General features: G+C 65.0%; 59 protein-coding genes (1 of these 59 only partly in view). 19 read left to right on the top strand and 40 right to left on the bottom strand.

The genetic code is table 11. The annotated features are described in order from the left end of the window. The first annotated feature begins 184 nt into the window (after positions 1-184). Complete coding sequence (locus K9B33_RS11125) at positions 185-547, top strand: hypothetical protein (RefSeq protein ID WP_224548768.1); 363 nt, start codon at positions 185-187, stop codon at positions 545-547. A 73-nt stretch (positions 548-620) separates the two neighbouring features. Here K9B33_RS11125 and K9B33_RS11120 read toward each other — a convergent pair whose 3' ends face one another. From K9B33_RS11120 to K9B33_RS11080, 9 genes are all read right to left on the bottom strand, one after another. Beyond that, complete coding sequence (locus K9B33_RS11120; RefSeq protein WP_224548766.1) at positions 621-1,532, bottom strand: HEPN domain-containing protein; 912 nt, start codon at positions 1,530-1,532, stop codon at positions 621-623. A gap of 49 nt (positions 1,533-1,581) precedes the next feature. Further along, positions 1,582-1,827: a sigma factor-like helix-turn-helix DNA-binding protein gene (locus K9B33_RS11115; RefSeq protein WP_224548764.1), complete on the bottom strand. Its 246-nt coding sequence runs from the start codon at positions 1,825-1,827 to the stop codon at positions 1,582-1,584. A 59-nt stretch (positions 1,828-1,886) separates the two neighbouring features. Beyond that, the gene (locus K9B33_RS11110) at positions 1,887-3,647 is read right to left on the bottom strand and encodes a ParB/RepB/Spo0J family partition protein (protein WP_224548763.1); all 1,761 of its coding nucleotides are present in this window, start codon (positions 3,645-3,647) and stop codon (positions 1,887-1,889) included. 817 nt (positions 3,648-4,464) lie between these two features. Beyond that, positions 4,465-5,739 (bottom strand): tyrosine-type recombinase/integrase, encoded by a 1,275-nt coding sequence (locus K9B33_RS11105; protein WP_224548761.1) that lies wholly within the window; start codon positions 5,737-5,739, stop codon positions 4,465-4,467. A gap of 230 nt (positions 5,740-5,969) precedes the next feature. Next, positions 5,970-6,242, bottom strand: a complete 273-nt coding sequence (locus K9B33_RS11100; RefSeq protein WP_224548760.1) for a hypothetical protein — start codon at positions 6,240-6,242, stop codon at positions 5,970-5,972. 58 nt (positions 6,243-6,300) lie between these two features. Further along, a complete protein-coding gene (locus K9B33_RS11095) occupies positions 6,301-7,917 on the bottom strand; it encodes an NAD(P)/FAD-dependent oxidoreductase (protein WP_224548759.1) in 1,617 nt (538 codons plus the stop codon). A gap of 42 nt (positions 7,918-7,959) precedes the next feature. Further along, positions 7,960-9,231, bottom strand: coding sequence for a PepSY-associated TM helix domain-containing protein (locus tag K9B33_RS11090; protein WP_224548758.1), 1,272 nt, complete (start codon positions 9,229-9,231; stop codon positions 7,960-7,962). A 14-nt stretch (positions 9,232-9,245) separates the two neighbouring features. Continuing rightward, positions 9,246-11,282, bottom strand: coding sequence for a TonB-dependent receptor family protein (locus K9B33_RS11085; RefSeq protein WP_224548757.1), 2,037 nt, complete (start codon positions 11,280-11,282; stop codon positions 9,246-9,248). 144 nt (positions 11,283-11,426) lie between these two features. Further along, entirely contained in the window at positions 11,427-11,834 is a 408-nt protein-coding gene (locus tag K9B33_RS11080) for a DUF2946 family protein (RefSeq protein WP_224548756.1), read from the bottom strand. 107 nt (positions 11,835-11,941) lie between these two features. Here K9B33_RS11080 and K9B33_RS11075 point away from each other — a divergent pair, with 107 nt between their 5' ends. After that, positions 11,942-12,352, top strand: coding sequence for a MerR family transcriptional regulator (locus K9B33_RS11075; RefSeq protein ID WP_224548755.1), 411 nt, complete (start codon positions 11,942-11,944; stop codon positions 12,350-12,352). Between the two features lie 43 nt (positions 12,353-12,395). Then, positions 12,396-14,198 (top strand): acyl-CoA dehydrogenase C-terminal domain-containing protein, encoded by a 1,803-nt coding sequence (locus K9B33_RS11070; RefSeq protein WP_224548754.1) that lies wholly within the window; start codon positions 12,396-12,398, stop codon positions 14,196-14,198. A gap of 59 nt (positions 14,199-14,257) precedes the next feature. Here K9B33_RS11070 and K9B33_RS11065 read toward each other — a convergent pair whose 3' ends face one another. After that, positions 14,258-14,407: a hypothetical protein gene (locus K9B33_RS11065; RefSeq protein ID WP_224548753.1), complete on the bottom strand. Its 150-nt coding sequence runs from the start codon at positions 14,405-14,407 to the stop codon at positions 14,258-14,260. Between the two features lie 197 nt (positions 14,408-14,604). Between K9B33_RS11065 and K9B33_RS11060 the strand changes: the two genes are divergently transcribed. After that, entirely contained in the window at positions 14,605-15,900 is a 1,296-nt protein-coding gene (locus tag K9B33_RS11060; protein WP_224548752.1) for an amino acid permease, read from the top strand. 112 nt (positions 15,901-16,012) lie between these two features. On the opposite strand, the gene dnaJ is transcribed toward K9B33_RS11060, so the two are convergent. Both dnaJ and dnaK read right to left on the bottom strand, forming a co-directional pair. Beyond that, positions 16,013-17,155 (bottom strand): molecular chaperone DnaJ, encoded by a 1,143-nt coding sequence (dnaJ, locus tag K9B33_RS11055; RefSeq protein WP_224548750.1) that lies wholly within the window; start codon positions 17,153-17,155, stop codon positions 16,013-16,015. 66 nt (positions 17,156-17,221) lie between these two features. Next, positions 17,222-19,123, bottom strand: coding sequence for a molecular chaperone DnaK (gene dnaK, locus K9B33_RS11050; RefSeq protein ID WP_224548748.1), 1,902 nt, complete (start codon positions 19,121-19,123; stop codon positions 17,222-17,224). Between the two features lie 174 nt (positions 19,124-19,297). Between dnaK and K9B33_RS11045 the strand changes: the two genes are divergently transcribed. Genes K9B33_RS11045 through K9B33_RS11035 form a run of 3 tightly spaced genes read left to right on the top strand, consistent with a single transcriptional unit; the run spans position 19,298 to position 20,387 of the window. After that, positions 19,298-19,771 (top strand): copper chaperone PCu(A)C, encoded by a 474-nt coding sequence (locus K9B33_RS11045; protein ID WP_224548747.1) that lies wholly within the window; start codon positions 19,298-19,300, stop codon positions 19,769-19,771. Continuing rightward, positions 19,768-20,229, top strand: a complete 462-nt coding sequence (locus tag K9B33_RS11040; protein ID WP_224548745.1) for a vgr related protein — start codon at positions 19,768-19,770, stop codon at positions 20,227-20,229. The genes K9B33_RS11045 and K9B33_RS11040 overlap by 4 nt, the downstream gene beginning before the upstream one ends. Then, complete coding sequence (locus K9B33_RS11035; protein WP_224548743.1) at positions 20,226-20,387, top strand: hypothetical protein; 162 nt, start codon at positions 20,226-20,228, stop codon at positions 20,385-20,387. Before K9B33_RS11040 ends, K9B33_RS11035 begins: the two co-directional genes overlap by 4 nt. Positions 20,388-20,405: 18 nt before the next feature. Here K9B33_RS11035 and K9B33_RS11030 read toward each other — a convergent pair whose 3' ends face one another. The 5 genes from K9B33_RS11030 to sdhC form a co-directional block, all read right to left on the bottom strand. After that, on the bottom strand, positions 20,406-21,152 hold the full coding sequence (locus K9B33_RS11030) for an ATP-grasp domain-containing protein (RefSeq protein WP_224548741.1): 747 nt from the start codon (positions 21,150-21,152) through the stop codon (positions 20,406-20,408). Positions 21,153-21,238: 86 nt separating this feature from the next. Further along, positions 21,239-21,454, bottom strand: coding sequence for a hypothetical protein (locus K9B33_RS11025; protein WP_224548739.1), 216 nt, complete (start codon positions 21,452-21,454; stop codon positions 21,239-21,241). A gap of 84 nt (positions 21,455-21,538) precedes the next feature. Next, positions 21,539-23,353, bottom strand: a complete 1,815-nt coding sequence (sdhA, locus tag K9B33_RS11020; RefSeq protein WP_224548737.1) for a succinate dehydrogenase flavoprotein subunit — start codon at positions 23,351-23,353, stop codon at positions 21,539-21,541. Then, complete coding sequence (gene sdhD / locus K9B33_RS11015) at positions 23,350-23,742, bottom strand: succinate dehydrogenase, hydrophobic membrane anchor protein (protein ID WP_224548735.1); 393 nt, start codon at positions 23,740-23,742, stop codon at positions 23,350-23,352. Before sdhD ends, sdhA begins: the two co-directional genes overlap by 4 nt. Beyond that, the gene (sdhC, locus tag K9B33_RS11010) at positions 23,742-24,137 is read right to left on the bottom strand and encodes a succinate dehydrogenase, cytochrome b556 subunit (RefSeq protein WP_224548734.1); all 396 of its coding nucleotides are present in this window, start codon (positions 24,135-24,137) and stop codon (positions 23,742-23,744) included. Before sdhC ends, sdhD begins: the two co-directional genes overlap by 1 nt. Before the next feature lie 199 nt (positions 24,138-24,336). On the opposite strand from sdhC, the gene K9B33_RS11005 reads away from it, so the two are divergent. From K9B33_RS11005 to K9B33_RS10995, 3 genes are read left to right on the top strand one after another with little or no spacing between them, the layout of a single operon-like run. Continuing rightward, complete coding sequence (locus tag K9B33_RS11005) at positions 24,337-25,671, top strand: methyl-accepting chemotaxis protein (protein WP_224548732.1); 1,335 nt, start codon at positions 24,337-24,339, stop codon at positions 25,669-25,671. A gap of 57 nt (positions 25,672-25,728) precedes the next feature. Next, positions 25,729-26,736 (top strand): 50S ribosomal protein L11 methyltransferase, encoded by a 1,008-nt coding sequence (locus K9B33_RS11000; RefSeq protein ID WP_224548730.1) that lies wholly within the window; start codon positions 25,729-25,731, stop codon positions 26,734-26,736. A 20-nt stretch (positions 26,737-26,756) separates the two neighbouring features. Next, positions 26,757-27,473, top strand: a complete 717-nt coding sequence (locus K9B33_RS10995; RefSeq protein ID WP_224548728.1) for a dienelactone hydrolase family protein — start codon at positions 26,757-26,759, stop codon at positions 27,471-27,473. A gap of 20 nt (positions 27,474-27,493) precedes the next feature. Here K9B33_RS10995 and ruvC read toward each other — a convergent pair whose 3' ends face one another. The 5 genes from ruvC to K9B33_RS10970 all read right to left on the bottom strand — a co-directional run bounded on the left by ruvC (position 27,494) and on the right by K9B33_RS10970 (position 29,818). Further along, positions 27,494-27,985, bottom strand: a complete 492-nt coding sequence (gene ruvC / locus K9B33_RS10990; protein WP_066604456.1) for a crossover junction endodeoxyribonuclease RuvC — start codon at positions 27,983-27,985, stop codon at positions 27,494-27,496. A 37-nt stretch (positions 27,986-28,022) separates the two neighbouring features. Beyond that, the gene (locus K9B33_RS10985) at positions 28,023-28,766 is read right to left on the bottom strand and encodes a YebC/PmpR family DNA-binding transcriptional regulator (protein ID WP_224548726.1); all 744 of its coding nucleotides are present in this window, start codon (positions 28,764-28,766) and stop codon (positions 28,023-28,025) included. A 108-nt stretch (positions 28,767-28,874) separates the two neighbouring features. After that, positions 28,875-29,201 (bottom strand): heavy metal-binding domain-containing protein, encoded by a 327-nt coding sequence (locus K9B33_RS10980; RefSeq protein ID WP_224548725.1) that lies wholly within the window; start codon positions 29,199-29,201, stop codon positions 28,875-28,877. A 26-nt stretch (positions 29,202-29,227) separates the two neighbouring features. Next, positions 29,228-29,470, bottom strand: a complete 243-nt coding sequence (locus K9B33_RS10975; RefSeq protein ID WP_066860048.1) for a DUF2312 domain-containing protein — start codon at positions 29,468-29,470, stop codon at positions 29,228-29,230. Positions 29,471-29,518: 48 nt separating this feature from the next. Next, the gene (locus tag K9B33_RS10970; protein WP_224548724.1) at positions 29,519-29,818 is read right to left on the bottom strand and encodes a DUF1244 domain-containing protein; all 300 of its coding nucleotides are present in this window, start codon (positions 29,816-29,818) and stop codon (positions 29,519-29,521) included. A gap of 122 nt (positions 29,819-29,940) precedes the next feature. On the opposite strand from K9B33_RS10970, the gene pyk reads away from it, so the two are divergent. Continuing rightward, on the top strand, positions 29,941-31,398 hold the full coding sequence (gene pyk, locus K9B33_RS10965; protein WP_224548723.1) for a pyruvate kinase: 1,458 nt from the start codon (positions 29,941-29,943) through the stop codon (positions 31,396-31,398). Between the two features lie 245 nt (positions 31,399-31,643). Here pyk and ykgO read toward each other — a convergent pair whose 3' ends face one another. Continuing rightward, positions 31,644-31,769 carry a type B 50S ribosomal protein L36 gene (gene ykgO, locus K9B33_RS10960; RefSeq protein ID WP_004210176.1) on the bottom strand — a complete coding sequence of 42 codons (126 nt, stop codon included), beginning with the start codon at positions 31,767-31,769 and terminating at the stop codon, positions 31,644-31,646. A gap of 212 nt (positions 31,770-31,981) precedes the next feature. On the opposite strand from ykgO, the gene K9B33_RS10955 reads away from it, so the two are divergent. Next, positions 31,982-32,626 carry a hypothetical protein gene (locus K9B33_RS10955; RefSeq protein WP_224548722.1) on the top strand — a complete coding sequence of 215 codons (645 nt, stop codon included), beginning with the start codon at positions 31,982-31,984 and terminating at the stop codon, positions 32,624-32,626. Continuing rightward, positions 32,623-33,753 carry a M14-type cytosolic carboxypeptidase gene (locus K9B33_RS10950; protein ID WP_224548714.1) on the top strand — a complete coding sequence of 377 codons (1,131 nt, stop codon included), beginning with the start codon at positions 32,623-32,625 and terminating at the stop codon, positions 33,751-33,753. Before K9B33_RS10955 ends, K9B33_RS10950 begins: the two co-directional genes overlap by 4 nt. A gap of 38 nt (positions 33,754-33,791) precedes the next feature. Here the strand turns inward: K9B33_RS10950 and K9B33_RS10945 are convergent, their stop codons facing one another. The 6 genes from K9B33_RS10945 to K9B33_RS10920 all read right to left on the bottom strand — a co-directional run bounded on the left by K9B33_RS10945 (position 33,792) and on the right by K9B33_RS10920 (position 38,418). Beyond that, positions 33,792-34,070 (bottom strand): DUF2218 domain-containing protein, encoded by a 279-nt coding sequence (locus K9B33_RS10945; protein ID WP_066604472.1) that lies wholly within the window; start codon positions 34,068-34,070, stop codon positions 33,792-33,794. A gap of 1 nt (position 34,071) precedes the next feature. Continuing rightward, on the bottom strand, positions 34,072-34,734 hold the full coding sequence (locus K9B33_RS10940) for a PadR family transcriptional regulator (protein WP_224548713.1): 663 nt from the start codon (positions 34,732-34,734) through the stop codon (positions 34,072-34,074). A gap of 214 nt (positions 34,735-34,948) precedes the next feature. Beyond that, complete coding sequence (locus K9B33_RS10935; protein WP_224548712.1) at positions 34,949-36,190, bottom strand: threonine synthase; 1,242 nt, start codon at positions 36,188-36,190, stop codon at positions 34,949-34,951. Between the two features lie 95 nt (positions 36,191-36,285). After that, positions 36,286-36,840 carry a nucleotide exchange factor GrpE gene (grpE, locus tag K9B33_RS10930; protein ID WP_224548711.1) on the bottom strand — a complete coding sequence of 185 codons (555 nt, stop codon included), beginning with the start codon at positions 36,838-36,840 and terminating at the stop codon, positions 36,286-36,288. Further along, entirely contained in the window at positions 36,837-37,880 is a 1,044-nt protein-coding gene (gene hrcA, locus K9B33_RS10925; RefSeq protein WP_224548710.1) for a heat-inducible transcriptional repressor HrcA, read from the bottom strand. Before hrcA ends, grpE begins: the two co-directional genes overlap by 4 nt. A 31-nt stretch (positions 37,881-37,911) precedes the next feature. Then, positions 37,912-38,418, bottom strand: coding sequence for a DUF6438 domain-containing protein (locus K9B33_RS10920; protein ID WP_224548709.1), 507 nt, complete (start codon positions 38,416-38,418; stop codon positions 37,912-37,914). A 143-nt stretch (positions 38,419-38,561) separates the two neighbouring features. Here K9B33_RS10920 and rph point away from each other — a divergent pair, with 143 nt between their 5' ends. Both rph and rdgB read left to right on the top strand, forming a co-directional pair. Continuing rightward, positions 38,562-39,278: a ribonuclease PH gene (gene rph / locus K9B33_RS10915; protein ID WP_224548707.1), complete on the top strand. Its 717-nt coding sequence runs from the start codon at positions 38,562-38,564 to the stop codon at positions 39,276-39,278. Between the two features lie 87 nt (positions 39,279-39,365). Next, positions 39,366-39,995, top strand: a complete 630-nt coding sequence (gene rdgB, locus K9B33_RS10910) for an RdgB/HAM1 family non-canonical purine NTP pyrophosphatase (protein WP_224548705.1) — start codon at positions 39,366-39,368, stop codon at positions 39,993-39,995. A 23-nt stretch (positions 39,996-40,018) separates the two neighbouring features. Here rdgB and K9B33_RS10905 read toward each other — a convergent pair whose 3' ends face one another. Further along, positions 40,019-40,798 (bottom strand): hypothetical protein, encoded by a 780-nt coding sequence (locus tag K9B33_RS10905; RefSeq protein WP_224548704.1) that lies wholly within the window; start codon positions 40,796-40,798, stop codon positions 40,019-40,021. 64 nt (positions 40,799-40,862) lie between these two features. Further along, on the bottom strand, positions 40,863-41,549 hold the full coding sequence (locus K9B33_RS10900; RefSeq protein WP_318011110.1) for a CAP domain-containing protein: 687 nt from the start codon (positions 41,547-41,549) through the stop codon (positions 40,863-40,865). A 67-nt stretch (positions 41,550-41,616) separates the two neighbouring features. Here K9B33_RS10900 and hemW point away from each other — a divergent pair, with 67 nt between their 5' ends. Then, a complete protein-coding gene (gene hemW, locus K9B33_RS10895) occupies positions 41,617-42,735 on the top strand; it encodes a radical SAM family heme chaperone HemW (RefSeq protein WP_224548702.1) in 1,119 nt (372 codons plus the stop codon). Between the two features lie 15 nt (positions 42,736-42,750). Here the strand turns inward: hemW and K9B33_RS10890 are convergent, their stop codons facing one another. From K9B33_RS10890 to K9B33_RS10855, 8 genes are all read right to left on the bottom strand, one after another. Further along, entirely contained in the window at positions 42,751-44,460 is a 1,710-nt protein-coding gene (locus K9B33_RS10890; protein ID WP_224548701.1) for a M56 family metallopeptidase, read from the bottom strand. Next, positions 44,457-44,825: a BlaI/MecI/CopY family transcriptional regulator gene (locus K9B33_RS10885; RefSeq protein WP_224548700.1), complete on the bottom strand. Its 369-nt coding sequence runs from the start codon at positions 44,823-44,825 to the stop codon at positions 44,457-44,459. Before K9B33_RS10885 ends, K9B33_RS10890 begins: the two co-directional genes overlap by 4 nt. Positions 44,826-45,288: 463 nt before the next feature. Then, positions 45,289-45,618, bottom strand: coding sequence for a Grx4 family monothiol glutaredoxin (gene grxD, locus K9B33_RS10880; protein WP_066604514.1), 330 nt, complete (start codon positions 45,616-45,618; stop codon positions 45,289-45,291). 57 nt (positions 45,619-45,675) lie between these two features. After that, on the bottom strand, positions 45,676-45,909 hold the full coding sequence (locus K9B33_RS10875; protein ID WP_066604516.1) for a BolA/IbaG family iron-sulfur metabolism protein: 234 nt from the start codon (positions 45,907-45,909) through the stop codon (positions 45,676-45,678). 11 nt (positions 45,910-45,920) lie between these two features. Beyond that, a complete protein-coding gene (locus K9B33_RS10870; protein ID WP_224548699.1) occupies positions 45,921-46,244 on the bottom strand; it encodes a DUF1476 domain-containing protein in 324 nt (107 codons plus the stop codon). Between the two features lie 57 nt (positions 46,245-46,301). After that, positions 46,302-46,913: a 3-isopropylmalate dehydratase small subunit gene (gene leuD / locus K9B33_RS10865; RefSeq protein ID WP_224548698.1), complete on the bottom strand. Its 612-nt coding sequence runs from the start codon at positions 46,911-46,913 to the stop codon at positions 46,302-46,304. A 109-nt stretch (positions 46,914-47,022) separates the two neighbouring features. Next, positions 47,023-48,474, bottom strand: a complete 1,452-nt coding sequence (leuC, locus tag K9B33_RS10860; RefSeq protein ID WP_224548697.1) for a 3-isopropylmalate dehydratase large subunit — start codon at positions 48,472-48,474, stop codon at positions 47,023-47,025. An 89-nt stretch (positions 48,475-48,563) separates the two neighbouring features. Beyond that, on the bottom strand, positions 48,564-49,262 hold the full coding sequence (locus K9B33_RS10855; RefSeq protein ID WP_224548696.1) for a glutathione S-transferase family protein: 699 nt from the start codon (positions 49,260-49,262) through the stop codon (positions 48,564-48,566). A 292-nt stretch (positions 49,263-49,554) separates the two neighbouring features. On the opposite strand from K9B33_RS10855, the gene K9B33_RS10850 reads away from it, so the two are divergent. After that, positions 49,555-51,363, top strand: a complete 1,809-nt coding sequence (locus K9B33_RS10850) for a DUF885 domain-containing protein (protein WP_224548695.1) — start codon at positions 49,555-49,557, stop codon at positions 51,361-51,363. A gap of 301 nt (positions 51,364-51,664) precedes the next feature. Here K9B33_RS10850 and K9B33_RS10845 read toward each other — a convergent pair whose 3' ends face one another. Beyond that, positions 51,665-53,260, bottom strand: coding sequence for an isocitrate lyase (locus tag K9B33_RS10845; RefSeq protein ID WP_224548694.1), 1,596 nt, complete (start codon positions 53,258-53,260; stop codon positions 51,665-51,667). A gap of 142 nt (positions 53,261-53,402) precedes the next feature. Here K9B33_RS10845 and K9B33_RS10840 point away from each other — a divergent pair, with 142 nt between their 5' ends. Beyond that, positions 53,403-54,806: a short-chain fatty acyl-CoA regulator family protein gene (locus K9B33_RS10840; protein ID WP_224548693.1), complete on the top strand. Its 1,404-nt coding sequence runs from the start codon at positions 53,403-53,405 to the stop codon at positions 54,804-54,806. A 33-nt stretch (positions 54,807-54,839) separates the two neighbouring features. Further along, positions 54,840-55,221: the 5' portion of a glycosyltransferase gene (locus K9B33_RS10835; RefSeq protein WP_224548691.1), read on the top strand. 647 nt of this gene lie beyond the right edge of the window; 382 of the gene's 1,029 nt are visible here — the first part of the coding sequence; it begins with the start codon at positions 54,840-54,842; its stop codon lies off the right edge, out of view.

The following is a 55,221-nucleotide window of genomic DNA, read 5'->3' as shown; positions in this document are numbered from 1 at the left end:
GTCTCGCCAGCGAGACAGGTCGTCTCCATAAAAAACGATGTGCAGACAGGGGCTTGGCCGGGCAGATGCGACGAAGCGTGTCGGCCTTTATCTTGCTATACACGCCTTACCCGGCACCCCTTCCTTATGTTCACTCTATGTTCTATTCTCAAACCCGTTCCGATTCTCAGGGGAAGGGCCAGGCGTGAGCGTGCAGATCGAGGCAATGGATGGCGGCAGGCTGAGGCTGACCGGCGATGTCGAAGCCGTGCTGGCCCTTCCCGCCAGCGCGGTAACGGATGGCTTTTCCTTTGCCTTTTCTGATGGGACGTTGCTGCGCGGCCATCATGATATTGGCAGCGGACGCTGCCATTTTGCGCTTGCCGTAGAAGGCGCGGCCATCGTCAGTATCACGCGCGAGGGACGCCATGATCATGCACGGATCGACTGGAAAATCGAGTGGATGACGCTTGCCTGCGGCAGCAAAACGCTGTGCCCGATCCATGCGGAAGCGAGTGATGACGGGCGAAAGTTGGTGCTGGATATCGACATCAGGCAGGCTGCCTGAGGCGCTGACAGATGGATGTTATCGACGCGGAATCGATGACAAACAGGCCGTCATATATCAGCCTGAATGCAGCTTAGGCTGCCTTGGCAAGCGTCTCGATACGGGCTTCGCACGCCTCGCGAACGAGGCTCTGCAGCAACGTCACACGCTGCGCGATCCAGTCCAGTTCCTCGGCTGTGATGCGATAGGCACGTGAGTAGCGGGCCTTGATATAGGCATCGCGCAGGAGGGAATAGCAGCGCTTTTCGAAGCGGCTATCACGCGGCCAGACGGCTTTGAGCGACGGCTCCAGTTCCTCAGCAAGATCGCGAAGCCGGTTCAGATTATGGGTCTTGGGCGAATACAAAGTGCGGACGAGAAAGAGGCAGTGATAAAGCCTCTCAACGGACTGATGGTAGTTGAACGCCGCGAGGTTCAGATGCTCTTTCCCTAAATGGAATCCAGCTCCCTCGACGAACTCCTGCGCTGTGCCGAACCAATCCTCAAAATAGTCCTGCGTCTCCTTGAGCGCCTGTTCCGACGACAGCGGCTGCGGCTCGACAAAGGGGTGACCCGGCTCCTCGAACAGGCTGATCCCGTCCCGCAATATGTCCATGAAGAAGTAGCGGCCAAGCCGCAGCTTCTCATTCACATCGTCAAGGCTGTGATAGATGAGGCTAACCGGGGTGCGCAGGGCCGTGCCCGCCGACAGGTCCGCGAGGAACTGCGCCTCGGCCTTCTCCCAAAACTCGGCAATGTCGGTCAGATCGTCATGGTTGACGACGATGAGCAGGTCGTAATCGGAAAAATAGCGGCCCACCGGGTCTTCGACCCAGTCACCGCGCGCATAGCTGCCGAACAGGATGATTTTGAGCAGCTTGCCGTTGCGATAGCGCGGTTGGGTGCGCTGGGCCGTGGCGTTGGCGAAGCCCGCGCGCACCGTCTCGACCACATGCGTCAGTTCGCGCTGCTTGGCTTGCGGCAGATGATCGAGACTGGTCTTCATGGTCCTGATCCTAGCCTGCTATCGCAATGCCGCCAACCTCGCCGCGCAACTATGTGGGCGACGAGCGATGCGACGACGGCGCATCGGTATCGCGCAGATGATGGCCGATATGCACGATCGCGCGGGCCATCTGGCGTTCGACTGTCCTGACAGACAGCCCCGTCATATCGGCGATGTCGGCATAGCTCATCGCGTCCAAGCGGACAGCGAGGAATATCTCACGGCGGAGGCGCGGCATCGACAGCAGGGCCGCTTCCAGACGTTCGAGCCGTTCGGTATCGGCAATGTCGGTCATGACATATCTCCCGTTCCAAGAGAGGACCGGCGGCGTGGAGGCCGCCGGTCAGGGACAGGTCATGCGGCCTGTGACAGGGGCGCGGGATCGGCGTCGATCTGGGCGTCGGCGGCATCGGGCAAGGCCATGGCCCGCGCGGCGCTGGCGGTCCGGCTGACGCTGGCGACGCCGCAGCGTTCGGTATAGCTGCTGGCGGGAAACCGCAGCCAGCGCGGCACCCAGCCCTCGACCTTGGCGCGTCCGTTGCTGCCGCTGAGACAATCGCGGATGATCTGCCGCTTGGTCTTGCCGGTTTCCTTGACATTGGCCTCGGCAATATCCGGTCCCGCTACCTCGTTGAGCACCGCATCGATGACGGCGCGGTCGCGCAGGGTGTCCAGCAGCGCGTCGTCCGCCTGCCAGACCTGCGCCATGCCGATGCCAAGCTGCACGCCCAGTGCATCAACAATGTCGCTGCGGGCGTCCAGCGTTTCGCCCATCACCATGGACAAGACGGCCATGACGCTGGCATCGTCCAAGGCGCAGAGTTTGGCATAAAGGCTGGTCAGTCCATCGCTGCCGCCGGTAATGGTGGGCGTATCGGGATCGAAGGCCAGCAGCGCCAGCAGCCTGCGCCGCTCGCCATCGAATTGCGCTTCGGACATGCTGTTCTCGCCGCTTTCGGCAATAGCATCGGCGGCGCGCTGCGGTTCTGTCCGCACCGTCCAGAGCGGCGATCCCGCGATCATGTGCGCGACCGCCACCCGCAGGCACAGGCCGGGTGTATCAATCATTCGCGCGCGGACGGCGGCATGGCGGTGGAGATCGATATAATCCTGCTGGCTGCTGGTCAGTTCGGGACGCGATGGCTTGTCGCTGGCATCGCCACCCTCTTCACCTTTGGCAAGCCTGCGGGCCTCCTTCATGGTCAGATAGCCCTCATGGAAGACGACATCGCCGCGCGGACTGGTGACGACATAGATTTTGCCGCCTTTGCGCTTGGGGCAGCGTTCATAGTCCCAACCATGGAAGGGTTCGCCTTGCGGCAGCAGGACGACATCGCGCCATCCGGCATCGCGATATTGTTCGACCCGCGCCTCGATCGCTGCGGTCTGCGCGGTCCAGAAGGCGGCAACATCCGCGAAATAGCGATCTTCGCTAAACAGGTCGGCGACGATGGCACCTTCATAGCCGTATACATCGAACAGCGCCGCGCTGACCGGGATCGACGCTCCGCCCAACACCCATGATTTGAGCGCATGACCGGTGGGGCAATAGCTGTCGGGATCGTCGAGCAGCGCCAGCCATTGCTGCTGCTGGCTCTTGGTGGCCAAGGTCAGATGTCGCACGGACGCCGCTTCGATGTCACCGCGCCCATAGAGAGTACGAATACGCGGCAACAGATTGCCCAGCGCAAGGGTTCGCTTCACCTGCAACTCGGTGAGGCCGAAGGTGGTGGCGATATGATCGGCGCTGCGCCCTTCCCGCACCAGTCGGGTGAAACATTCCCAGCGAGTCACCTCGTCGGGATCGAGCCGGGCGATATTCTCGATCAGCGAGGCTTCCAGCGCTGCCGCATCGTCGCCCGCCTCGATCACCGCGCAGGGCAGCGCTTCGGCTTCACCGCTCTCCTGCGCCACGGCCAACGCAGCCTGATAGCGCCGTTTGCCCGCCACGATTTCATACGTGTCAGGTGTTCCAGTCTGCCGCACGATCAGTGGCACCAGCACGCCACGTGCGCGCACCGACGGCAGGATGTTGGACAGGTCCGCCTTGCCCTTGCCGCGCATGTTGACGGCAGCGACGGACAGGTTGGCGATGTCGATATGCTTGAGTTCCATTTCCCTTCACTCCTTCAAACCGCAGCAACCGGCGCCGGAATGGCGGGTGGGCGGCAGGAGCGTGACCAGCAGGCCCGCCGACAGAGCCGGGCTGCATCCGCAGGACTGAAACAAAGTGTAAGACCCGGCACAGCCGGGTTGCGGCCCGGCGCGGCGGGCCTACAGGGCAGCGACGCCCACCCGCCAGATCGACGCCGTCAAGGCCAACGCCGCCGCGCCCATGGCGCGGTGACCAACGGGCGGTGCGTATAGCACCGCCCCAGCGTTACTGATCGTTACCCGAATGGGACGAGACGCGCGGCACGCGTGGCTCGGTGGCGCGCAGCGACATAGAGCAGGGTCGCGCCGGCGGCGCGAAACGCCTCTATTATATGGAGACAGTCGCCTGAACCACGAAGCTTCATAAACTGTTCATGGGCTTGTTCGAATATTTTAGCGTCCGTGACGTGCCCCCCTGATTTCCTCCAGTCGGGATTAGAGCCGGGCAGCTTTGTTGCGCATGAGCGCGGATGAGCTTCGCCTAACGGATAAGCCCGTCTCTTTCGCCCCCGACATGGAAAATCCCGGATCGCCATCTAGATGCCAAGCCAAGGTAAGATCCCAAACCCACCCCGGCACCACCGCGTCCAAATTTTGTTCGTCACTCAGCACGTGGCCGTTCACCTTCAAGACCTTCAAGGAGCTATGGGCTGCACGAACCGACAGGACTGTGCGGGCTTGGTCTATTAGCACGAATCAAATGTCTTCAAGCGACACTCTATCAAACGCATTTCTTCGATCAGACGCCAGACGTCGCGCATTAAAAGCGCTGATCCATTCAGCCATGTCCGTGCGCCAGCGACGGGGGGGCGCCAGTGTCGCCTTTAGACTTGAAAACGTGATCGCCCCATGCGGCTAGCAACCCTCGCCGCATTTCCAGAAAGTTAGTCCGCTTGTAGGCCGCCACCACCTTGTCCGGCACGGCGTGAGCCAGCGCAGCCTCAGCGACGGCATCGGGAATGTGTGACATCTGCTCGGCCGCCCAATCCCGAAAAGTCGAACGGAAGCCGTGCGGAACATAGGGCAACTTTGCATCCCGCATGACCTTCGACACGGTCATATCAGACATCGCCTTGCCGGAAGGCGACGGAAACACCAGCGCATCCTTATCGTCCGATCGCCGATGCCGCCTAGCCCTCTCAAGGATCGCCAGCGCCTGGTCGTTCAGCGTGATGGTGTGGACTTCCCTGCTCTTCATGATCGACGCCGGCCGGTTCCATAGCTTACGATCCAGATCGATCTGCCCCCAGCACGCCTGGCGGACTTCTCCGCTGCGCGCTGCTGTCGCGATCACGAACATGAGCGCCAGTCGGCCCATCGTTTCCGCCGCGTCCGACAACTCCTGGAAATAAACGGGAACATCCGCATAGGGCATGGATGGCATGTTGCCGCCCTTCCGCTGCTTGCCCAGCAGCAGGGACAATTCCTTGCTCGGCGCTTCGGAAAGCCGCCATTTTTTCACCTTGGCGTAGTTCAGGACCTTCACGATCCGCTGCCGAACCTTCCGTGCCACTTCGGGCTTGTCGGTCCAGATCGGTTTGAGCGCGGCGGCGATGTCATTCGCATCGATATGATCGACCCGACGCTTGCCCAGGCTCGGGTTGGCGTGCTGCTTCAGCGATGCAAGGAAAGCATCAGCCTCTCGCTTGCCCCAGTTGCCCTCTAGCGCCTTATGGGCCTTCGTCACGGCAACAGAGAAGATCGGGGAGGCAGCGCGATCCTTATCCCGCTCGGCTACCGGATCGCGCCCGGCTTTGGCAACACGGCGGAGCAGCCGCGCTTTCTCCCTCGCCTCACCCAAAGTCAGCAATGCCCGTTCCATGACGGTCAGGTCGTCGCCAATAAGACCGTTCGCCGTGTCAGCTTTCAACCGTTCCATCTTGGTCGACACATCAACGCCGCCCAATCCGATGTCCCGACGCTGGCCGGCATATTGCACGCGCAGAACCCAGGACCGCGCGCCGCCAGGCTTGACCATCAAATATAATCCGTCACCATCGGCATGCCTTCCCGGCCCTGCCGCTTTGACGATAGCTGGCGTGAGCTTGCCCATTTTTGTTCCCTCAGCTGTTCCCACACTTTTATACGGACAACTGCGATTTTCAATGGATAATGGCGGAGAGAACAGACAGAGAAAACACTGTTAATTCTGCGGATTGATGGAAGATAGCGAACAACCCTGAACAAGTCGTTACGCTCCTTGTCGGGCATCCAAAACTTCCCCAGATAGTCACGCCGCAACATGGCAAAGGCGCCGATATGCGCGCCATGCTCATGGGCAGATCAGGGTATATCCTTCCGCATCGCGTCGATCATGATACGCCATATATTGGCGGCATCCCCCTGATGCGCCGGCAGGGGCTGTTCAGGACTCACATAGCGAACGAGTTCGGCTCCGGCTTCGCTCATCCGCGCGCTGGGCTCGTGTAGCGCTTCTATCACCACCAGCGCCTGGGGCATGTAGCCGTGCCACATCAGCCCGTCAGCGACGGGGGCGTCTTCAGGCTGGCCATCAAGGGCGCATAGAGCGCGGGCGGCGCGTTCGATCGGAGTCATGGCCCGAAGGTCGCGGAAGGATGTGAGCCAGTCAAGCTTCATCGCTGACGCAGGCGGCTTATGCCAATTGAATGCCCACCGCTTCCGCCACCTTGATGCCGTCGATCGCGGCGGACAGGATGCCGCCGGCATAGCCCGCGCCCTCGCCCGCCGGATAGAGGCCGATGACGTTGAGGCTTTGGAAATCCTTGCCGCGGGTGATGCGGATGGGCGAGGAGGTGCGCGTTTCCACGCCCGTCATCACCGCGTCGGGATGGTCATAATGGGCGATCTGGCGGCCGAAGGCGGGCAGCGCTTCGTGGAACGCCTCGATCACATAATCGGGCAGGCAGCGCGCCAGGTCGGTCGGGGTCACGCCCGGCTTATAGGACGGCACGACCTCGCCTAATTGTGTCGAAGGGCGGCGGGCGAGAAAGTCGCCCACGGTCTGGCCCGGCGCCCAGTAGGAGGAGCCGCCCGCGACATAGGCCATGGATTCCCAATGGCGTTGCAGGTCGATGCCCGCCAGCGGCCCGTCGGGATAGTCGCGCGCCGGATCGATGCCGACGACGAGGCCGGAATTGGCGTTGAATTCGGCGCGGCTATATTGGCTCATGCCGTTGGTGACGACGCGCCCTTCTTCCGACGTAGCGGCGACGACGCGGCCGCCGGGACACATGCAGAAGCTATAGACAGTACGGCCGTTAGCGCAGTGATGGGCGAGGCTGTAAGAGGCTGCGCCCAGATCGGGATGGCCGGCGCATTGGCCGTAGCGGGCGCGATCGACCCAGCTTTGCGGATGTTCGATCCGCACGCCGATCGAAAAGGGCTTGGCTTCGATATGGACGCCGCGGCTGTGGAGCATGGCGAAGGTGGGTCGGGCGCTGTGGCCGACGGCCAGGACGACATGGTCGGTATCGATCACGCTGCCGTCGTGGAGGACGAGGCCGCGCAAGCGCTGTTCGCCCGTGCCCGTGCGTTCCAGCACCAGATCGTCGACGCGCTGCTGCCAGCGATATTCGCCGCCCAGTGCCTCGATCTGGCGGCGCATCGCCTCGACCATGGTGACGAGCCGGAACGTGCCGATATGGGGATGGGCTTCCCAGAGAATGTCGTCGGGCGCACCGGCGGCGACGAACTCCTCCAATACCTTGCGGCCCAGGAAGCGCGGGTCTTTCACCCGGCAATAGAGCTTGCCGTCGGAGAAGGTGCCTGCCCCGCCCTCGCCGAACTGGACATTGCTGTCGGGGTTCAGCTCGGCACGGCGCCAAAGATCCCATGTGTCCTTGGTCCGTTCGCGCACCACCTTGCCGCGATCGAGGATGATCGGGCGGAAGCCCATCTGCGCCAGGATCAGTCCTGCAAACAGGCCGCACGGCCCCGCGCCGATGACGACCGGGCGCTTGCCCTGCCAGCCGTCTGGGGCATGGGTGACGAACTTATAGCCGGTGTCGGGCGTCGGCCGGACGTCATGGTCGTCAGCGAAGCGCGCCAGCACGGCCGCCTCGTCCACCAGATCGACGTCAAGCGTGTAGACGAGCAGGATGGCGGAGCGGCGGCGCGCGTCGTTGCCGCGCCGCACCAGGCTGTGGCCGCGCAATTCGTGCGGCTCCAGGCCGAGGCGGTCGCAAATGGCGGCGGGCATCGCCTCGGCGCTATGGTCGAGGGGCAGTTTCAGGCCGGACAGGCGGATCATGGCATCGCCCATAGTGCGTCGGGACCGGAAATGAAATGGCGGTCAGGCCATCCGCACCCGCCCGACCAGCCATTCGCCCGCCAGCGCGGCCAGCATCGACAGGCCGGTGAGCGGGAAGAATATGCCCAGTCCCAGCATCAGCGCTGCGACCATGCGCCGGGCGACGGGCGTGGAGGCGGGCGGCGCGTGCACGCGGCCATGCTTGCGCCGCTTCCACCACAGGATCGGCGCGGTGATGCACAGCGCCAGCAGGCAGAGGCAGCCCGCCAGCATCAGCAGGCGATTGGCCTCGCCATATTGCTGGCCCTGATGGGCGGCGATGCCCCATTCGACCGCTTTCGCCCCCGGACCGAACATGCGCCAGTCGATATCCTGCACAACCGCGCCGCTGGCCGCGTCGATGGTGAGGGCGCGGGCGTCGTCGGCGCGTTGCACCAGGCTCGCGACCAGATAGGGCGCGCCGGGATGGGACGGCAGGATGATCTGATAGCCATGGCGCAGCCCGCGCGCCGCGGCGATCCCCGCGACCGCATCCACGCCGATGTCGCCGATGGCCCCCACCGCGCCGCCGCCGTCGCGCAGGGTCCAGGGCAGCGCGTCCCTGGCCGGTGCGGTCCATGGGATGACCGCCATTTTCGGCCGGCCCCAATCGTTGGCGGCGACGACCGCGCGCAATCCGCCGCCCCAGATGTCGGTCCAGGGCATCCCCGTCACCGCGAGGAACAGGATGACCCCTGCTGACAGAAAGCCCAGCGTGCCATGCAGGTCGCGCCAGAACAGCCGCCCGGCGGTCCGTCCCCGGATCGCCAGTGCGGGCTGTCCCCGGCGGGGCCAGCGCAGATAGATGCCGGTGACGCATAAAAGGATCGCCCAGCCCGCGACGACCTCCACCAGCCGGTTGCCGATCGGGCCGGTCAGCGCCAGGCTGTGCAGATCCTTGACCGTCTTCATGACCCCGCCACTATGCATCGCGCCGAGGACGCGACCGTTAAATGGGTCAACGAGTTGGACAGTTGAATCGCCATTTTCGGCCCTGGCCGTGACCCGCCAGCTTTCCGTCCGAGCAGCCGGGATCAACAACTGCGTAACCCGATAGCCCGATATTCGTTGCGATATCGCAATGATTTTCGAGGGCGGCAATGGCCGCGCATCGGGCGGCGCGGTAATTCGCATCGGGTAGAGCAAGGCCTCCACCTCCGGCTTGTAGAGATAGAGCGCGCCGGTCACCGCCATCAACGCCAATATGGGCAGGACGATCAAACCGGCATAAAAATGCCAGCGCCACATCGCCCGATAGAATGCGCCTTCCGCCATGGTTCGGCTCCCCGTCAGAAGTGCGCACGCACGCCGGCGTAAACCGCGCGGCGTTCGACGGGGTAGAAAGCGACGCTGCCTTCGTCGGCGGCGGTGGCGGCATTGTCCGGCGTGTAGCGGACGAGCGCACTGATATCGCCGATCGCGCGCCGGGCGGTCAGGTTGCGGGCGTCGAGGAACAGGGTGAGGCCATTGCGCACCTGCGCCTGCGCGCCCAGGTTCAGCATCGCATAGCCACCCACGCGCTTCGTGTTGGCATAATCGACCCAGGCGCCCTGCGGCAGCCATTCGATCGCCGGCGACAGGCTGAGACGGTCCGTCCCCAGCGTCAATTCCGCACGATAGACGTGGCGCGGGACCACTGGAAGGCGATTGTCGCCGAACTGCATGTCGTCGCGGAAACGAAAGTCGCTATAGCTGTACACCTGCCGCAGCGTCGCCCAGGGCGCCAATACCAGATCGAGGCCAGCCTCCAGCCCCTGATGCCGGGTGCGATCGGCGTTGAAGGTGGCGGCGGGGATGGTGCCGGCCACCACGCTATATTGCAGCATCTCGCCCCTTATGTCGGCGCGGTAGAGGCTGACGTCCCAGCGCGCTATGCCCCGCCGGCCACGCGTGCCGACCTCCGCGGTCCATGCCTTTTGCAGGCCGACCGGGGTAAAGCCGGGCGCGCCGCCTGCGGGCGTCTGGCTGAGTTCCCCAAAACCGGGCATTTCGACCGATCGGCTATAATTGGCGTAGAGCTGCACGGCCGGCGAGGGCTGGTAGAGCAGGCCAACCTTGGGCGCGAAGGCGTCGAAATCCACATTGCCGCTGCGTGCCGGTGCGAAGCGATTGGCGATGCGGCGCTCTCCATGGCTGTAGAGGCCGCCGGCGATCAGCCAGAGATTGGCGACCGGCGCGATGCGCGCTTCGCCATAGCTGTTGATGGTCTGGGCTTTTTGCCGGGCGTTGGCCGTAATCGCGCCGCTGCGTCCGCCGGTATTGACGAACTGGCGCGCCTGCACCGCGCCGAAACGGGCCTGGCTGCCCAGCGTGAGTTCCAGCGGCATGCCGCCCAGGTCGCCGGCCAGATCGAGGCTGGCGAAGACACCCCGATCCTCCGATTTCTGGTCGATCACCTGATAGATGGGATGGGACAGCGATTTGGCGTTGTAGAAGAGGCCGAAGGCGAGTGCGCCATGGCTAAGGTCAACGGTCGTGCGATTTTGCAGACGGATCGAATCGATGTCGCGGGCCTGATCGCCGGTGACATTGCCCTTGGCCGGATTGTTCAGGGCATCCCGCTCGCTCAGCGCACCGGCGAGTTTCTGGCGGATCGTCTGGGCGCTGGCGTAAAAGCGGGTTTCGGCATGCTCGCTCAGCTTCAACCCGACATTGCCGTTGAAGCGCAGCGCCTTGCGATCGCCATGGGCGCGGTCGCTGTCGGATCGGTCGGCGGTCAGCGCGGCATAGGCGTCGCCATGGTCGTCGGCATAGCCATAGGCGGCCTTGGCCCGGATCGTATCGAAACTGCCGCCATCGATGCGCAGCTCCGCCCCCGGCGCGCTGCGGCCGGTCGGCGTCACCGCATTGATCGCCCCGCCCAGCGTCGATCCGCCGTAGCGCAGCGCATTGCCGCCGCGATAGACCTCGATATGCTGGAAGAGCTGCGGGTCCAGTTCCTGAAAATCGCCATTATCGTCTGCGGAATTGATCGGCACGCCATCCTGCAACAGCGTCAGCCCGCGCATATGATAGCCGCGCGACAGGCCCGATCCGCGGATCGATATCCGTACCTCCTGCCCGAAGCGCGGCTGGGTATAGACGCCCGGCGAAAAGGCCAGCGCATCGCGCAGGGAGACGGCGAGTTTATTCTCGAACGCTTCCGCGGCGATGACATCGACGCCGCCGGGGGTGCGCTGCACGCGGGCGGCGGCGGCCTCTACGGCGGGACTGGCGGTGACGATGATGGCGCTGTGTTCGGCGTCTTCGGCAAAGGCGGGAACGGCGGACAGGGCGAGAATGAGGGCGCACAGCGACAGGCTGCGCGCGGCATGGATAGGACGCATGGAACGACTTTCTGGAAATGGAAAATGCAGGATCGGCGCTCGAATCCGGGTGTTCCCGCGTAGGCGGGAACCCAGGTCGGACGGCAGGACTGGTTTCCCGCCTTCACGGGAACACGTCATCCTGGCACGAGAGCGCGTGGAAAATCAGAAAGTCGCAGGTGGCCCGGATGAGGGCGGCGGCGGCGCGGCCAGCCGTGCGATGACGCCGGTCTTGAGCGCGAACGCTATAACGCCATAAGCCAGTTGCCAGGCCGGCAACGGCAGGTCGGCGGCGACGAGCGGCGGCACCACGGGCTGGATCGAGGCGGCGAAGGGGCAATGTTGTTGGCCGGTCATGCCATCGTCCGGATGGCCATGCTTGCCCGGCGCGTCACCGCGCGGGACGACGACATTGACCGCGCCCTGCCCGGTGCACAGCGTCACCACCACGCCCTTTTCGGTGCGCACCGGCATGAAGCCGGCGGGCGCGATCAGTTGGATGGCAAGGACGAGCAGCGCCAGCGCGGCCAGCAGCCCGCGCGCGCCCTCCGATTGTCTGATCGCCCCCATCATGGCGCTTCCCTAGCGGCGACGGGACGTTCTGTCATCCGGTCAAAAGGTCCAACCAGCGCCGCTTACTAACCTTGACGTAAACGTAAAGTCGATTTACATCCTTATGGATGGACAACCGCAGCAGCATCGCCGGAATCGAACTGCCCGACCATAGCGAACGGCAGAGCTACAGCATCACCGACCTGAGCGAGGAGTTCGGCGTCACCGCGCGCGCGCTGCGCTTCTATGAGGATGAAGGACTGATCTCGCCGGAACGGCAGGGGCTGGCCCGCATCTATTCGCGGCGCGACCGCGCCCGGCTCGCCTGGATATTGCGCGGCAAGCGCGTCGGTTTCAGCCTGACCGAAATCCGCGAGATGATCGATCTGTACGACGCCGACGAAGAGCATGAGGCCCAGCGCCGCGTCACCGTGGACAAGTGCAAGGCGCGAATCGACCTTCTGACCCGGCAGAAAGAAGATATCGACGCTGCGATTGCCGAACTGGACGCCTTCGTCGCGACCATCGAACAGCGCTAATTCCCTCCCCTACCCTTCAATAAAAATATCGCAGGAGAAGACCATGCCCAGCTATGCCGCCCCCGTTCGCGACACCCGTTTCGTGCTGGACCATGTGGTCGGGCTGGACCGCTACGCCAACCTCCCCGGCTTCGAGAACGCCACGCCCGACCTGGTCGAGGCGATCCTGACCGAAGGCGGCAAGATGGCGTCCGAAGTGCTGTTTCCGCTGAACGCGGTGGGCGACAAGGAAGGCTGCACCCGGCATCCGGACGGCAGCGTGACGACGCCGACCGGCTTCAAGGCGGCGTTCGACCAATTCGTCGCGGGCGGATGGACGACGATCCACGGCCCGGCGGAATTTGGCGGCCAGGGCCTGCCCAGCGTGCTGGCGACGGCGGTGGACGAATATGTGCTGTCCGCCAACCAGGCGTTCGAAATGTATCATGGCCTGACCGCTGGCGCGGTCGCGGCGCTGATCGCCAAGGGCAGCGCCGAATTGCAGCAGCGCTATATTCCCAAGATGGTGTCGGGCGAATGGACCGGCACGATGAACCTGACCGAACCGCATTGCGGCACGGACCTGGGCCTCATCAAGACGAAGGCGGTACCACAGGCCGATGGCAGCTACAGCATCACCGGCACCAAGATCTTCATCTCGGCGGGCGAACATGACCTGTCGGAAAATATCATCCACCTCGTCCTCGCCAAGACGCCCGACGCGCCCGAAGGCAGCAAGGGCATTTCCTTGTTCGTCGTGCCCAAGCTGTTCGTCGGTGACGACGGGACAGTGGGCGACCGCAATGCCGTGTCCTGCGGGTCGATCGAGCATAAGATGGGCATTCACGGCAACGCCACCTGCGTCATGAATTATGACGGCGCGACCGGCTGGATCGTGGGCGAGGAGAATAAGGGCCTGGCCGCGATGTTCATCATGATGAACGCCGCGCGGCTGGGCGTGGGCCTGCAGGGGCTGGGCCAGGCGGAGATCGCGTTCCAGAATGCGGTCCATTATGCGAAGGATCGCCGTCAGGGCCGGGCGCTGACCGGGCCGAAGGAGCCGAACGAGAAGGCCGACACGCTGTTCGTCCATCCCGACGTGCGCCGGATGCTGATGGAGGCCAAGGCGATCACCGAAGGACTGCGCGCCTTCATCCTATGGGGCGCATTGCAGGTCGACCTGTCGCACCATGCCGCCACGGAAGAAGAGCGCCAGACCGCCGACGACCTCATCAGCCTGCTGACCCCGGTCATCAAGGGCTATGGCACCGACAAGGGCTTCGACGTGGCGGTCGCCTGCCAGCAGGTGTTCGGCGGCCATGGCTATATCTGGGAAAATGGCGTGGAGCAGTATGTGCGCGACGCGCGCATCGCCCAGATCTACGAAGGCACCAACGGCGTGCAGGCGATGGATCTGGTCGGCCGCAAGCTGCCAATGAACGGCGGGCGGGCGTTGCAGGCCTTCCTGAAGATCGTCGCGGACGAGGTGGCCGACGCCAAGGGGCATGAGAAGCTGAGCAGCTTTGCCGAGGCGCTGGAAAAGGCGAGCGCCCAGTTGGGCGCGGCGACCATGTGGCTGATGCAGAATGCGATGAAGAACCCCGAACATGCCGGGGCCGGCGCGCATCATTATATGCACATCATGGGCATCGTCGCGACCGGGCTGATGTGGCTACGCATGAGCAAGGCGGCGGTGACGCTGCTGGAAGCGGGCGAAGGGGACGCCAGGTTCCTGGAGGCCAAGCTGGTGACGGCGCGCTTCTTTGCCGAACGCATCATGCCCGACGCCGGATCGCTGCGCCGCAAGATCGAGGGCGGCGCCGACGCGCTGATGGCGCTGGACCCGGATATGTTTCTGGCGGCTTGATCGTAACGACCAGCATCGTGCGAAGGAAGGGCGGCCTGCGGGTCGCCCTTTTCTTTGCGTCAGGCCGCGAGCGGCAGTTGCTCCTCGACCGGCGTCGGCGTCACATCGTCCGCGACCGGCGCCTGCACCTTGGCCAGTCCGGCGATATAGCGTTCGGCGGTGACGACATCACGGCGATAGGCGAAATAGAGCGACAGAAGGGAAAACATCGTAGAGCCTCGATTGATGGATTTGCTGCGTTGCAGCATCAAGGTTCATCTGGGCTTTTGGGCGGGCCTTCGCAAATGCAATGCGGGTCAAGGCGATTGCAGTTAATGTATTCCATGACCCGTATCATAGCATTTGCAGGAGCACGCAGCACCCTGAAACACTAGCGATCACTCCCGGCTCCCGTTAGCATCCACCCATGCAAGCCCCCGACATCGCCGCGCCTTCGACGCCCTCCGCATCCCGCACATTGGGTCTGGCTGCCTGCATAGCGCTGGTCATGGGCAATATGATCGGATCGGGCGTGTTCCTGTTGCCTGCGGCCCTCGCGCCGTTCGGCTGGGATGCGGTGGCGGGGTGGGTCTTCACCATCGCCGGGTCTTTGGTGCTGGCCTTCGTCATCGCCCGGCTGACCGTCGCCTTGCCCGACGCCAATGCGTCGCAGATGATCGCGCGCGCCTATGGGCCGCTGGCGGGGTTCGCGATCGGCTGGATCTACTGGCTGTCGATCATCATCACCAACGTCACCATCGCGGTGGCGGCGACCGCGAACCTCAGCAGCGTGCTGCCGGTGTTGGCGAAGCCGGGCGTCGGTGCGATCTGCTCGATCGGCTTTCTCTGGGCGATGACCGGCGTCAACCTGATCGGCGCGCGCGCGGCGGGTATGACGCAGATCGCCACGACCTGCATCAAGCTGATCCCGATCATCATGGTCATGGTGCTGCTGGTGCTGATCCTGGGCAGCGGCAAGGCGCAAGTCGCGCCCTTCCCCGCACAGGGGTTGACCGGCGCGGGCATCACCGCGTCGGCCGCGCTGACGCTGTGGGCGCTGCTCGGCTTCGAATCCGCCAGCGTCGCGGCAGACAAGGTGCGCGACCCCGCCCGCACCATCCCGCGCGCCACGCTGATCGGCACGGCGGCGACGGGACTGATCTACCTGCTGGTCTGTTCGGGCATCGCCCTGACCCTGCCCGCGGCGGAAACCCAGACCGGATCGCCCTTCGGTGCGTTCGTCAGCCATTATTGGTCGCCGGGGCCGGCGCGCTATATCGCGATTTTCGTCGTCGTCAGTTGCCTGGGCGCGCTCAACGGCTGGACCCTGTTGCAGGGGGAAGTGCCGCTGGCGATGGCCCGCGCGGGCGAACTGCCACGCTGGCTGGCGAAGACGAATGCGAAAGGGACGCCGGTGCGCGGGCTGATCCTGTCCACGTTGCTGGCCAGCCTGTTGCTGATAGCGAACAGCCTGCAAGGGCTGGTGGCGCTGTTCACCGCGATGGCGCTGCTGGCGACGTCCGCCACGCTGTGGCTCTATGTCGGGTGCGCGCTGGCAAGTTTGCGTTTCCGCCTGGTCGTCCCGGCGGCGGTCATCGGGCTGGGCTATGCGCTTTGGACATTGTGGGGCGCTGGGTTAGTGGCCAGCGGGTCGAGCATCCTGCTGATGGCGGCCGGCCTGCCCTTCTACTGGTGGGCGCGGCGGGAGCGAACCGCCGATTGAGCAACGCACGCCGTGTTCCCGCGCAGGCGGGAATCCAGTTCAGACGGCGGGACTGGGTTCCCGCCTACGCGGGAACACGCTGTACGTTACTAACCCTGAGCGTAGCAGGCGCTCAATCCGCCCACAGATCCTTGAGCTTGGAGAAGAAGCCGCTGACCTGCGGGCATTCTTCGCCCGTTTCCGTCTCGCGGAAGGCTTCGAGCAGTTCCTTCTGCTTCGCGGTCAGGCGGGTCGGCGTCTCGACGTCGATCTGGACCACCAGGTCGCCCTGGCCGCGCCCGTTCAGCACGGGCATGCCGCCGCCGCGCTGGCGGATCTGCTTGCCCGACTGGATACCGCTGGGAATCTTGATCTCGTGCCGGTTGCCGTCCAGACCCGGCACGTCGATCGAACCGCCCAGCGCAGCCGTCGTGAAGCTGACCGGCGCGCGGCAGAACAACGTCGTGCCGTCGCGTTCGAACAGGCTGTGCCGCTTCACATGCAGGAAGATGTAGAGGTCGCCCGCCGGTGCGCCACGCGCGCCAGCCTCGCCCTCGCCCGACAGGCGGATGCGGGTGCCTTCATCGACGCCGGCGGGGATGTTGACCGACAGGGTCTTGGGCTTGTCGGTGCGCCCTTCGCCGCGACAGGAACGGCACGGGCTTTCAATCACCTGGCCTGCGCCGTGGCAGGACGGACAGGTACGTTCGACCACGAAAAAGCCTTGCTGCGCACGGACTTGGCCATGGCCCTTGCAGGTGCCGCAGGTCTTGACCCCGGTGCCGGGCTGCGCGCCCGATCCCTCGCAGCTATCGCAGGCCGTAGACACCTCGATCTCGATCTCGGTCTTCTTGCCATGATAGGCTTCGTCGAGCGTGATCTCCATATCGTAGCGCAGGTCCGCGCCGCGGCGATTGGCCTGGCGTCCGCCGCCCTGCCCGCCGAAACCGGACTGGCCGAAGATCGTCTCGAATATGTCGCCCAGATCGGAAAAGCCGCCCGCGCCGCCGCCGCGGAAACCGCCGCCGCCGCCACCCTGCTGCTGCTGGGTATAGGCCGCATGGCCGAACCGGTCATAGGCCGCGCGCTTCTGCGGGTCTTTCAGGCAGTCATAGGCTTCGGACACGGCCTTGAACTTCGCTTCGCTGTCCGCGCATCCGCCGGTCTTATCCGGGTGATATTTCATCGCCATCTTGCGATAGGCGCTTTTGATCACCGCACCGTCGGCGGTGCGCTCGATTTCGAGCAGCTCATAATAATCAACTTCGGTGGTCATAGAGGCCCCCGCCTGCATCGCCCATCATGCCGGCCTGCGCCGGAATGACGGGCGATGGGCATAGTTTTACGCCTTGTTGTTTTCGTCGACTTCCGAGAATTCGGCGTCGACGACATCGTCATCGGCCTTGGGCGCGTCCGCACCCGGAGCCGCCGCATTGGCCTGCTCCTTCTCGTAGATCGCCTGGCCGAGCTTCATCGCGACCGTGGCGAGTTCCTGCGCCTTGGCCTTCATCGCTTCGGCGTCGCCGCCTTCGATCGCGGCCTTGGTGTCGGCGATCGCGGTTTCGATCTCGCCCTTCAGCGAAGCATCGACCTTGTCGCCATGTTCGGCGAGCTGCGCTTCGGTCGTATGGACCAGGCTTTCGGCGTTGTTCTTCGCCTCGGCCGCCTCGCGGCGCTTCTTGTCGTCTTCGGCGAAACGCTCGGCATCCTTGACCATCTGGTCGATGTCCGAGTCGCTGAGGCCACCCGAAGCCTGGATGCGGATCTGCTGTTCCTTGCCGGTGCCCTTGTCCTTGGCGCTGACATTCACAAGTCCGTTGGCGTCGATGTCGAACGTGACCTCGATCTGCGGCACGCCACGCGGCGCCGGCGGGATACCCAGCAGGTCGAACTGACCGAGGATCTTGTTGTCCGCCGCCATTTCACGCTCGCCCTGGAACACGCGGATCGTCACCGCCTGCTGGTTGTCGTCGGCGGTCGAATAGACCTGCGACTTCTTGGCGGGGATGGTGGTGTTGCGGTCGATCATGCGGGTGAACACGCCGCCCAGCGTTTCGATACCCAGCGACAGCGGGGTCACGTCGAGCAGCAGCACGTCCTTGACATCGCCCTGCAACACGCCGGCCTGAATGGCGGCGCCCATGGCGACGACTTCGTCCGGGTTCACGCCGGTATGCGGTTCCTTGCCGAAAAATTCCTTCACGGCTTCGCGCACCTTGGGCATGCGGGTCATACCGCCGACCAGAACGACTTCGCTGATCTCGCTGGCCGAAACGCCTGCGTCGGCCATCGCCTTCTTGCAGGGTTCCATCGTGCGCTTGATCAGGTCCGCCACCAGACGCTCCAGATCGGCGCGGGTGATGGTCTTGACCAGATGCTTGGGACCATTTTGGTCGGCAGTGATGAAGGGCAGGTTGACTTCGGTCGTCTGGGCCGAGGACAGCTCGATCTTCGCCTTTTCAGCGGCTTCCTTCAGACGCTGGAGGGCCAGCTTGTCCTTGGTCAGGTCGATGCTTTCTGCCTTCTTGAAGTCGGCGGCCAGATATTCCACCAGCTTGGCGTCGAAATCTTCGCCGCCCAGGAAGGTGTCGCCGTTGGTCGACTTCACTTCGAACACGCCGTCACCGATCTCCAGGATCGAGATGTCGAAGGTGCCGCCGCCAAGGTCATAGACCGCTATCGTCTTGCCGTCCTGCTTGTCGAGGCCATAGGCCAGCGCCGCCGCGGTCGGTTCGTTGATGATGCGCAGCACTTCCAGCCCGGCGATCTGGCCGGCATCCTTGGTCGCCTGACGCTGGGCGTCGTTGAAATAGGCGGGAACGGTGATGACCGCCTGCGTCACGGTTTCGCCCAGATAGCTCTCGGCGGTTTCCTTCATCTTCTGCAGGATGAAGGCGCTGATCTGCGACGGGCTGTAATCCTCGCCACCGGCCTTGACCCAGGCGTCGCCGTTCGGACCCTTGGCGATGTCATAGGGGACGAGTTCCATGTCCTTCTTGGTCATGGGATCGTCGAAGCGGCGGCCAATCAGGCGCTTCACCGCGAAAATCGTGTTGTCCGGATTGGTGACCGCCTGGCGCTTGGCCGGCTGGCCGATCAGGCGCTCGCCATCCTTGGCGAAGGCGACGATCGAGGGCGTGGTGCGCGCACCTTCCGCATTTTCGATGACCTTGGGCTTACCGCCATCCATCACGGCGATGCAGCTGTTGGTGGTGCCAAGGTCGATACCGATAACTTTTGCCATTGTGTCCTCTTTGAACCCCAAATTCTATTCAGCGGTTGACGGCCCAATACCTCACATAAGCGCCAAGGCAAGGCCGGTTTGCAGGTGGGATATAGGCGCGCTTTCGCTTGGCACAAGAAGTTGTGGCGATTACCTATGCTCTCGACCGGAAACGAGACAGTCATGGAGCATCCGATGCGCGCGCCCCTTATCCTCTTCGCCCTTGCCGCACCGATGCTGCTCAGCGCCTGCGGCGATCCTGCCCCCAGCTATATCGACCAGGCCTGGGTGCAGCTTTCGCCGAACAAGGACAGGCCGTCGGCCGGCTATTTCGTCATCCATGGCGGCGATGCGGGCACGCAGTTGCGCGGGGTGCTGACCGACTATGCGCTCAAGGTCGCGATGCATGAAAGCATCGACAAGGACGGGATGATGACGATGGAGGCGATCGACACGGTCGATGTGCCGGCCAAGGGCCAGGTCGCCTTTGCACCTGGCGGCAAGCATCTGATGCTGTGGGGCATCAACGACACCGCGATCAGCCGGGGCAAGATGCAACTCACCTTCCTGATGGGCAATGGCGACCGGCTGCTGGTCGATGCGGTGATCCGCAAGCCCGAAGCCGCCGGTGCGGCTTCGCCCAAGCCGGAAGGGCATGAGGGCCATTGAGCAGCCGCGCGCTGACGGAGCAGGAGGTCGCGCTGGCGCGGGGCATGTTCGGCGACGCAATCGACTATGGCCGGGTGCGGGTGCATGAGCGCAAATGGTGGCCGTTCCAGCCAAAGGGCGTGACGATGGCGCCGGATGGGAACCTGTGGTTCCACCCCGATAGCGGCCTGTTCTGCGCGGATTTTTGTGACGGGCCGCTGCATTTGCAGGGGCATTTCATCCACGAAATGACCCATGTCTGGCAGGCCCAGCGGTCGGGCAAATGGTGGTTGCCGCTGATGCGACATCCCTTTTGCCGCTATGGCTATGACGTCGTGCCGGGCAAGCCGTTCGCGCGTTACGGCATCGAGCAGCAGGCGGAGATCGTGCGACATGCGTTTCTGCTGCGGCGGGGCGTCACAGTGCAAGGGAAGCCGGGGCTGGATGTGTATGAGGCGCTGTTGCCGTTTGCGGGATGAGCGACGCATTGGGCTGGCTTGTTGCCATTGCCTATACCAAACACCCGTTCGCCCTGAGCCTGTCGAAGGGCTTCACTTCTGCTTCAAAAAATGCGCCTTTTAAGCAAGAAGGGCTTCGACAGGCTCAGCCCGAACGGATTTGGGGGCTCCACGTCTGATCGCCACCTGTCCCACCTTCACCACGCCGCCGCCAGCATCGCCTCCAGCAATTGCGCGAATTCCCAGCCATCCGCCCGCGCGGCGATCGCGGACAGGCAGTCCTGATCGTCGCGGCCTGGGCGGCCGGGGCCGGTCATGTTGGGCTTCATGTTAAGGTCGAACAGCTTGTAGTCCCCGCTGGCGTCCGCGCGGCAATCGATGCGGATTACGGCGCGCGCGCCGACCAGCGCCGCCGCCCGGACGCAGGCGTCCAGCATTGCCTGCATGGGCAGTGAGGCCAGTTCCGCTTCGTCGATCACGGCGCTGTTGGTCGTCACCGCGACGTCGCCATTATAGGGGGCGACGCCGTCCTGCTGGTTGAAGCGGCGCACTGGGCGCAACGCGCGATAGGCGCCATCGACCGGCGGCATGACCGTCACCGTGACCTCGTCACCATCCAGATATTCCTCGACGATCAGCGTATCGCCGAATTTCGCGTTCGCGATCAGGGCGACAGCCGCAGCGTTCAGCGCCGCCAGATCGGCGACCTGCGTGACGCCCTGGCTGCCACGCCCGCGCACCGGCTTCACGATCAACGGAAAGGATAGGTCCGCCTGCGTCAGCGCCGCCTCGGCATCCGCCAGCGCGCACACGCCCGGTCGGGCCGCCGGCGCCATCAGGAAGGAGCGGGCGACCGGCAGGCCCGCCGCCTCCAGCATCCGGTTGGTCGCGAACTTGTCGTCATAGCGTTGCGTCAAGGTCGGCAATTGGCCGACGATACGCACCCGCCCGATGACGGCTTCGAGCGGATGCCCGTCGAAGAGGACGCTGTTCGCCCAGAGGATGGTCGCGCCCGTTGCGACCGCGGCCGCTATGCCCTCCGCCGTGTCAGGAACACCCAGTCCATGGGACGGGTCGGATCGGGATCGACTACCGGCGTCAGCACGCGCACGCCCTGCCCGCGCAGCACGAAGCCGATGTCCGCGCCGCCATCCGAATAGCCGCCGGGCTTGGCATCCTTGCGCAGCCCGTCGATCACCGGCGGCGGCAGCGCCTGATAGAGGATGGCCACCGCGTCCTGCGTCATATCGTCATCATTCCCGTCCAGAATCGAAAAGGGGGCCAGCCTTGCGGCTCGCCCCCTCCAGAATGTTGAGCCGTAGATACGGTCTTAGTAGACGCGCGCCTTGGGCTTCACATATTCCGCTTCGTCGGTCATCGTATAGTCGTGGACCGGCCGGTAATCGAGCGTCACCTTGCCGCCCGAACCGCCCCAGCCTTCGAACCAGCTGATGGTGTGCTTCATCCAGTTTTCGTCGTCGCGGTTCGGGAAATCCTCATGCGCATGGGCGCCGCGCGATTCCTTGCGGGCTTCGGCGCCTTCCATCGTACAGATGGCCTGCGACATCAGATTGTCGAGTTCCAGCGTTTCGATGAGGTCGGTGTTCCAGATCAGCGAGCGATCCGTGACCTTGACGTCCTGCAACCGCTTGTTGACGGCCTGCATCTGGCTGACGCCTTCCGACAGGAGCGCGCTATCGCGGAACACGGCGGCGTGCTTCTGCATGGTGCGCTGCATGTCGAGGCGGATGTCCGCCGTCGGCGTGCTGCCCTTGGCATTGCGATAATGGTCGAGGCGCGACAGCGCCAGATCGGCCGAACCCTCAGGCAAGGCCCGGTGCGGCGCGTTGGGCTTGAGATTGTCCTTGAGGAACAGGCCGGTCGCGCGACCGAATACAACAAGGTCGATCAGCGAGTTGGAGCCAAGGCGGTTTGCGCCATGGACCGACACGCAGGCCGCTTCGCCGACCGCGAACAGGCCGGGCACGATCACTTCGGGATCGTCGCCCTTCTTGGTCACAACCTGGCCATGATAGTTACAGGGGATGCCGCCCATATTATAATGCACGGTCGGCGTAACCGGCAGTGGCTGGCGGGTCAGGTCCACGCCCGCGAAAATCTTGCCGCTTTCGGTGATGCCGGGCAGGCGTTCGGCCAGCACCTTGGGATCGATATGGTCGAGGTGCAGGAAGATATGATCCTTATGCTCGCCCACACCGCGCCCTTCGCGCATTTCCATCGCCATGGACCGCGACACGACGTCGCGCGACGCCAGATCCTTGGCCGATGGGGCATAGCGTTCCATGAAACGCTCGCCTTCGGAGTTGGTGAGGTAGCCGCCTTCGCCACGCGCGCCTTCGGTAATCAGCACGCCCGCACCATAGATGCCGGTCGGGTGGAACTGCACGAACTCCAGATCCTGGAGCGGCAGGCCAGCGCGCAGCACCATGCCGCCGCCGTCGCCGGTGCAGCTATGCGCCGAGGTGGCGGAGAAATAGGCGCGGCCATAGCCGCCCGTCGCCAGCACGACGGCATGGCTGCGGAAGCGATGGATCGAGCCATCTTCCATGCAGATGGCGATGACGCCGCGGCATTCCTTGCCGTTCGGGCCGTCTTCCATGATCAGGTCGATGGCGAAATATTCGATGTAGAAGTCCGCGTCATATTTCAGCGACTGCTGATACAGCGCGTGCAGCATGGCGTGGCCGGTACGGTCGGCCGCGGCGCAGGTGCGCTGCACCGGCGGGCCGGCGCCCATATTCTGCATATGGCCGCCGAAGGGACGCTGGTAGATGGTCCCATTCTCGTTACGGCTGAACGGCACGCCGGCATGTTCCAGCTCGATCACGGCCGCAGGCGCTTCGCGCACCATATATTCGATCGCGTCCTGGTCGCCCAGCCAGTCGGACCCCTTGACGGTGTCGTACATGTGCCAGGTCCAGTGGTCGGGGCTGTTATTGCCCAGCGAGGCCGCGATGCCGCCCTGCGCCGCGACGGTATGCGACCGGGTCGGGAACAGCTTGGTGATGCAGGCGGTCTTGAGGCCCGCTTCGGCGCTGCCCATGGTCGCGCGCAGGCCGGAGCCGCCCGCGCCCACGACGACCGTGTCGTAGGTATGGTCGATGATCTTATAGGCTTCGGTCATGGCTTGACGACCCCAATGAAGGCGATCTTGGCGATCGCGAAAATGCCCGCGGCAGCGCCGCCCAAGGCATAGAAATTCAGCAGCAGCATGGAGAAGAAGGCGAGGCCCTTGTCATGGACATAATCCTCCAGCATCACCTGCATGCCGAGGCGCAGGTGCCAGAAGATGCTGACGATCATCAGCATCAGCGGCACGGCGACCACCGGGTTGGCGATCCAGCCGACGACGCTTTCATAATCGAGGCCGGGCAGGCTCAGCAGGCTGAACAGCAGCCACAGCGTCAGCAGCAGATTGCCGACGGCCGTATAGCGCTGCGCCAGCCAGTGATGCGCGCCATGATGCGCCGAACCCAGGCCGCGAACGCGACCGATGCCAGTACCGTTGCCCATCAGAGCGCCTTTCCGAAGATGGTGAGCCAGACGAAGCCGGTCACGAGCAGCGATGCGACGAAGGTCGCGATCGACCACATCTTGTTATTTTTCAGCTCATACCCCGCGCCCATGTCGAGCACGAAGTGCCGCAGGCCCGAGAAGAGATGCTGGAAGAAGAACCAGGTCAGGCCGATCATCACCAGATAGCCGATCGGCGACGTCGCGCACTTGACGAAGGTCGCATAGGCCTCCGGACCGGTCGCGGCGGCCATCAGCCACCAGATGAGGCCGAGCGCGCCGGCGGTGGCGAGGCCATTGCCCGTCACGCGGTGCATGATGGACACGGCCATGGCCGGTCCCCATTTCCAGATCGTCAAATGCGGCGAGAGCGGCCGGCTGTTGGAACGCGCCATGTCTACCCTAGTCCTTAGATACTTGTCCCTGAGTCCGCCCCCCTTAAGAGCGATACGCCAAGAGGGCAAGAAGCGGAAAGCGGGAGATTGCCGACGCCGCTTTCTGCGATCAGCCCGGACAGCCATAAGAAGTGGTTAACCAACGTGCGCTAAAGATCGACGTCCAACCGATCACGTCATCAGCAAGGGCCGTTCCCTCATGCCGTCCAGTCTTTCTTCCGCCACCGCCACATCGGATTTTCTGGCGGAAGTCGATCCCAACGGCGATGTCGCCCGCGCCGCGCGCGAAGTGGGCGACCTGATCGGCGATGATCTGGGCAGCGTGGGCGCCGCCTTCTTCACCAGCTATATGCGCGAAACCGGCCTTCAGGACCGGCTGGGCAGCGGCGTCATCGCCCGAATCGAACGCGAAGCCGATACTTATGTCCGCGAAAAGCTGATGCATTTCGCGGAGGGGCGCTGGGCGCGGTCGGCTGCCGACTGCGTGCGCCACGCCCGCAAGCATGACGTATCGGTGCGCGCGGTCCTGAACGCGGTCGCCAATGCCAACGAACGCGTCACCGACCTGATCTGGGAACGGTGCCATGATGATGCGCCGCGCTGTCGCCGGTTGCTGCGCATGATGCTGCAGATCGCGATGATCGATTCGGGTTTCATGAGCAATGTGCTGGCCACCGACCAGGCCGAAGCGCAGCGCGCCGAACGCCAGCGTTACGGCACGCTGTTCGAACAGCGGATCGTCGGTGAGATCGACGGCGCGTCGAAACTGGGCGAATCGCTGCGCGAACAGGCCAAGGATGCGTCCGCCGCCACGCGCGGCATGCTGGGCAAGGCGTCCGAAGTGGCGGCCGCCGCCGAACAATCCGCCCTCGCCATGCGCGAAGCCGCCCGCACCTCCGCCGGGCTCATCCGCGCTATCGAGGATGCCCGCACCGAAGTCGAAAGCGCGGCAGAGGTCGCCCAGCGCGCCTCCGCCCAGTCGGGGGATGCGGTGTCCATGTCTTCCACCCTGTCCGACCATGCCAAGTCGATCGAATCGATCCTGGGCCTGATCCGCGACATTGCAGGGCAAACCAACCTGCTCGCGCTCAACGCCACGATCGAGGCCGCCCGCGCCGGTGACGCCGGGCGCGGCTTCGCCGTCGTCGCGCAGGAAGTGAAGAGCCTGGCCAACCAGACCGCCCGCGCCACCGACGAGATCGCCGGCAAGATCGCCGATATCCAGGCATCGACCCGCCAGTCGGTCGAAACCAACGAACGCATCCGCGACACGGTGGGCGAGGTCAAGGCCAGCGCCGAGCGCATCCGCCACGCCATGGATGCGCAGGCGCAGACCGTGACCATGATCACCGCCGCGGTCGACGAAACCGCGCTGGCCGCCGATTCGATGTCGACCACCATTTCCGCGATCCGCCAGGACACCGAAGTGGTGGCGTCGGAAATCGACCAGCTCGAACGCGGCTTCGTCAGCGTCGAGGGCAAGCTCGCCAGCCTGCGCAACGCTTCGTCCGACTTCGGTCGGCAGGTAGCCTAAGCCGCCGCCATCCCATCCCGCTTCCCCTCTTTCTCTGCCTCGGCTAAAGGCGGCGGGATGAACGATGTCGCGCCTTCAGTCCAAAGCTGGAAAGTCACCCTGCCCTGCACCCGCGCCGAAGCCGAAGCGCTGGACGGGGACATCGCCGCCTTCACGCTGATGGAGCATCCACCGGTGCTGATGACCAGCGAGGCGACGCCCGATGGTGAGGAAGAGGGGGAAGATGCCTGGCAACTCGACGCCTATTTCGAAGGCAAGCCCAGCGTGGCCGCGATCAAGCTGCTCAAGACATTGGTGCCCAGCGCGGGCCGCGTGAAACCCGTTGTCGAGGCGCTGCCCGACGAGGATTGGGTGACGCTGAGCCAGCAGGGGCTGGAGCCTGTCACCGCCGGCCGCTTCCATGTCCGCAACATCGCGAGCGATCCCGAACTGCCCGGCCACGTCAATCTGCTGATCGAGGCGGGCCGCGCCTTCGGCACCGGGCAGCATGAAACGACGGCGGGCTGCCTGGCCATGCTCGACCGGATGCGCCGGGTGGGGATGCGCTTTGCCCATGTCGCCGATATCGGCACCGGCACCGGTCTGCTCGCCTTCGCCGCGATGAACCTGTGGCCCCGCGCCCGCGCCATCGCGTCCGACATCGACGCCGTGGCGGTAGAGATCAGCGCCGACAATGCGCGCGCCAATGGCGTAGCGCTGGGCGACGGGGCGGGCCGGCTGGCGCTGGTGACGGCGGCGGGCGGCAACCATCCCGCGCTGATCGGGCGCGCGCCCTACGACCTGCTGATCGCCAACATATTGGCGGGGCCGCTGATCGAACTGGCCCCGACGCTGTGCGCGCTGGTTGAGGATGGTGGCACCATCGTCCTGGCCGGATTGCTCAACGGGCAGGCGGACGCGGTGGTCGCCGCCTATCGTGCGCAGGGAATGCGGCTGGCCGAACGCAGCGACCGCGGCGATTGGCCGACCCTGCGCCTGCGCAAGCGGCCCAGCATCGGCTGGAAACGGCCGCGCCGCATCAATCCCGCCGCGCGGGGCGAAGCGCCCGGCTTCGGTAGTATCTGAACTTTTAGAGGAGCTCAGCCATGGCCATCATCCGCCGCATCACCCTGCATGATGGCCCGGATGGGCCTTTCGAAAGCCTGGCCGTGGTCGATGCAGCCGCCGGCCCGCTGCCGGGGGTGCTGCTCTTCCCCAATGTGCTGGGCGCCAAGGAGGCCGACTTCGCCTATGCGGAAAAGGTCGCGGCGCTCGGCTATGCCGTGCTGGTCGCCGACGTCTTTGGCCAAGGCAAGCGAACCACCCGCGCCGATCCCGATGCCGGGCGCTATATGGCCGAACTGAACGCCGACCGCGCTCTGCTGCGTGACCGGGCGAATGGCGCCCATGCAGTGCTCAAGGGGCTGGCGGAGGTCGATGCCGACCGGACGGCCGCGATCGGCTTCTGCTTCGGCGGCAAATGCGTGCTCGACCTCGCCCGCTCCGGCGCGGACATTAGCGGCGGAGTCAGCTTCCACGGCGTCTATGACGCGCCGCCCTTTCCCAACGCGCCGATCACCGCAAAGCTGCTGGTCTGCCACGGCTGGGACGACCCGATCGCACCGCCAGAGGCGACCGTGGGTCTGGCCCGCGAATTGACCGATGCGGGCTGCGACTGGCAGATTCACGCCTATGGCGGCACCGGCCACGCCTTCACCGACGAGGGCGTCAATATGCCGGAAAAGGGACTGGCCTATAGCCCAAGCGCCGACCGGCGCAGCTTCCGCGCGATGACGGATTTTCTGGGCGACCTGTTCGGATAAAAGCCGAAAACAGGACTGTCTTAACGGGTCGGAATGCGCCGGGCGCTGGCGAGATGATGGGCGTGGGTGATCGCCACCGCCAGCGCATCGGATGCGTCCGGCCCCACGATCTTCGCGCCGGGCAGCAGGCGCGACACCATCGCATGGACCTGCTCCTTCGACGCATTGCCGACGCCAACCACCGATTTCTTGACGAGGCGCGCGGCATATTCGCCGACCTCCATGCCCGATCGCGCGGCGTTGAGCAGGATCACGCCCCGCGCCTGCCCCAGCTTCAGCGTCGATTGCGGGTTCACATTGACGAACACCTCCTCGACTGCGGCGCCATCGGGCCGATGTTCGAGGATCAGGTCGGTCAGCGCCAGGTCGAGCGCCAGCAGTCGCGTCGAGAGCGCCATGCTGCTGTCGGTCTTGATCTGGCCATTGCCGATATGGGTCAGCCGATTGCCATCCGCGGCGATCAGGCCCCAGCCGGTGGTGCCAAGGCCAGGGTCCAGGCCAAGCAGGATCATGCGCGCATCCTCTCCCCGTGGGGAGAGGGCAGACGCATCAACCCAGCTTCTCCATCACAGCATCGGACACTTCATAATTGCCCCAGACGGTCTGGACGTCGTCGTCATCCTCCAGCGTGTCGACCAGCTTCATCAGCGTGGCGGCATTGGCTTCATCGACGTCGACGGTGATCTGCGGCTTCCAGGCGAGCTTCGCGCTGTCGGCGGCGCCCAGCTTGGCTTCCAGCGCCTTGGCGACCTCGTGAAGGGCGTCCATGGCGGTCCAGATTTCATGCTCGTCCTCGTTGGACGACACGTCCTCCGCGCCAGCGTCCAGCGCCGCTTCGAAGATCGCGTCGGCGTCTCCCGCGCTCGCCGGATAGCTGATCAGGCCGACCCGGTCGAAACCATGGCTGACCGCACCCGACGCACCCAGGTTGCCGCCATTTTTGGAAAAGGCGGTGCGGATGTTGGTTGCCGTGCGATTACGGTTGTCGGTCAGCGCCTCGACGATGATGGCGATGCCGGCGGGGCCATAGCCCTCGTAACGCACTTCCTCGTAATTCTCGCCGCCCGCCGCGTTCGCCTTGTCGATCGCGCGCTGGATATTATCCTTGGGCATGGACTGGGCCTTGGCGGCGTTGACCGCCAGGCGCAGACGCGGGTTCATGTCCGGGTCGGGCATGCCCATCTTGGCCGCGACCGTGATTTCGCGGCTGAGCTTGGAGAACATCGAAGAGCGCTTCTTGTCCTGCGCGCCCTTGCGATGCATGATGTTCTTGAATTTGGAATGGCCTGCCATGGTCCTGAATTCTTATCTGCCGGTTGACTGTGATGCGCGCCCTTACACCAGCGGCCGCCCAAAGGGCAACCGCAAGCGCGGTCCAGCCGCTGCCGGCATCTCTTTGCCTCAGTAGAGGATCGCGGTGCCCGACGCCGACACCATCAGCATCGACCCGTTGGAGCCGATGACTTCATAGTCAAGGTCGACGCCGACCACGGCATTGGCGCCCAGCGTCGCGGCGCGCGTGCGCATTTCGGCGATCGCCTGTTCGCGGGCGCGTTGCAGCACATCCTCATAAGCGCCCGACCGCCCGCCCACGATGTCGCGGACGCTGGCGAACAGGTCGCGAAACAGATTGGCGCCCACGATCACCTCGCCGGTGACGATGCCGAGATAGTCCTTCGCCGGTCGCCCTTCCAGACGGCTGGTGGTGCTGACGATGATCTCGGACATGGGCGCTTCTCCTTGATTGTAAAAAGTTATTCCATCCCCAGCGCAGCAAGATAGGTCTGGAGGATGGCTTCCATTTCCTGGCGGTCATGCGGCTGCATCTTCCGCAGGCGGACGATCTGGCGCATGATCTTGCCGTCATAGCCGTTGGCCTTGGCTTCCAGATAGACGTCCTTGATATCGTCGCCGATACCCTTCTTTTCCTCTTCCAGGCGCTCGATGCGCTCTATGAAGAGGCGTAGCTGGTCGGCGGCGACATTGGGTTCGCTCATGGGAATCTCCGTGCAGGTGTGAAATGTGAATCGGGCTGGCGGACGCCTCTAATGCCTGTCCGCGTTCTTCGCCACACTCTCCTGCATCTTTGCGATCTGTTGCGGTGTCGCTTCGCCCTGATGCCGGTCCTTCCATTCCGAAAAAGGCATGCCGTGGATGATTTCGCGCGCCTGATCGCGCGTCATCTCACCGTCCGCTTCCGCGATCCAGTCGGCCAGGCAGTTGCGGCAAAAGCCCGCCAACCCCATCAGATCGATATTCTCGACGTCGGTGCGGTGCTGCAAATGCGCGACCAGACGGCGGAAGGCGGTTGCGGCCACGGCATCTGTGACTATGCTGTCGGTCATCGGCGTGAGAAACCTTTCGCTGATCTACATCATCCTGTCGTGCAGTACGGATAACCCATAACGACGCACTGGCAAGGCCGACAAGGCCAAGCCGGGGACGATCATGACGGTCAGGAGAAGCCATGACGAAGTTACCGCCCCGCTCACGCAAGGTCCGCATCCTGGCGACCCTTGGTCCTGCGAGCGATACGCCCGAAATGATCCGGGCGCTGTTCGTCGCCGGGGCCGACGCCTTCCGCATCAATATGAGCCATGGCGCGCATGAGGATCATGCCGCGCGCATCGCCATCATCCGCGCGCTGGAAAAAGAATTCCAGCGGCCCACGACGATCCTGGGCGACCTGCAGGGACCAAAGCTGCGCGTCGGCACCTTCGAAAAGGGCCTCGCCATATTGGAGACGGGCGCGGCCTTCATCCTCGACCGGGACGAAACGCCGGGCAATGCCCGCCGCGTCAACCTGCCCCATCCCGAAATCTACGCCGCGCTGGTGCCAGAAACCCGGCTGCTGCTGGACGATGGCAAGCTGGTGCTGCGGGTGAAGGCGATCGGCGCCGACCGGATCGACACGATCGTCGAAGTCGGCGGCGCCCTGTCCAACCGCAAGGGCGTGAACGTGCCCGACGTAGTGGTGCCGGTGCCGGCGCTGACCGACAAGGATCGGCGCGACCTCAGCTTCGCGATGAGCCAGGGCTGCGACTGGATCGCCTTGAGCTTCGTGCAGCGGCCCGAGGATCTGGCCGAGGCGCGCAAGCTGATGGGCGGCTATGGCGCGCTGATGGCGAAGATCGAGAAGCCGTCGGCCGTGCAGCGGCTGGAGGAGATTATCGAACTGGCCGACGGCGTGATGGTGGCGCGCGGCGACCTGGGCGTCGAACTGCCGCCGCAGGCCGTGCCGCCGCTCCAGAAGCAGATCGTCGCCACCGCGCGGCGGATGGGACGCCCTGTGGTGGTCGCGACCCAAATGCTCGAATCGATGATCAAGTCCCCCTCCCCCACCCGCGCCGAAGTGTCGGACGTGGCGACGGCGGTCTATGACGGCGCGGACGCCATCATGCTGTCTGCGGAGACGGCGGCAGGCGACTGGCCGGTTGAGGCGGTGACGATGATGGACAGCATCGCGCATAGCGTGGAGCGCGATCCGGGCTATTTCGGCCGGCTCCATTACACCGAGACGAAGCCGGACCCGACCACCGCCGACGCGCTGGCCGAAGCGGCGGGCAATATCGTCGCGGTGGTAGGCGCCAGCGCCATCACCTGCTTCACTTCATCGGGCAGCACGGTGCGCCGCGTCGCGCGCGAACGCCCCGACGCGCCGATCCTGGCGCTGACCCCGCGCACCGACACCGCGCGCAAGCTGGGCCTGACCTGGGGAGTCCACGCCATCCGCACCAAGGATATCGGCACGTTCGAGGAAATGATCGGCAAGGCCCGGCGTATGGCGCTGCGCCACGGCATGACCGAAAAGGGCGGCAAGATCGTGGTGCTGGCCGGCGTTCCCTTCGGCACGCCCGGATCGACCAACGTGCTGCACGTCACGGCGATTCGCGGCGACGAGTTGAAGGGCCGCGACGAGGGCTGAACGCAGGCCGGGTGAGGCCAATTCCCTCCGTTCGCTTCCAGTAAAGTCGAGAAGCGGTAGCACCGAGCTTTGCGCTCAGCTTCGCTAAACTCGGCTTCGCTGGAAACGAACGGCCTTGGGAAACCCGACCGTCTATTCGGCAAATCACGCACCCAAGCGAACGCGGAAAGGCGCCCGATCATCGACCGGGCGCCTGCCACATTGCCTAAAGACCCACCGCCCGAATGGGCGATAGCGCCTGCCTTTTAGCCCTGGCGGGCCTTGAAGCGGCGGTTGGTCTTGTTGATGACGTAGGTGCGGCCGCGACGACGGATCACGCGGTTGTCCCGGTGGCGGCCCTTGAGCGACTTGAGCGAGTTGCGGATCTTCATGGCAGACGGCCCTTGATGAATCTGGTGTGGTCGAATTTCGAAGCGCAGCCCCTATGGGTCGGGCGGGCCAAAGTCAAGGGTGGCAGCCGCTCTTTCGACTCTGTTCATCCCCTATGCAGCAAGTTCGTGGCTTCAAGCGTTTGAGGGGATTATGGCCCCCGCACCGTCTATGTGGTGCCCTGTCATGCCGCATGCCCGTTGGAGTTGAACTCATGTCGAAGCGCCGTCCCCGCCTTGCCGCCCCAAAGCTTTTTCTGGGCGCCCTCCTTCTGGGCGGCCTTTCCCTTGGCGCCAGCGCGACGGTCGCGCCGCGCGTGGAAGTGACCCGCTTCCATATGGGCAATCCTGCCCAGTCGGGCACCGTCGCGGTAGAGGAAATGCCGGGCAATCCGGATATCAGCCTGGAATTCCGCACCTATGCCAGCGCGGTATCGCAGGAATTGCAGCGTATCGGCTTCACCGCTGGGGACGGCGCCCAGAGCGATTATGTCGCGCTGGTCAGCTTCACCCGCACCTTCCGCCCATCCGGACCGGACCGCCGCAGCGAAAGCCCGGTCAGCGTCGGCGTGGGCGGCGGGATCGGCAGCGGGGGCGGTCGCCGTGGCGGCACCTTCGGCGGGCTTGGCCTGGGCGTCGGCATCAACCTGTCGGGCAAGCCCAAGGATATCGTGACGACCGAACTCCATGTGCAGTTGCGCCGCAGGTCCGATTCGACGGCGATCTGGGAAGGCCGCGCATCGACCCAGGCGAAGCAGGGGTCGGCCGCGGCCCAACCCGCCACCGCCGCCCAGAAACTCGCTTCAGCCTTGATCGGGGGCTATCCGGGTGAATCGGGGCGCACTATAACGGTCAAATGAGCATCAGCATTTCCAGCGGCTTCGACAGCGGCAATATTCGCGTCCTCTCCATCGCCGACACGCCGGCCGGCGTCCGCGCCGTGCTGGAGATCGTGACGGATCACCAGAGCGACTTCTACCAATGGTTCCATTTCCGGCTCGCCAATGCGGCGGGCCGCGAAGTGGAACTGGCGATCGTGAACGCGGCGGGATCGGCCTATCCCGACGGCTGGGCCGGTTACAGCGCGCGGGTGAGCGAGGATCGCGACAATTGGGTCCAGGCCGACACAAGCTATGCCGACGGCATGCTGACGATCCGGCTGGAGCCGGACAGCAATGCGGTATGGATCGCCTATTTCGCGCCCTATTCGATGGAGCGGCACCACGACCTCATCGCTTGGGCCGCGACCCAGCCGGGCGTCGAACATCGCGAACTGGGGCTGACCCTGGACGGCCAGCCGCTCGACCTGCTGACGATCGGCGACGGACCGAAGCAGGTCTGGCTCTATGCGCGCCAGCATCCCGGCGAGACGATGGCGCAATGGTGGATGGAAGGCGCGCTGGAGCGCCTGTGCGACGAGGAAGATGCGGTGGCCCGCCTGCTGCGGCAGAAGGCGACGATCCATCTGATCCCCAATATGAACCCGGATGGCAGTCGTCGCGGCCATCTGCGCACCAATGCGGTCGGCGTGAACCTCAATCGCGAATGGCATGAGCCGACGGCCGAGCGCAGCCCCGAAGTGCTGATGGCGCGCAATGCGATGGACGAGACCGGCGTCGATTTCGCCATGGACGTCCATGGCGACGAGGCGATTCCCGCGGTGTTCATCGCGGGTTTCGAGGGTATCCCGTCGATCACCGATCGGCAGGTCGCGCTCTATCACCGCTATCGCGACACGTTGGCGGCCCGCACCCCGGATTTCCAGACGCGGCTGGGCTATCCGGTGGCGGGGGCGGGCAAGGCGAACCTGTCCATGTCCACCAACCAGCTCGCCGAACGCTTCGGCGCGGTGGCGATGACGCTGGAGATGCCGTTCAAGGATAATGACGACCTGCCGGACGCCGATTTCGGCTGGTCTCCGGCGCGGTCGATCCAGCTCGCCAAGGATTGCCTGGCGGTGCTGGCCGAGATGATCGAGGATATTTGAGGATAGACATGTTCCCCGCGAAAGCGGGAACACGCAACCTACCGCCAGTCGAACGGCAGCGGCGCTTCGCGGAAGGCGAAGCGGTCGAGATGATCGGCGACCACCTGCTTGAACCGCTCCACGTCGGCGTCCGCATTGGGCTCCAGCGTCACCACCAGCGCCTCGGGCTGCGCCGCCATGCGGATCGGCCCCATCGGGAAGGCAATGACGCCCTGTTCGGGGCTGAAATCCGTCTCGAACTTGTGGCTCCAATGTTTGCACAACTGCTGGAGATAGCGGCTGGCATGGGTGGTCGGCACGTTTGCGGTCACGGTCATGTCAGAGCCTTTCGATCTTGCTCGCAGCCTCGTCGATCAACGACGCGACATCGAACATGGTCTGGTTATCGGCGCCCTCCTTTTCAAGGCGATGCTGGATGGCGATGCGCAGATTGTGCAGCGCGCGGCGCACCGGCGCGCCATCGACCCGCTCCGCCTTCTGCGCCAGCGCGGCCAGCCGGGCCAGCGCCAGGTCGAGCGCGGCCTTGCGCTCCTCGATCTGGACCTTCCCGGCATCGGTGATGGCGAAGCGTTTGCGGCTGCCTTCGCTCGGTTCCTCGACGATCAGGTCCATCTCCGCCAACATGGTCAGCGTAGGATAGACGACGCCGGGGCTGGGCGCATAGGCTTCGCCCGACAGCGCCTCGATCGCGCGGATCAGCTCATAGCCATGGCGCGGCTCGTCGGCGATCAGCTTCAGCAGGATCAGGCGCAGCGTTTCATTGTCGAACAGACGTCGGCGACTGCCGCCGCCACGACCGCCCCGGCCACCATGGCCGCCGCCGCGCAGGCCGTCCTCGCCGAAGGGATCGCCACCGAACGGGCCGCCACGCCCCCCGCCGAATCCGCCGCCACGACCAAAGCCGTCAGGCGAACCGAATCGGCCAGAGCCGGGATGATGACCGCCATGGCGGCCGCGATGAGAATAGGGAAAATGCATCATTGAATCTTTCATATATGTCGTGATGCATTGCGATATATCTTAAAAATCTTGGCCGTCAAGAGTTACGATAGATCTTAAATGTATCATTCTGTATCGGAGGCCGTCGCCAAGGCAAAAAGATTACGTGTTCCGTGTAGGCGGAAACCCAGTTTAGACCACGGGACTGCGTTCCCGCCTGCGCGGGAACACGCAGCCTGATTGAACGGAGCCAGCTTCAGAGCGCAGCAAAATCGATCGGCGCGTGGCGATCCAGCGTGCGGCTCTGGTCCTCCAGCGGATATTTCAGGCCGCTGGCGCAGTTGAACAGCACCGCGCGATCCTCCCGCCCGATCAGCCCTTCGTCCAGCGCGCGCTGATAGGCCGCCAACGTCGCCCCGCCCTCCGGACAGAGCAGCAGTCCGTCGTCGCGCGCGACATCGCGCACCGCCGCCATGATCGCCGCGTCAGACACGGCCAGCGCCGCACCGCCGCTTTCGCGCACGGCGCGCAGGATCAGGAAGTCGCCGACCGCGCGCGGCACGCGAATGCCCATGGCGACGGTGTGGGCATCCTCCCAGCGGTCGGCGAACTCGACGCCCTGTTCGAACGCGCGGACCATCGGTGCGCAACCTTCGGCCTGCACCGCGAACATCTTGGGCCGCCTGGCGCCAATGAAACCGATCTTCTCCAGTTCGTCGAACGCCTTCCACATGCCGATCAGGCCGGTGCCGCCGCCGGTGGGATAGAAGATCGCGTCGGGCAGCTCCCAGCCGAGCTGTTCGGCCAGTTCCAGCCCCATCGTCTTCTTGCCCTCGATCCGATAGGGCTCCTTGAGCGTCGAGAAGTCGAACCAGCCGCGCGCCTTCGCCCCCTGCCCCACGATCGCCCCGCAATCGTCGATCAGGCCGTTGACGCGATAGACGCGCGCACCCTGTGCCGCGATCTCGCGCACGTTGATCTCAGGCGTGTCGTCGGGGCAGAAGATGATCGCCTCCATCCCCGCGACCGCGGCATAGGCGGCCAGCGCCGCGCCGGCATTGCCGTTGGTCGGCATCGCCACCTGGGTCACGCCCAGTTCCTTGGCCATGGACACCGCCATGACCAAACCGCGCGCCTTGAACGAAGCAGTGGGTAACCGCCCCTCATCCTTGGCCATCAGATGTGCCCCGCCCAGCCGCGCGGCGGTGCGCGGCAGCGGGATCAGCGGCGTTGCATTTTCGCCCAGGCTGACGATGTTGGCGGTCTGCCGCACCGGGAGCAATTCTCGCCAACGCCACAGGTCCATCGGCCGCTGCGCCAACGCCGCCTTGGTCAACGTCTCCCGCACGCCGTCCAGATCATAGCGCACCAGCAGTGGCTTCCCCGCCGCCGACAGCCCATGCAGTTCATCGGCCCCATAACGCTCGCCGGTCAGCGAACATTCCAGATGGGTGACGAAAGTGGGGCGATCGGTGGTCAGGTTGAGGTCGTGGCGCACGCATAATCTCCGTTCGCCCTGAGCCTGTCGAAGGGCTTCTCTTCTTTAAGAAAAGAAAGGGCTTCGACAGGCTCAGCCCGAACGGATCGAAAAGCTTATTCCGGCGCCTTCGCCACGCTGACCATGGCGGGACGCAGCAGACGGTCCTTGATCATATAGCCAGCCTGCATCTCGATCAGGATCGTGCCCGGCGCGGCGTCGGCCGAGGGAACTTCCATCATCGCCTGATGCTTGTTGGGGTCGAGCGGCTGGCCGACCGATTCAATCTTCGTGATGCCGTTGCGGCCGAACACGCTGTCCAGTTCACGGCCGGTGGCTTCGAGACCGATGACTAGGCCCTTGAACTTCTCATCCTCGCGCAGGTCGGCGGGAATGGCGGCGAGCGCACGGCTCAGATTATCGGCGACCGACAATATGTCGCGGGCGAAGGCCGTTGCGGCATAGGCGCGCGCGTCGCCCAGTTCCTTTTCCAGCCGGCGACGCACATTCTGCGTATCGGCATGGGCGTAGAGAATGTCCTGCCTGGCGGTGGCCAGTTCCGCCTCCAGCGCTGCGATCTTCTCGGCTGCGGCATCGCCAGCGGGCGCGGCGTCTTCCGGCAGCGCGTCCACGACTTCGGTGTTTTCGATAGTGTCTTTGTTTTCGCTCATCTCATCAATCTCGATAGCGTCTGTGCTGTGAAGTCCACCATGGGGATCACCCGCGCATAGTTCAAGCGCGTGGGGCCGATCACGCCGACCACGCCGACGACCCGGCCGTCCGCGCCACGGTAGGGGGCGGCTATGACCGAAGAACCCGACAGGGAAAAGAGCTTGTTTTCCGAGCCGATGAAGATTTTGGTCGCGCTGCCCGCCAGCGCGCTTTCCAGCAGCCGGGAAATCTCCTGTTTGCCTTCCAATTGTTCCAGCAACTGGCGCACCCGTTCCAGGTCGGCGGCGGTGCCGTCATCGATCAGATGCGCCTGCCCGCGCACGATCAGCACCGGCCGATCGTCGGCATCCTGCGACCAGATGGCGATGCCGCGTTCCACCAGTTCGCGCGCCGCGCCGTCGAGCAGGCTGCGCTCCGTCTCCATCTCCCGGCTCAACTGGTCGCCCGCCTGGCGCAGCGTCATCCCGGCAAAACGCGCCGACATGAAGTTCGCCGCTTCGTTCAACATGGACGGGGTGACGGCTGGCGGCAGGTCCAGCACCCGGTTTTCGACCGATCCGTCCTGCCCCACCAGCACCGCCAGCGCCTGCCGGTCATTGAGCGGCACGAAACCGAACTGGCGCAGCACAGGCTCGCGCCGCGGCACCATGACGATCCCGGCGCAAGCCGACAGGCCCGACAGCGCCGCGGTGGCGGCGGACAGCGCTTCCTCGATCGGACCGCTTTCGACCAGCCCGGCCTCGATCGCGCGCCGTTCTTCGGCCGACGGCGCCGCCGCCTGCATCATCCCGTCGACGAACAGGCGCAGCCCCGTTTCGGTCGGCATCCGCCCGGCGGAGGTGTGCGGCGCAGCGAGCAGGCCCAGTTCCTCCAGATCCTGCATGACGTTGCGAATCGACGCCGGCGACAGGCTCAATGTCGCCAGCTTGCTGATCGTGCGCGATCCCACCGGCAGGCCGGTGCCGAGATAATTTTCCACCACCAGGCGGAAGACATCGCGCGCGCGCTCGTTCAATTCGGAGATCGGAGTGACCGACATGGTTCTTATCTAGGCAGACGGGGGCGCAGGCTCAAGGCGCGACCGCCTTGGGATTGAGCATGGATTGCACGTCCAATATCTTCGGCACCGCCGCCAAAGCGACCCGCAGCCGACCATAGCGCGTATCCATGCAGCCGGACTGGAATTCCAGCCGCGTCGCATTTTGCCCCGGGCGGCTCCATTCGACGACATAGCCGGGCATGTCGGTGGCGAAACGCTCGCAATTCTGGCCGTGAGCGATTTTCTGCACCGTCCCCGCCGCCGGGCGATGCGGCGCCAGCGTCGTCACCAGCTTGCGATATTGCGCACTCGTCACGGTGAAGCGCGTCGGGCCGGGAACGGAGGTGAAGCGTTCCGGCTCCAGCAGCCCCGACCCGTCCGGCGACACCTGCAACGTATAGGCCGGGCAGGCGCCGAAGCAGCGCCCGGCGGTAAAGCGGATGATGTCGCCCGGCGCCTTGGGCGGTTCCAGCCCCGGTTCGGCGGCCGTGCAACCGGCCAGCAGCAGCATGGCGGTGAGTGTCGATATGCGTCCCATGCCCTCTCCTTATCGCCTAATTGTCGCCGTGACACTGGCAAGAAACGTCAGCGGGCGCTAAGCGGCCTGTTAAGTGCGCTTTTCGGCGCATTGGCGGCATTCCGCAGGGACGGCCGCTATCTGAACGCTTCGGAGTAGAAATTATGCGTCCTTCCGGCCGCGCGCCCGACCAGATGCGCGACATCACCATGGAGCCTGGCTTCACCATCCATGCCGAGGGAAGCTGCCTCATCAGCTTCGGCGACACCCGCGTGCTGTGCACCGCATCGGTCGAGGAAAAGGTGCCGCCTTTCCTGCGCGGCAAGGGGTCGGGCTGGGTCACGGCCGAATATGGCATGTTGCCCCGTGCCACGCACACCCGCGGCAGCCGTGAGGCGGCCAAGGGCAAGCAATCGGGCCGCACGCAGGAAATCCAGCGCCTGATCGGCCGATCGCTGCGCACGGTCGTGGACCTCAAGAAACTCGGCGAGCGCCAGATCGTGGTCGATTGCGACGTGATCCAGGCCGATGGCGGCACGCGCACGGCGGCCATTTCGGGTAGTTGGGTCGCGCTGCGAATCGCGGTCGACAAGCTGCTGGCGTCGGGCGCGCTCAAGGAAGACCCGATCATCCAGAAGGTTGCCGCGATCAGCTGCGGCATTTTCGAAGGCACGCCGGTGCTCGACCTCGACTATGCCGAGGACAGCAATGCCGAGACGGACGCCAACCTCATCCTGACCGGCGACGGCAAGTTCGCCGAAGTGCAGGCGACGGCCGAAGGCGCCGCCTATGACGAGGAAGAGCTGCTCCGCCTGCTCCGCCTCGCCCGCATCGGCTGCGCCAATATCTTCGCCGCGCAGGATGTCGCGACGGGCCGGTAAGCACAGACGTTCGGTTCGAGCCTGTCGAGAACCTTTCCTTGAAACCGCTTCTCGACAAGCTCGAAGTGAACGGAGATAGTAAGCTGCATGAGCGACGATTTCGGACAGGAACAGGCGATCCGCAAGCTCGCCCCCGGCAAGCTGGTGATCGCCAGCCACAATCCCGGCAAGGTGCGCGAAATCGCCGCCCTGCTCGGCCCGTTCGGGATCGAGCCGATCTCCGCCGCGTCGCTCGACCTGCCCGAGCCCGAAGAAACCGGCACCACCTTCATCGCCAATGCCGAATTGAAGGCGATGCAGGCGGCCGACCTGTCCGGCCTGCCTGCCCTCGCCGACGACAGCGGCCTGTGCGTCGAGGCGCTGGGCGGCGATCCCGGTCTGTTTTCGGCGCGCTGGGCCGGCCCGACTAAGGATTTCACGCTCGCCATGCAGAAAGTCTGGGACGGGGTCGAGGCCAAGGGGCCGGATGCGGGCCATGACGCCCATTTCATCTGCGCCCTCGCGCTCGCCTGGCCCGATGGCCATGTCGAGGCATTCGAGGGGCGGATCGACGGGACGCTCGTCTGGCCGCCGCGCGGCGGGCAAGGCTTCGGCTACGACCCCATGTTCGTGCCGCTGGACCATGACATCAGCTTCGGCGAGATGGATCCGGACGCCAAGCACGCCATGAGCCATCGCGCCAGGGCCTTCGACAAACTGGTCGCGGCCGTTTTCTGACGCCGGCCGGCCGATCGCGCCGCTCAGCGTATCGGCACGGCCTTCAGCTTCGCCTGGCCGATATGCCAGCGCAACTGGCTGGCCGACGCGCCGTCGACATCGTTGACGCGGCGCACGACATAGTCGCCGGCGAAGCGCTGGCGCGTCCCGTCCCGCAGTTGCGAATCGACCGTCACCGGCACCGTCTGGTAGATCGATCCTGCGCCGGCATCGCCCGGCTCCAGCTTGCCGATCGTCACCCGCGTCGACCGGGTGCCGGCGAAGCCCGCCTGGAACTTGTCCAGCGTCTGGTTGGGCGGGCCGTCATCCCCCCATTGCGCCCAGGCCGTGCCATAGTCACGCGCGTTGATCGCCGAATAGTAGCGCTGCACCACCGCGACCGCCGCCGCCATGCTCTTGGGCGCGGGATCGCATCCGACCATCGGTTCGCCCTTGCCGTCGAACAGGGCGCAACTGCGGGCGATTTCATCCTCGATCATGGCGCAGCTATTGGCGGCGTTGCAGGGCGGATGGGTGGCGGGCGACACGTTGCGACAGATCGCCACGCGCTTGGCCGCCGCGGCCGATCCGATATCCGCCGCGCAGGATAGCGGCGCGGCGCTCGCACTCTCGGCAGCCGGCGCGGCATCAGGCATGGGGCTTTGTGCCACATTCTGGTTGCCGGGCGTTTCGACTGCCGGGGCCGCGACGCCATTGCTGGCCAGTTCGTCCGCCTTGCGCTCCGGCTGTGATGGCGCCCCGCAGGCGCTCAGCGCCAGCAACGCGCAGCCCGAAACGATCCCTGACAATGACGCGTGGCGCATCCTCTTCTCCTCTGGCGATCTTCCCTGCTCAATGCACGCCGTCGGGAGAAATATCCATTGCCGCCTATTTGGCGGCGCTGGCGACCTGCGTTTCCGCCATCGGCGCCGCATCCGCATCCAGCGGCCCCCGACCGAAGGCGTTGCCAGCCGGGAAATAGCGGCACACCAGATAATCGGCATTGGCCCCTTCACCCAGCGCGCAGCCGATCTTCCTCGTGCCGCGCCAGATCATCTGGGTATAATGGCCGACATCCTGCCAGCGCCCGGTGCTGCTGAGGTCGGGCAGCTTGCCCGCGATCCGGGTGAAGCGCTTTTCGTCCAGGAACGACCCGACCATAGCCTGGTAGCCATAGAGCCGGCGCGGTCCCATCCACAGATTTTCGCCACTGGGGATGGTGCGGCCCGTGCGCGGCGAATGACGAAAGACGCCGCTATGCGCCATGTCGTCGGCATAGCGCGCCGCATCGGCCGCCAGTGCATCGTCCCAGTCCAGCAAGGGCAGGCCGAGCGATGCCCGCTCGCCATTATGCGCGTCCAGCATCACCGCGCGCAGCAGCGAATCGCCGCGCGCCGCTTCCGCCATGCCATAATAGGCCGCCGGCATCACCGCGCCGGCGCCCCCCGCCGGGCGCGCACCTGTCCCGTCGCTATCGCTCGCCGCCTGCGCGCCGCGCGCCGTCACCAGCAGAACCGGCAGCATCGCTGCCCATAGCGAAGCGCGCAAAAACGCTTTAGGGCTGCCCCCAGCCATGTCGTCCCTTACCCCCCAAATCGCAACGGCCCCAGACCCTGTCCGTGCCGACGCCCAAGCCTTATATATGCATTGGCCCTTTTGCGTATCCAAATGTCCCTATTGCGATTTTAACAGTCATGTCCGCGACGGCGTGGACATCGACGCGTGGCGCGAGGCGCTTCTGGCCGACATGGCGCATGAGGCGGCGCTGACCGCGGGGCGGCCGCTTTCCTCCATCTTCTTCGGCGGCGGCACGCCCTCCCTGATGCCGCCCGCGCTGGTCGAGACGCTGATCGACGCGGCGCAGGATCATTGGGGCTTCACGTCGGACATAGAAATCACGCTGGAGGCCAATCCCAATTCGGTCGAGGCGGCGCGTTTCGCCGATCTGGCCGCCGCCGGGGTCAACCGCACCTCGCTTGGCCTGCAGGCGCTCGACAATGAGGCGTTGCATTTCCTCGGCCGCGCCCATGACGTCACGGAAGGACTGGCTGCGCTCGGCACCGCGCAGGCCGTGTTCGACCGGGTGAGCTTCGACATCATCTATGCCCGCCCCGGCCAGAGCGAGGCGGACTGGCAGGCCGAACTGGCCCGCGCCTTGTCCTTCGGCACTGGCCATCTCTCGCTCTATCAACTGACGATCGAACCGGGCACGCGCTTCGCCACGCTGGTCGCGCAGGGCAAGCTGACGCCCGCCGACCCGGACCATGGCGCGGCCCTGTACGAACTCACGCAGGCGATGACGGGTGCGGCCGGCATCCCCGCCTATGAAATCAGCAATCACGCCCGGCCGGGCGAGGAAAGCCGCCATAACCTGACCTATTGGCGCTATGGCGACTATGCCGGGATCGGGCCGGGCGCGCATGGCCGCCGCGGCGGCATGGCGACGCTGCGCCACAAGAAGCCCGAAAACTGGATGAGCGCGGTCGGCCGCAACGGTCACGGCCTCCAGAGCGAAGAGCCGCTGTCGGGCGAGGACCGGGCGCGCGAGGCGCTGCTGATGGGATTGCGGCTGGGCGAAGGCGTGGACCTCGCCCGCATCGCCGCCCTGTCGGGGATCAAGGCCGACCGGCTGGTCGACGAACGGGCGATCGACCAACTCACCGGGCTCGGCCTCATCCGACTGACCGGCACCCGGTTGCAGGTCGCGCCGGCCGGCATGTTGCTGCTCGACGCGATCCTGCCCGAAGTGGTCGCGGTCTAGGGCCGCTCGGTAATATCAGGGCTGGTCGTTACGCAGTTCCGCGATCGACTGGTCGATTTCGCGCAGCGCCTGCGCGCGGGCATAGGCAGGCATGGACGTGTTGCGGGCGATCTGGCCCCGCGCGGTGCGCAGGCCATTCAGCGCCGCAACATGGTCGGAACGCGCGGCGCGTTCGGCGCGGGCTTCGGCGATGTCGGCCTGCCGCTCCGCCCGGTCCGCCTGAAGGTCGGCCGCCTGCTCGGAACGGCGGGCCGCCCGTTCGGCGCGGGCCTCGGCAATATCCGCCTGCCGCGCGGCGCGATCGGCTTGCATCCCGGCCATGTCGGCGGAGCGTTGGGCCGCCCGCTCGATCGCCGCGTTGCAGATGCGCACCCGGATATGGCGACGGCCGCTGGCGTCCACACTTTCCCGGCGGGTGGTGACGTCCCTGCCGCCATCGCAGCCTTCACGGACGTCGACCACCGGCACCATGCGGGCGATCTCCGCCTCGGTCGGCACGCGATGCGTTTCGACGCGACCGTCGGCATGGGTCACGGTGATCCGGCCCTTTTCATTGCGGACGATGGGCGGGGCCGGCGGCACGGGCGGCACCAGGGCGATCATGTCGGCAGCGGGCACGATCGGCGCGGGCGGGGCCATGGGGGCTGGCGAGGGCCAAGATTCATCGGCCGCCTGGGCCGCGGGGACGGCTGGCACAGATGGGACCGCCGCGACTTCAGCCAGCGCTGGCGCGGTCGCCGCTGCGGGCTGCGACACCAAGTCAGACAGTTTGGCAAAGTCGGCGCTTTCCACCTTGTCGGTGATCGCCGCCATCTGCTGCGCGGCGCGGCTGCCCGATGCGGTGAGCGCCAGGCCGGCGGCGGTGACGATGGCGACGGCGGCCATGCCCCAACTGATACGCTGGAGCGAAACATCATGGTTGGACAGCATTTTCAGCCTCCCTTTCAACGTCGTGATACGGGTGAGATGGCAGGCGCCCGCAAATTGCCGGCCGCCCGCCGCCTTCAAGATGGCGCGGCCATAGGCATGGGCCTGGTCGCGGCCGTAGAGCGAGAGGACGCGCGCGTCGCAGGCGGTTTCCTGGTCGGCGCGATAGGCGCGATAAGCGATCAATGCGACCGGATTGCACCAATGCACCGCCAGCAGCAGCAGCGCGATCATGTTGGCGGCCAGGTCGCCGCGCTCATGATGCGCCCGTTCATGGGCGATCGCCATATCCTGTTCCTGCGCGTCATAGCGCAGCGCGAAATCGGCGGGCAGCACGATATAGGGGCGCAACACCCCGAAGGCGAGCGGCCCGGACGCATGGGGGCTGGTGATGAGGCGGATGCGCCCCTCCTCCCCGATCGGCGTCGCGCCATCCAGCATATGGCGGCGGAACCGCCCATAGCCCACGGCCTGCACTGCCAGAAAAGCAAGCAGCCCGACGAACCACATGCCGATGCCGATCTCCAGCCAGGGGAAAGACGGCGCGGATGAAGCGACCGATGCGGCGGGTGCGACCGTCAGCAGGTCCGGCAAGCCAACCTGATCGACCGCGACATGCAGCGGCGAGGGATCGACGTCGCGTGGCAGCGCGGGCAACAGCATCCGCGCCAGTGGCAACCCCCAGAGCAGATAGGCCGCCCCTGCCCCCAGCCAGCGCGCGACCGGCCGCCGCAGCATCATGACCAGCGCCATCAGCAAGGTGGTGGCGATCAACGTTTCGGCCAGCCAGACGCTCATGATTTCAACCCTTTCAGGATAGCCTCAAGCTCGGCGATATCGTCCGCCGTCAATTGATCCTGTTGCGCCAGTTGCGCGACCAGCGGCGATATGCGCCCGCCGAACAGCCGGTTCACCAGCCGCCCGGATTCGCCCGCGACATAATCGTCGCGCGCCACCATCGGGCGGTAGAGGAAGCGACGGCCATCCTGGTCGGCGGCGATGATATCCTTGGCCATCAGCCGCGACAGCAAGGTCTTGACCGTCTGCAGGCTCCAGTCGCGGTCGGCGGCGACCCGATCCGACACATCATTGGCGGTCTGCGGCGCGGTTTCCCACAACGCCTCCATCACCACCAGTTCCGCTTCGCTGATCTTCTCGCTCACGTCGTTTCACCCGACTCGCATGTTTAACAACCACAGATGTAGTCGCATCGATTACGGATGTAGTCAATAGCACTTTGCAACGGGCGACGCGCAACCCTTCGCGTTGAAAAGCCACCATATGTCGGAAATTTTGACAAAGCGGGCGGAGGCCGTCGGCGCGTTAACCTTTGCAGCCCGCGCTTTCCCGCAATCGCGCCATTCTGGCACGGCCATTGCGACCTTAGTCGCGTTCCCACCGTTCAACTATCGGGGGATGCAGGCCGTCTCCACCAGCATCCCCCACCCGGTGGCCCTTTTCCCTTTATCCCTCGACAATGCTCTCGAAGTGACTGTGTGCGACCAGAATCGGACATGTTCCCCCTCCCGCAAGCGGGAGGGGAATGGCGGAAAACCACCCAAAGCAACAAAAAAAGGCGGTCCGAACCCGGACCGCCCTTTCTCAAACCGTCGAACCCAGCCCCGCTTAACTGGCGGCGACGCCCTGGTCGGTCATCAACTGCTGCAATTCGCCGGCCTCGTACATTTCCATCATGATGTCGCTGCCGCCGACAAATTCGCCCTTCACATAGAGCTGGGGGATGGTCGGCCAGTCGGAAAAGGCCTTGATGCCCTGGCGCACGGCCTGATCCTGCAACACGTCGACCGTGTCGTAGGCGACGCCCAGATGCTCCAGGATCGCGATGGCGCGGCTGGAAAAGCCGCATTGCGGGAAGAGCGGCGTGCCCTTCATGAACAGCACCACGTCATGGGCGCCCACAAGTTCGGCAATCCGCTGATGCACGGCGTCGGTCATGTCTAAGGTCCAGTCCTGTCTGGCGCCCCGTCCGCGGAGCGCAAATCTATCGAAGGATTAGTTGGGAACGGCGGTGGTCAGTTGCAAGGCGTGCAGCACGCCGCCCATGCGTCCGCCCAGCGCCGCATAGACGGCGCGCTGCTGCGCGACCCGGCTCATGCCGCGAAAGCTTTCCGCCACGACTTTCGCCGCATAATGATCGCCATCCCCGGCCAGGTCGGTAATCTCGACCTCAGCATCCGGAATCGCGGTGCGGATCATGTCCGCGATATCGTCGGCGGCCATCGGCATGATGCGCTGCCTTACTGGGCTTCGATGAACATGCGGCGGGCGATCACCGCCTGCTCGTCCAGCGCGGCGCGCACGCCCGGCTCGTCGATGTCGATCCCGGCCGACGTCATGTCGCCCACCAGCTTGCGGATAACGTCCTCGTCGCCCGCTTCCTCGAAATCGGCCTGCACCACCGCCTTGGCATAGGCGTCGGTTTCTTCCGGGGTCAGGCCCATCTTCGCCGCCGCCCATTCGCCCAGCAGGCGGTTGCGCCGCGCCTGGATGCGGAACTGCAGTTCCTGATCGTTGGCGAACATATTTTCGAACGCCCGTTCGCGATCGTCAAAGGTGGTCATGCGTAAAAGCCCCGTTGAAATGCCGTCTGATTACGAAAGATAGGAAGAAGCGCGCCGTTACGCAACGGCTGCGGGCACGATCCAGGGGCGGTCCTGCGCTTGGCTGGCCTCATAGCGGCCGATCATGTCCGACTGGTCCAGAGTCAGGCCGATTTCGTCCAGGCCGCCCAGCAGGCAATGTTTGCGGAACGGATCGATTTCGAACGTGAAGCGATCCTGAAATTGCGTGGTGACGGTCTGCGCTTCCAGGTCGACATGGATCGGGTCCGGCGTTCCATCGACGCCCTTGGCAACCTCCATCAGCCGATCGATGGCGTCCTGCGGCAGGACTACGGTCAATATGCCGTTTTTGAAGGCATTGCCGGAGAAGATGTCGGAGAAGCTGGGCGCGATCACCACCTTGATACCCAGGTCGCCGAGCGCCCAGGCGGCATGTTCGCGGCTGGAGCCGCAGCCGAAATTGTCGCCCGCGATCAGAATCGGGCTGCCGGCATAAACGGGATCGTCGAAGACGTTGCCCGGTTCCTTGCGCAGCACTTCGAACGCGCCCTTGCCAAGGCCGTTGCGCGAAATCGTCTTGAGCCAATGCGCAGGGATGACGATGTCGGTATCGACATTCTTCATCCCGAACGGATAGGCCCGGCCGTCGACGATCGTGAGCTTGTCCATCAGTGAACCTTCTTCGCCTCGGCGGCCGGCGTGTCTTCAGCACGACCCAGAGTCGCGGCCATCGCCGCGCTGGCCAGCGCGCCCAGCGTCAGCAGCCAGAAAATCTTCTTCATGCGACCACACCCTCTTTTTCATGCAACAGTTCACGGACATCGGTCAGCCGGCCAGTGATCGCCGCCGCCGCCGCCATGGCGGGCGACACCAGATGGGTGCGCGATCCCGGCCCCTGCCGGCCCATGAAATTGCGGTTGCTGGTCGACGCGCAGCGTTCGCCCGCGGGCACCTTGTCCGGGTTCATGCCCAGGCACGCCGAACAACCCGGCTCGCGCCATTCGAACCCGGCGTCGAGGAAGACGCGGTCCAGCCCTTCTTCCTCCGCCTGGCGCTTGACCAGGCCGGAGCCGGGTACGACCATCGCATGCTTGATGCCCGACGCGATATGCCGCCCCTTGAGCAGCGCGGCGGCGGCGCGCAGATCCTCGATCCGGCTGTTGGTGCAACTGCCGATGAAAATATGTTCGATGGCGACGTCGGCCATCTTCTGCCCCGCGGTCAGCCCCATATAGTCGAGCGACTTCTGCGCCGCGGCGCGCTTGGACGCATCCTCGAAGCTCAGCGGATCGGGGACCACGCCGGTCACGGCGACGACGTCTTCCGGGCTGGTGCCCCAGGTGACGTTGGGCACGATGTCGGCGGCGTCGATCACCACGGTCTTGTCGAACACCGCGCCTTCGTCCGTGTGCAGCGTGCGCCAATAGGCGACGGCCGCGTCGAAATCCGCGCCCTTGGGCGCCATCGGGCGACCCTCTATATAGGCGAAAGTCTTGTCGTCCGGCGCGAACAGGCCGGACCTAGCGCCTGCCTCGATCGACATGTTGGCGACAGTCAGCCGCCCTTCGATCGACATGTCGCGGAACACGGAACCCCGATATTCCATGACATAGCCGGTGCCGCCCGCCGTGCCGATCGTGCCGCAGATCGCCAGCGCGACATCCTTGGCCGTGACGCCGGGCGCAAGCACGCCGTCGACCACGACTTCCATGGTTTTCGACTGTTTGAGCAGCAGCGTCTGCGTCGCCAGCACATGCTCGACCTCCGACGTGCCGATGCCGAACGCCAGCGCGCCCAGCGCGCCGTGCGAGGACGTATGGCTGTCGCCGCAGACCAAAGTGGTGCCCGGCAAGGTGAAGCCCTGTTCAGGGCCGACGACATGGACGATGCCCTGCTCCAGATCCGCGTCGCCGATCAGGCGCACGCCGAATTCCGGCGCGTTGCGCTCCAGCGCGGCAAGCTGCTGCGCGCTTTCCGGATCGGCGATCGGAATGCGATGCCCGTCCGCATCGCGGCGCGGCGTCGTAGGGAGATTATGGTCCGGCACCGCGAGCGTCAGATCGGGTCGGCGCACTTTGCGACCGGCGAGGCGAAGCCCTTCAAACGCCTGCGGACTCGTCACTTCATGGACGAGATGGCGGTCGATATAGATGAGGCAGGTGCCATCGGGACGCCGTTCGACGACGTGCGCGTCCCAGATCTTTTCGTAGAGGGTGCGAGCTTTGACCATAGTCCTCATCCCCTAGACCCCTCCGACCGATCGGGAAAGGGGGTGAGCGACCGAAATCGGCAGTTTTTCCTACCGACCGGGCAAGAATGTTACACTGCCCGGTAGTCCGCTACGATCTTTCCGGCGGCGCCGATCTCCGCCTCATGACTGTCCTCGCGCCAGGTTTCGGCCAGCGCCCCTTCCTCCCACCGGAGCATGGCAGGATGGGCCAGCATATGGTCGACCCAGGCCTGCGCCTGCCGACCGACATCCAGGCCATAGGTGCGCACGCGGAACGCTACCGGCGCGTAGAAGGCGTCGACCGCCGTGAACCGGCTGCCAGCCAGGAACGGGCCGCCGAACCGGTCCAGCCCCTCTTCCCATAATTCGCGCAGGCGGGCGATGTCGCGACCCAGCGCGGGCGAATGGATATGCGGCTCGACCCGCACGCCCACATTCATCGTGCAATCGTTGCGCAGCGTCGAAAAGCCACTGTGCATTTCCGCTGCCGCGCATTGGGCGAAGGCGCGCGCCGCTTCGTCCGCGGGCCAGACGCCCGGATGGCGATCCGCCAGATAAAGGATGATGCCCAGAGAATCCCAGACGGTGCGCTCTTCCCCATCGGCCCCGTCGACCAGCGCCGGCACCTGCCCCGTCGGCGAGAAACTGCGGAAGGCGGCATAGTTGGTCGCGGATGCGAACGGCTCGACCCGATCCTCGAAGGCGATGCCCAGCGCCTGCATCAGCACCCACGGGCGCAGCGACCAACTGCTGTAGTTACGGTTGGCGGTGATGAGCGTGTAGGACATGCGGTTCCTCCCTGTGCAAGGTGCGCGCGGCTTACCGTATCGGACAACGGCGATACAGCGGCAACGATCCATGCAGCTTACAAGCTGGGCTTATCAGACAAGAGATTCGTTCGGTTCGAGCCTGTCGAGAACCCTGCCCCCGTTCTCGACAAGCCTGTGCTGAGCGCGTCGAAGGGCTCGAACCGAACGGAGGTTGTGACGGGCCTAGCCAAGCTGTTGAACGCACGTCAAAAGAGCGCATCGAGGGCGGCGCCCCCTTGCCGCCCTTCCTTGCATCACGGAGCCTTTTGTCGTGAACCGACGCCAATTCCTCGCCACCAGCGGCGCCACCGCTATCGCCGCCGCCACCCCCAGCGCCTTCGCGCAGGCGGGCGGTGCCGACACCCGTTTCCGCGCCATGCTGGACGATTTCTTCTACGGCCGCCTCGCCGAATCGCCCGAACAGGCGACGCGCCTCGGCCTCGACACCGGCGCGCGCGCAGCGTTGCGCGGCAAGCTGTCCGACACCAGCGCAGCGGGCGCGGCCCGCAGCCTGGCCCGCACCAAAGCGCAGGTGAAGCAACTGGCGGGCGTCGATCGCACCAAGCTCAGCCCGGCGAGCCAGCTCGACTATGACGTCGTCGCCTATCAGCTCGACCGCACGGTCGGCGGCGAACGCTTCGGCTATGGCGAGACGGCGGGCCGTTACGCGCCCTATATCCTCAGCCAATTGACCGGCAGCTATCGCGAAGTGCCCGACTTCCTCGATTCGCAGCATCGGGTGAAGGACGCCGCGGACGCCGACGCCTATCTTTCGCGCCTCGAAGCCTTCCCGGCCGCGATGGACGGCGAACTGGCGCGGCAGAAGGCGGATGCGGCCAAGGGCGTGTTCGCGCCGGACTATATCCTCGACACCACGATGAAGATGCAGGCGTCGCTGCGCGACCAGCCCGCTGCGCAGACCGTGCTGGTCGCCAGTTTCGCCAAGAAGCTCGCCGCCGCGGGCCTGCCGCCCGAACGCGCCGCCCAGGCGGAAAAGATCGTCGCGGAGAAAATCTTCCCCGCCGTCGATCGCCAGCGCGCTCTGGTGCAGCAGTTGCGGGCGAAGGCCAGCCATGACGCGGGCTGCTGGCGCCTGCCCGATGGGGAAGCCTTCTACGCCGCCGCCGCCGAGGCCGCGACCACGACCAAGCTGACCGGCGACGAGATTCACCAACTGGGCTTGGATCAGGTCGCCGAAATCAGCGCGCGGATCGACGCGATCCTGAAGGGCGAAGGGATGAGCCAGGGCAGCGTCGGCGACCGGCTGGTCGCGCTCAACAAACGCCCGGATCAGCTCTTCCCCAACACCGATCCGGGTCGCGAGGCGCTGCTGGCGCAGCTCAACACCCAGATCAAGGCGATGCAGGCGCGTCTTGGCGAATCGTTCAACACCGTGCCCAAGGCGCCGGTCGAGGTGCGCCGCGTGCCGGTGACGATCCAGGCGGGCGCGCCGGGCGGCTATTATCAGAATGCCTCGCTCGACGGGTCGCGGCCGGCCATCTATTTCATCAACCTGCGCGACACGTTCGACCGGCCCAAATTCGGCCTCGCCACGCTCACCCATCATGAAGCGGTGCCGGGCCATCATCTGCAGGTGACGGTGGCACTGGAATCGGATTCGATCCCGATGATCCGCCGGCGCGGCTTCTACAGCGGCTATTCCGAAGGCTGGGCGCTCTATTCGGAGCAACTGGCCGACGAAATGGGCATGTATGAAGGCGATCCGCTGGGACAGGTCGGCTATCTCCAGTCGCTCCTCTTCCGCGCCACCCGCCTGGTGGTCGACAGCGGGATGCACGCCAAGCGCTGGAGCCGCGAGAGGGCGACCGATTACCTCATCGCCACCACCGGCATCGCGCGCGGGCGCAGCCAGGGCGAGATCGACCGTTACACCGTCTGGCCGGGCCAGGCGTGCAGTTACAAGATCGGCCATACGGTGTGGACGCAGTTGCGCGACGAGGTGAAGGCCAAACAGGGCGCGCGGTTCGACATCAAGGCGTTCCATGATGTGCTGACGCTGGGCGCAATGCCGCTGGATATATTGAAGCAGACCGTGCGGCAGCGCATGGGGGTTGCTTAAATACACAGCGGGTTCCCACGCAGGCGGGAACCCAGACCAGACGCAGGATTGGGTTCCCGCCTACGCGGGAACACGCATTCCTTGTAAAAGGGAAAAAACGACCCGGCGGTGCGCCGCCGGGCCGTCCAGTCTCTTCCACCCAAATCGCGAGGGTGTCGAAGTCCCCGCGAACTGGCTCGTCTCACGGCTTTCGCCGCGAATTTGAAGCAACCATCGTCCCGGCCGGCATCGGGTTCCCGCCGAGAAGATGGAGGCGCTTGCGACCTGCACGCCGCAAAGTTTTTAGCCGTTTCGGTTAAGTTTACGCCGCGAACTGGTTCATCGTGTTATGTGCGCCGCCCGCCTTGAGCGCGGCTTCCCCGGCAAAATAATCCTTGTGATCGTCGCCGATGTCGCTGCCGGACATATTCTGGTGCTTCACGCAGGCGATGCCCTGGCGAATTTCCTTGCGCTGCACGCCCTCGACATAGCCGAGCATCCCGGCTTCGCCGAAATAGTCCTTGGCCAGGTTATCGGTGCTGAGCGCCGCCGTATGATAGGTCGGCAGGGTGATGAGGTGGTGGAAAATCCCCGCCCGCGCCGCCGCATCCTTCTGGAAGGTGCGGATCTTCTCGTCGGCTTCGCGGCCCAATTCCGTCTCATCATAGTCCGCGCTCATCAGCTTCGCCCGGTCATAGGCGCTGACATCCTTGCCGGCTTCGACCCAGGCGTCATACACCTGCTGGCGGAAGTTCAGCGTCCAGTTGAAGCTGGGCGAGTTGTTGTAGACCAGCTTGGCGTTGGGGATGACTTCACGGATGCGGTCGACCATCGACGCGATCTGCTCGATATGCGGCTTTTCCGTTTCGATCCACAGCAGGTCCGCGCCATTCTGGAGGCTGGTGATGCAGTCGAGGACGCAGCGATCCGCCCCGGTGCCTTCACGGAACTGGAACAGGTTGCTGGGCAGGCGCTTGGGGCGCAGCAGCTTGCCGTCGCGGTTCAGGATGACATCGCCATTCTTCGCCGTCGCCGGGTCGATCTCCTCGCAATCGAGGAAGCTGTTATACTGGTCGCCAATATCGCCCGGCTCCTTGCTGACCGCGATCTGCTTGGTCAGGCCGGCGCCCAGCGAGTCCGTTCGCGTGACGATGATACCATCGTCGACGCCCAGTTCCAGAAAGGCGTAGCGGCAGGCGCGGACCTTGGCGAGGAAGTCCTCATGCGGCACCGTGACCTTGCCGTCCTGATGCCCGCACTGCTTTTCGTCGCTGACCTGATTTTCGATCTGGAGCGCGCAGGCGCCCGCCTCGATCATCTTCTTGGCCAGCAGATAGGTCGCTTCCGCATTGCCGAAGCCCGCGTCGATATCCGCAATGATGGGAACGACATGGGTTTCATAATTGTCGATGGCGTGGGTCAGGCGCTGGGCCTCGACCTCATTGCCCGTCTCGCGCGCCTTGTCGAGATCGCGAAACATCATCCCCAGTTCGCGGGCATCGGCCTGCTTGAGGAAGGTGTAGAGTTCTTCGATCAGCGCGGCGACGCTGGTCTTTTCATGCATCGACTGGTCGGGCAGCGGGCCGAAATCGCTGCGCAGCGCGGCGACCATCCAGCCGGACAGATACAGATATTTCTGCCTAGTCGTGCCGAAATGCTTCTTGATCGCGATCAGCTTCTGCTGACCGATAAAGCCGTGCCAGCAGCCCAGTGACTGGGTGTAGTTGGCCGGATCGAGATCATAGGCGGCCATGTCGCGGCGCATGATGGCAGCGGTATATTTGGCGATGTCGAGGCCGGTGTTGAAGCGGTTCTGCAACTTCATGCGGGCGACGGACTCGGCATTGATGCCGTCCCAGGTGCCGGGGTGGCTGCCGATGAGGCTCTGCGCCTTCGCGATATTGTCCTGATAGGTCATGGGCCGTTGTCCTTGCGGTCGGTGAGCTGTTGCCCCTCGCTTACGCGTGCCTTGTGCAGTGCGGCAGCCCTTCTGAAGTTCAGTTGTCGATCTTTACAAAAATATGCTGTAAAGTTGTAAAGCTTACACAGGAGCGTGAGTCATGGCCAAGGATCGTCCCGTCTATATGGGGCCGCGACTGCGGCGGCTCCGGCGCGAACTGGGCCTGACCCAGGCCGACATGGCCGCCGATCTGGAAATCAGCGCTTCCTATGTCGCGCTGCTGGAGCGCAATCAGCGGCCGTTGACCGCTGACATGCTGTTGCGGCTGGCGCGGACGTACAAGCTCGACATGGCCGAAGTGGCGGGCGACGGCGGCGCGGAGCAGACGGCACGGCTACAGGCGGTGCTGAAAGACCCGATGTTCGCCGATATCGACCTGCCGCAACTGGCGACCGGGGATGTGGCGGTCAATTATCCCGGCATCACCGAAGCGCTGCTGCGCCTCTATACCAGCTATCGCGAGGAGCATCTGGCGCTGGCGGATCGGGACGCAGGGGCGGATGCGCAGCCGCAGGAGGATGTTGCCGATCCCGTCGCCGAATCGCGCCGCTTCCTCGCCGCCCGCCGCAACAGCTTCCCGCTGCTGGACGATGCCGCGGAGAAACTGGCGGTGGAGGCAGAGACCGAAGGCGGCCTCATCGCCTGGCTCAAGGCGAAACATAATCTGCGGGTGCGCCGCCTCCCCTCCGACGTCATGGCGGGATCGATGCGGCGGCTCGACCGGCATCGCGACGCAGTGCTGCTGGACGATGCGCTGGATGGCGCCAGTTCATCCTTCCAGCTCGCGCTTCAGATCGCCTATTTGGAAATGCGCAAACTCTTCGACGCGATCCTGAAGGACGGCCAGTTCGCCGGGACAAGCGGCCAGCGCCTCGCCCGGCGCGCGCTCGCCAGCTATGCCGCCGCCGCGATCCTGATGCCCTATACCGCCTTTGCCAAGGCGGTGGAGGCGCGCCGCTATGATGTCGAGGCGCTGGCCCGGCAATTCGGCACCAGTTTCGAACAGACGGCCCATCGCCTCACCACCCTGCAAAAGCCGGGACAGGAGCGCGTCCCCTTCTTCTTCCTGCGGGTCGATCCGGCCGGCAACGTCTCCAAGCGGCTGGACAGTGCGGGCTTCCCCTTCGCCCGCCATGGCGGCTCCTGCCCGCTCTGGTCGGTGCATCGCGTGTTCGAGACGCCGCGCGAGGTGGTGACGCAATGGCTGGAACTGCCCGACGGCCAGCGCTTCTTCTCGATCGCGCGCACCGTGACGGCGGGGGGTGGCGGCTGGGGCGCACCGAAAGTGGAGCGCGCCATCGCTTTATGCTGCGCGGCCGACCATGCGCATCGGCTGATCTACACGCAGGATGCGCCCGCGCCCGACCCCACGCCGATCGGCGTCACCTGCCGCCTGTGCCACCGCAGCCAGTGCATGGCCCGATCCGCCCCGCCGATCGGCCGCGACATGCTGCCCGACGATTATCGCCGCACCCGCGCGCCCTTCGGTTTTGCCGATGGTTAACGGCTTTTTAGGCCGCGCGCGAGAAACAAAGGCATGACCGCCACACCGCCCCGGATCGCCGCGACGCTCATCATGCGCAACGAAGCGCGCTGCATCCGCCGCTGCCTCGACAGCGTGCGGCCTTATGTCGACGCCATCATCGTGCTCGACACCGGATCGACCGACGACAGTGTCGCGATCGCGCGGGCGTGCGGGGCGCAGGTCCATCATCTCGACTGGCCCGACGATTTTGCCGCCGCGCGCAACCATGTGCTGACGCTGGCCGATGCCGACTGGCATCTGGTGATCGACTGCGACGAATGGATCGTGTCCGGCGGCGAGGCTTTGCGCGACTGGTGCGCCGGTCCACCGCGCCTCGGCGCGCTCTGCATTCGCAGCAGCTTCGACCTGCCGCAACATGGCGGCAACGCCCTGC

It is taken from the genome of Sphingobium sp. 3R8 (assembly GCF_020166615.1).
Taxonomy (GTDB): Bacteria; Pseudomonadota; Alphaproteobacteria; order Sphingomonadales; family Sphingomonadaceae; genus Sphingobium; species Sphingobium bisphenolicum.
This window is presented reverse-complemented; position numbering and strand designations above follow the sequence as displayed.

Bases quoted from the DNA above. Each gene is read 5' to 3' on its own strand.
- K9B33_RS10855 (WP_224548696.1), bottom strand. From the start codon at position 49,262: ATGTCCTACACGCTCATCACCGCCAACCGTAACTACAGCAGTTGGTCG.
- K9B33_RS10875 (WP_066604516.1), bottom strand. From the start codon at position 45,909: ATGCCGATGGCCGCCGACGATATCGCGGACATGATCCGCACCGCGATT.
- K9B33_RS10975 (WP_066860048.1), bottom strand. From the start codon at position 29,470: ATGAGCGAACCCAATGTCGCCGCCGACCAGCTACGCCTCTTCATAGAG.
- K9B33_RS10900 (WP_318011110.1), bottom strand. From the start codon at position 41,549: ATGGCTGGGGGCAGCCCTAAAGCGTTTTTGCGCGCTTCGCTATGGGCA.
- sdhC (WP_224548734.1), bottom strand. From the start codon at position 24,137: ATGGCGCGTTCCAACAGCCGGCCGCTCTCGCCGCATTTGACGATCTGG.
- K9B33_RS11105 (WP_224548761.1), bottom strand. From the start codon at position 5,739: ATGGGCAAGCTCACGCCAGCTATCGTCAAAGCGGCAGGGCCGGGAAGG.
- leuD (WP_224548698.1), bottom strand. From the start codon at position 46,913: ATGGACAAGCTCACGATCGTCGACGGCCGGGCCTATCCGTTCGGGATG.
- hrcA (WP_224548710.1), bottom strand. From the start codon at position 37,880: ATGTCGGTCACTCCGATCTCCGAATTGAACGAGCGCGCGCGCGATGTC.
- K9B33_RS11070 (WP_224548754.1), top strand. From the start codon at position 12,396: ATGCCCAGCTATGCCGCCCCCGTTCGCGACACCCGTTTCGTGCTGGAC.
- K9B33_RS10890 (WP_224548701.1), bottom strand. From the start codon at position 44,460: ATGAGCGTCTGGCTGGCCGAAACGTTGATCGCCACCACCTTGCTGATG.
- K9B33_RS10995 (WP_224548728.1), top strand. From the start codon at position 26,757: ATGGCCATCATCCGCCGCATCACCCTGCATGATGGCCCGGATGGGCCT.
- rdgB (WP_224548705.1), top strand. From the start codon at position 39,366: ATGAGCGACGATTTCGGACAGGAACAGGCGATCCGCAAGCTCGCCCCC.
- rph (WP_224548707.1), top strand. From the start codon at position 38,562: ATGCGTCCTTCCGGCCGCGCGCCCGACCAGATGCGCGACATCACCATG.
- K9B33_RS11075 (WP_224548755.1), top strand. From the start codon at position 11,942: ATGGACAACCGCAGCAGCATCGCCGGAATCGAACTGCCCGACCATAGC.
- hemW (WP_224548702.1), top strand. From the start codon at position 41,617: ATGCATTGGCCCTTTTGCGTATCCAAATGTCCCTATTGCGATTTTAAC.
- K9B33_RS11060 (WP_224548752.1), top strand. From the start codon at position 14,605: ATGCAAGCCCCCGACATCGCCGCGCCTTCGACGCCCTCCGCATCCCGC.
- K9B33_RS11100 (WP_224548760.1), bottom strand. From the start codon at position 6,242: ATGACTCCGATCGAACGCGCCGCCCGCGCTCTATGCGCCCTTGATGGC.
- K9B33_RS11005 (WP_224548732.1), top strand. From the start codon at position 24,337: ATGCCGTCCAGTCTTTCTTCCGCCACCGCCACATCGGATTTTCTGGCG.
- K9B33_RS11045 (WP_224548747.1), top strand. From the start codon at position 19,298: ATGCGCGCGCCCCTTATCCTCTTCGCCCTTGCCGCACCGATGCTGCTC.
- sdhA (WP_224548737.1), bottom strand. From the start codon at position 23,353: ATGACCGAAGCCTATAAGATCATCGACCATACCTACGACACGGTCGTC.
- K9B33_RS11090 (WP_224548758.1), bottom strand. From the start codon at position 9,231: ATGGCGGAAGGCGCATTCTATCGGGCGATGTGGCGCTGGCATTTTTAT.
- K9B33_RS10940 (WP_224548713.1), bottom strand. From the start codon at position 34,734: ATGATGCATTTTCCCTATTCTCATCGCGGCCGCCATGGCGGTCATCAT.
- K9B33_RS11115 (WP_224548764.1), bottom strand. From the start codon at position 1,827: ATGACCGACATTGCCGATACCGAACGGCTCGAACGTCTGGAAGCGGCC.
- pyk (WP_224548723.1), top strand. From the start codon at position 29,941: ATGACGAAGTTACCGCCCCGCTCACGCAAGGTCCGCATCCTGGCGACC.
- K9B33_RS10970 (WP_224548724.1), bottom strand. From the start codon at position 29,818: ATGACCGACAGCATAGTCACAGATGCCGTGGCCGCAACCGCCTTCCGC.
- K9B33_RS10950 (WP_224548714.1), top strand. From the start codon at position 32,623: ATGAGCATCAGCATTTCCAGCGGCTTCGACAGCGGCAATATTCGCGTC.
- K9B33_RS11065 (WP_224548753.1), bottom strand. From the start codon at position 14,407: ATGTTTTCCCTTCTGTCGCTCTATTTCGCCTATCGCCGTGATGTCGTC.
- K9B33_RS10985 (WP_224548726.1), bottom strand. From the start codon at position 28,766: ATGGCAGGCCATTCCAAATTCAAGAACATCATGCATCGCAAGGGCGCG.
- K9B33_RS10870 (WP_224548699.1), bottom strand. From the start codon at position 46,244: ATGACCACCTTTGACGATCGCGAACGGGCGTTCGAAAATATGTTCGCC.
- K9B33_RS10905 (WP_224548704.1), bottom strand. From the start codon at position 40,798: ATGCGCCACGCGTCATTGTCAGGGATCGTTTCGGGCTGCGCGTTGCTG.
- K9B33_RS11095 (WP_224548759.1), bottom strand. From the start codon at position 7,917: ATGATCCGCCTGTCCGGCCTGAAACTGCCCCTCGACCATAGCGCCGAG.
- K9B33_RS10845 (WP_224548694.1), bottom strand. From the start codon at position 53,260: ATGACCTATCAGGACAATATCGCGAAGGCGCAGAGCCTCATCGGCAGC.
- K9B33_RS11080 (WP_224548756.1), bottom strand. From the start codon at position 11,834: ATGATGGGGGCGATCAGACAATCGGAGGGCGCGCGCGGGCTGCTGGCC.
- grpE (WP_224548711.1), bottom strand. From the start codon at position 36,840: ATGAGCGAAAACAAAGACACTATCGAAAACACCGAAGTCGTGGACGCG.
- K9B33_RS10955 (WP_224548722.1), top strand. From the start codon at position 31,982: ATGTCGAAGCGCCGTCCCCGCCTTGCCGCCCCAAAGCTTTTTCTGGGC.
- K9B33_RS11085 (WP_224548757.1), bottom strand. From the start codon at position 11,282: ATGCGTCCTATCCATGCCGCGCGCAGCCTGTCGCTGTGCGCCCTCATT.
- ykgO (WP_004210176.1), bottom strand. From the start codon at position 31,769: ATGAAGATCCGCAACTCGCTCAAGTCGCTCAAGGGCCGCCACCGGGAC.
- sdhD (WP_224548735.1), bottom strand. From the start codon at position 23,742: ATGGGCAACGGTACTGGCATCGGTCGCGTTCGCGGCCTGGGTTCGGCG.
- K9B33_RS10980 (WP_224548725.1), bottom strand. From the start codon at position 29,201: ATGTCCGAGATCATCGTCAGCACCACCAGCCGTCTGGAAGGGCGACCG.
- K9B33_RS11025 (WP_224548739.1), bottom strand. From the start codon at position 21,454: ATGACGCAGGACGCGGTGGCCATCCTCTATCAGGCGCTGCCGCCGCCG.
- K9B33_RS10840 (WP_224548693.1), top strand. From the start codon at position 53,403: ATGGCCAAGGATCGTCCCGTCTATATGGGGCCGCGACTGCGGCGGCTC.
- K9B33_RS10920 (WP_224548709.1), bottom strand. From the start codon at position 38,418: ATGGGACGCATATCGACACTCACCGCCATGCTGCTGCTGGCCGGTTGC.
- dnaJ (WP_224548750.1), bottom strand. From the start codon at position 17,155: ATGACCACCGAAGTTGATTATTATGAGCTGCTCGAAATCGAGCGCACC.
- dnaK (WP_224548748.1), bottom strand. From the start codon at position 19,123: ATGGCAAAAGTTATCGGTATCGACCTTGGCACCACCAACAGCTGCATC.
- K9B33_RS11110 (WP_224548763.1), bottom strand. From the start codon at position 3,647: ATGGAACTCAAGCATATCGACATCGCCAACCTGTCCGTCGCTGCCGTC.
- K9B33_RS10945 (WP_066604472.1), bottom strand. From the start codon at position 34,070: ATGACCGTGACCGCAAACGTGCCGACCACCCATGCCAGCCGCTATCTC.
- ruvC (WP_066604456.1), bottom strand. From the start codon at position 27,985: ATGATCCTGCTTGGCCTGGACCCTGGCCTTGGCACCACCGGCTGGGGC.
- K9B33_RS11035 (WP_224548743.1), top strand. From the start codon at position 20,226: ATGAGCGACGCATTGGGCTGGCTTGTTGCCATTGCCTATACCAAACAC.
- K9B33_RS11120 (WP_224548766.1), bottom strand. From the start codon at position 1,532: ATGAAGACCAGTCTCGATCATCTGCCGCAAGCCAAGCAGCGCGAACTG.
- K9B33_RS11000 (WP_224548730.1), top strand. From the start codon at position 25,729: ATGAACGATGTCGCGCCTTCAGTCCAAAGCTGGAAAGTCACCCTGCCC.
- leuC (WP_224548697.1), bottom strand. From the start codon at position 48,474: ATGGTCAAAGCTCGCACCCTCTACGAAAAGATCTGGGACGCGCACGTC.
- grxD (WP_066604514.1), bottom strand. From the start codon at position 45,618: ATGACCGACGCCGTGCATCAGCGGATTGCCGAACTTGTGGGCGCCCAT.